At 72.9% G+C, this 57,671-nt stretch carries 22 protein-coding genes and 5 pseudogenes (1 of these 27 running past the window's edge); 14 read left to right on the top strand and 13 right to left on the bottom strand.

What is annotated here, in order from left to right; all coding sequences use genetic code 11:
- From N8I86_RS28545 to N8I86_RS28525, 5 genes are all read right to left on the bottom strand, one after another.
- On the bottom strand, nt 1-443 hold the beginning of the coding sequence (locus N8I86_RS28545) for an LLM class F420-dependent oxidoreductase (RefSeq protein WP_263279008.1). The gene continues 481 nt to the left of window position 1, outside the view; only the first 443 of its 924 coding nucleotides appear in the window; its start codon is at nt 441-443; the stop codon falls past the left edge of the window.
- Between the two features lie 196 nt (nt 444-639).
- The gene (locus N8I86_RS28540; protein ID WP_185091626.1) at nt 640-1,131 is read right to left on the bottom strand and encodes a DUF6099 family protein; all 492 of its coding nucleotides are present in this window, start codon (nt 1,129-1,131) and stop codon (nt 640-642) included.
- A 212-nt stretch (nt 1,132-1,343) separates the two neighbouring features.
- A complete protein-coding gene (locus N8I86_RS28535) occupies nt 1,344-1,730 on the bottom strand; it encodes a nucleotide pyrophosphohydrolase (RefSeq protein WP_263279007.1) in 387 nt (128 codons plus the stop codon).
- Nucleotides 1,731-1,816: 86 nt separating this feature from the next.
- Nucleotides 1,817-3,013 carry an AAA family ATPase gene (locus N8I86_RS28530; protein WP_263279006.1) on the bottom strand — a complete coding sequence of 399 codons (1,197 nt, stop codon included), beginning with the start codon at nt 3,011-3,013 and terminating at the stop codon, nt 1,817-1,819.
- 253 nt (nt 3,014-3,266) lie between these two features.
- Nucleotides 3,267-3,656: a cell division protein SepF gene (locus N8I86_RS28525; RefSeq protein ID WP_073897583.1), complete on the bottom strand. Its 390-nt coding sequence runs from the start codon at nt 3,654-3,656 to the stop codon at nt 3,267-3,269.
- A 279-nt stretch (nt 3,657-3,935) separates the two neighbouring features.
- Between N8I86_RS28525 and N8I86_RS28520 the strand changes: the two genes are divergently transcribed.
- Nucleotides 3,936-5,645, top strand: a complete 1,710-nt coding sequence (locus N8I86_RS28520) for a hypothetical protein (RefSeq protein WP_263279005.1) — start codon at nt 3,936-3,938, stop codon at nt 5,643-5,645.
- Between the two features lie 102 nt (nt 5,646-5,747).
- Here the strand turns inward: N8I86_RS28520 and N8I86_RS28515 are convergent.
- A pseudogene (locus N8I86_RS28515) lies at nt 5,748-6,020 on the bottom strand (YceI family protein); the annotation flags it as partial.
- A 3-nt stretch (nt 6,021-6,023) separates the two neighbouring features.
- On the opposite strand from N8I86_RS28515, the pseudogene N8I86_RS28510 reads away from it, so the two are divergent.
- From N8I86_RS28510 to meaB, 4 genes and pseudogenes are all read left to right on the top strand, one after another.
- Nucleotides 6,024-6,113, top strand: a pseudogene (locus N8I86_RS28510) (MarR family winged helix-turn-helix transcriptional regulator); the annotation flags it as partial.
- 148 nt (nt 6,114-6,261) lie between these two features.
- Nucleotides 6,262-8,078: pseudogene (locus tag N8I86_RS28505) on the top strand (methylmalonyl-CoA mutase family protein).
- A complete protein-coding gene (gene scpA, locus N8I86_RS28500; RefSeq protein WP_123440006.1) occupies nt 8,078-10,252 on the top strand; it encodes a methylmalonyl-CoA mutase in 2,175 nt (724 codons plus the stop codon). Before N8I86_RS28505 ends, scpA begins: the two are co-directional and overlap by 1 nt.
- A 6-nt stretch (nt 10,253-10,258) precedes the next feature.
- A complete protein-coding gene (gene meaB, locus N8I86_RS28495) occupies nt 10,259-11,263 on the top strand; it encodes a methylmalonyl Co-A mutase-associated GTPase MeaB (RefSeq protein ID WP_073897591.1) in 1,005 nt (334 codons plus the stop codon).
- Between the two features lie 71 nt (nt 11,264-11,334).
- On the opposite strand, the gene N8I86_RS28490 is transcribed toward meaB, so the two are convergent.
- From N8I86_RS28490 to N8I86_RS28475, 4 genes are all read right to left on the bottom strand, one after another.
- Nucleotides 11,335-12,048, bottom strand: coding sequence for a GAF and ANTAR domain-containing protein (locus tag N8I86_RS28490; RefSeq protein WP_263279004.1), 714 nt, complete (start codon nt 12,046-12,048; stop codon nt 11,335-11,337).
- 438 nt (nt 12,049-12,486) lie between these two features.
- The gene (locus tag N8I86_RS28485) at nt 12,487-12,915 is read right to left on the bottom strand and encodes a (2Fe-2S) ferredoxin domain-containing protein (protein ID WP_385327798.1); all 429 of its coding nucleotides are present in this window, start codon (nt 12,913-12,915) and stop codon (nt 12,487-12,489) included.
- A 136-nt stretch (nt 12,916-13,051) separates the two neighbouring features.
- Nucleotides 13,052-15,358 (bottom strand): BTAD domain-containing putative transcriptional regulator, encoded by a 2,307-nt coding sequence (locus N8I86_RS28480; RefSeq protein ID WP_263279003.1) that lies wholly within the window; start codon nt 15,356-15,358, stop codon nt 13,052-13,054.
- Between the two features lie 432 nt (nt 15,359-15,790).
- Complete coding sequence (locus N8I86_RS28475; RefSeq protein ID WP_263279002.1) at nt 15,791-17,236, bottom strand: flavin monoamine oxidase family protein; 1,446 nt, start codon at nt 17,234-17,236, stop codon at nt 15,791-15,793.
- A 303-nt stretch (nt 17,237-17,539) separates the two neighbouring features.
- Between N8I86_RS28475 and N8I86_RS28470 the strand changes: the two genes are divergently transcribed.
- Both N8I86_RS28470 and N8I86_RS28465 read left to right on the top strand, forming a co-directional pair.
- Complete coding sequence (locus N8I86_RS28470) at nt 17,540-18,781, top strand: acyl-CoA dehydrogenase family protein (protein ID WP_382983770.1); 1,242 nt, start codon at nt 17,540-17,542, stop codon at nt 18,779-18,781.
- Between the two features lie 55 nt (nt 18,782-18,836).
- Nucleotides 18,837-19,718, top strand: a complete 882-nt coding sequence (locus N8I86_RS28465; protein ID WP_073897602.1) for an NAD(P)-dependent oxidoreductase — start codon at nt 18,837-18,839, stop codon at nt 19,716-19,718.
- Nucleotides 19,719-19,943: 225 nt separating this feature from the next.
- On the opposite strand, the gene N8I86_RS28460 is transcribed toward N8I86_RS28465, so the two are convergent.
- On the bottom strand, nt 19,944-21,542 hold the full coding sequence (locus tag N8I86_RS28460; protein WP_073897604.1) for an aspartate aminotransferase family protein: 1,599 nt from the start codon (nt 21,540-21,542) through the stop codon (nt 19,944-19,946).
- Nucleotides 21,543-21,723: 181 nt separating this feature from the next.
- On the opposite strand from N8I86_RS28460, the gene N8I86_RS28455 reads away from it, so the two are divergent.
- Nucleotides 21,724-22,272 carry a flavin reductase family protein gene (locus N8I86_RS28455; protein ID WP_073897606.1) on the top strand — a complete coding sequence of 183 codons (549 nt, stop codon included), beginning with the start codon at nt 21,724-21,726 and terminating at the stop codon, nt 22,270-22,272.
- A 76-nt stretch (nt 22,273-22,348) separates the two neighbouring features.
- On the top strand, nt 22,349-22,762 hold the full coding sequence (locus N8I86_RS28450; protein ID WP_241841209.1) for a YybH family protein: 414 nt from the start codon (nt 22,349-22,351) through the stop codon (nt 22,760-22,762).
- Between the two features lie 92 nt (nt 22,763-22,854).
- Here the strand turns inward: N8I86_RS28450 and N8I86_RS28445 are convergent, their stop codons facing one another.
- Complete coding sequence (locus N8I86_RS28445) at nt 22,855-23,265, bottom strand: YybH family protein (RefSeq protein WP_073897610.1); 411 nt, start codon at nt 23,263-23,265, stop codon at nt 22,855-22,857.
- Between the two features lie 317 nt (nt 23,266-23,582).
- Between N8I86_RS28445 and N8I86_RS28440 the strand changes: the two genes are divergently transcribed.
- From N8I86_RS28440 to N8I86_RS28420, 5 genes and pseudogenes are all read left to right on the top strand, one after another.
- Complete coding sequence (locus N8I86_RS28440; RefSeq protein WP_404830882.1) at nt 23,583-30,665, top strand: type I polyketide synthase; 7,083 nt, start codon at nt 23,583-23,585, stop codon at nt 30,663-30,665.
- Nucleotides 30,662-37,192: pseudogene (locus tag N8I86_RS28435) on the top strand (type I polyketide synthase); the annotation flags it as partial. The gene N8I86_RS28440 and the pseudogene N8I86_RS28435, both read left to right, overlap by 4 nt.
- 138 nt (nt 37,193-37,330) lie before the next feature.
- Nucleotides 37,331-47,923 carry a type I polyketide synthase gene (locus N8I86_RS28430; protein ID WP_263278999.1) on the top strand — a complete coding sequence of 3,531 codons (10,593 nt, stop codon included), beginning with the start codon at nt 37,331-37,333 and terminating at the stop codon, nt 47,921-47,923.
- Between the two features lie 58 nt (nt 47,924-47,981).
- Nucleotides 47,982-54,649: pseudogene (locus N8I86_RS39445) on the top strand (thioester reductase domain-containing protein).
- Nucleotides 54,650-54,743: 94 nt separating this feature from the next.
- Nucleotides 54,744-55,490: a thioesterase II family protein gene (locus N8I86_RS28420; protein ID WP_073897612.1), complete on the top strand. Its 747-nt coding sequence runs from the start codon at nt 54,744-54,746 to the stop codon at nt 55,488-55,490.
- A 367-nt stretch (nt 55,491-55,857) separates the two neighbouring features.
- Here N8I86_RS28420 and N8I86_RS28415 read toward each other — a convergent pair whose 3' ends face one another.
- Entirely contained in the window at nt 55,858-57,543 is a 1,686-nt protein-coding gene (locus tag N8I86_RS28415; protein ID WP_263278998.1) for a ribonuclease J, read from the bottom strand.
- Nucleotides 57,544-57,671 lie beyond the last annotated feature (128 nt).

The raw sequence follows: 57,671 nt of genomic DNA, 5'->3' as shown, positions 1-57,671 counted from the left end.
TCGAAGGTCTTGCCGACTTCCGTGGCCCACAGCCCGGTGACGATCGCCAGCTGCTCCTCCAGCCGCGCGAACTTCTCCTTCGGGAAGGGGATGCCGTACGCCTTGTGCTCCTCCTCGAACCAGCCCGCGCCGAGGCCCAGCTCCACGCGGCCGCCGGACATCCGGTCGACCTGGGCGACCTGGATGGCGAGCACGCCGGGCAGACGGAAGGTGCCGGCCGTCATCAGGGTGCCGAGGCGGATCCGCTTGGTCTCGCGGGCCAGGCCGGCCAGCGTGATCCAGGCGTCCGTGGGGCCGGGCAGGCCGTCCGCGCCGCCCATGCGCAGGTAGTGGTCGGAGCGGAAGAAGGCGTCGAAACCGAGGTCCTCGGTGGCCTTGGCGACGGTGAGCAAGGTGTCGTACGTGGCCCCCTGCTGGGGCTCGGTGAAAATTCGAAGGTCCATACATCCATCCTGCACGCCGGACCCCCGTGGACCTCGCCGGCACCGTCCGGCACGGCCGTCACGGTCGGGTGAAAACCGGCCACCTCACGCGGGGGCGGCCTCGCGGGCCGGCGACCGGGGCCGAGGAGGCCGTCGCGTCGGCGTCGGCGGAGCCGTGTGCCGGGTCAGCGGATTGCCCTGCCACCATCGCCTCGTCTCACAGCGCGCCGGAAGGGCTGCTCTCGCTTCCGTTCCCCGGGAGCATCTCCTCCCGGGCCGCCAGCTTGCGCAGCATCTCCAGGACACGGTCGCGGGACTCGTCGGCCGCGTCGATGGCCTCCATGCACTGCCAGTACGTCGTCTCGTCGGCGGCCGCGCTCGCCATGCCGACCAGGGCCATGCCGACCTCGCCGAGCAGGCTGCCGAGGCAGAGAAGGGTCTCGCGGGCGTCGTCCAGTGCCGTGAGCTGGGCGGCGCGCAGATCCTTCGGGTCGAGTTCGGGCGGATCCAGGACTCCGCAGCCCCGGCCCGCCAGCTCGGTCAGCCCCAGCGCCTCGCCGCGCAGTTCGGGCGGGCCGGAGACCGCGAGGCGGCTGCCGATCGCCTGGGCCAGCGCCTGCGCCTGCCACACCTCGGCCAGCATCTCGGCCGCGTCGGCGCCGCCCAGGAGGGCACGCCTGCTCGTGAGGATGAGCCGTACCGCGTCCATCCGTTGCCCCCGTCCGTCCGCGTGCGCGCTCGCACGTATGCGTGAACTCCCTTGTTCACTACCCAGCGTGAGGGCCGCTGAGGCGAAAAGCCAGAGGAAGGCCGAAATCTGTGGACAACAATTCGGATTCGACAGGCATTTCGACTACGCAGGGTGATAACGGAGTTTCCGGGTCCGCCCGGTGGCGGAGCGGTCCCGGGGCGGGGACGCCGTCAATCGCGTTCGTCGGGCCGGGCCTCCGACCCAGGGGCGTCCTGCCCGGAGGCGTCCCGGCCCGGTACCGGGAACCGGTGTTCGTTGCGGTCGATCTTGGCGTCCAGGGCGGTCAGCGGGTCGATGCCGAGGACCTCGCAGAACTGGAGCAGGTAGGCGAGCACGTCGGCGACCTCGTCCCTGACCCGGGGGGCGCGCTCGGGGTCGTCCATCACGCGGGCGGACTCCTCGGGGGTCAGCCACTGGAAGATCTCGACCAGTTCGGAGGCCTCCACCGACAGGGCGGAGACGAGGTTCTTCGGCGTGTGGTAGCGCTGCCAGTTCCGTGCGGCGGCGAACTCGGCGAGCCGGCGCTGCAGTCGGGCGAGGTCGAGGGGTTCGGTCACGGCTCCAGGTGTACCACTGGGACACCGGCCGCCCGGACCGCCGGCCCCGGCACCCGCCGCCGGGACGAGGTGCGGTGGAAGTCCGGTCAGGGCTCCAGGTGTACGACCGTGACGCCCTCGACCCCCGCGGTCCACGAGGCGTCGCTCACCGCGGCGACGCAGCGGATGTGCCCGCGCTCCCCCATCCGGGCCGCCGTCTCGAGCAGTTGGCGGCGCTGGACGGGGTCGAGGGCGCGGTCGAATCCGTCGGCGAGAACGGTGAGGCTGCGCAGGGCGTCGGGTACCTCGCCCGGGGTGTCCACGTCGAGGACGCCGGGCCCGGTCAGCAGGACCAGGGCCAGTGCGAGGTAGCGCAGCTCGCCGTCGCCGAGCCGGGCGAGTTCGGTGCGGAAGCCGTCGCCGCGGTCGAGCAGCGCCCGTACCGTCCCGTCGCTCAGCGGCTGGGCGAGCAGGTCGGTCACCGGACCGGCGCAGCCCGCCCGCACCGCCTCGACCAGCAGACCGTGCCGGCGCGAGCACTCCGCGCGGGTGCGCCACAGGACGTCGGCAAGGTTGTCGCAGCCGGCCAGCAGCCGGCCGGAACCGGTGGGGACGGGGGTCCGCATGCAGTCCGGGCGGGGGTCGCAGGAGAAGACGGAGCGCAGGGCGACGACCATCTGCTCGGCGGCGGCGAGGACCCGGCGCTGCCCGTCGGTCTTGCCGGCCACGCGCAGCGGCAGCAGGGCGGTGCCGAGGCGGTCGTCGGGGAACGGGGCGCGGGTCACGGGGGCGGAGCCGGCCGTGTGCCAGGCTGCCTGCACGGTCCGGCGCGCCGGATCGCGCAGGGCGGTCTCCAGCAGGACGATGCCGTCCACGGTCAGCCGCTCGCCCACGACGCGCGGCTCCGGTTCGGCCTGGACGGCGAGGTCCAGCCGGACCGGTCCCTCGGCGCCGTCGGCGGTGCACCCGATGCGGAAGCCGCGCCGTCCGCCGGCGTCGGGGCGCGCCCGTTCCGGCACGCAGGCGGCCGGGTCGGGGAACGCCTCCGGGACCGGGGCGCCGCCGCCGAGCCGGGCGAGCGCCTCGAAGGCGGCGAGCGCCGTCGTCTTGCCCGCGCCGCTGGGCCCCGCGAACAGGGTCACGGCGCCCAGCGGGAACCCGGCCCGCCGGTGCCCGGCGAAGGCCGACAGCCGCAACTCGGTGATGCGGGCGCGGACGTCGGGGGGTCTGCGGGACTGCGCGGGGACGGTCGCAGCGGATTCGTCGGCCGCCGGAGGCCCGGCGTACACGGAAGGCACGGCCATGAGCGGACCGTAGGCCTCCGCCCGGACGGCGAACCGTTTGGCCCCCCGCACCTTCCTACGATCGAGGGACGACCGGGGCGCCACCGGGACACCGGTATGAAGAACACCACCCGAAGGGTGCCGACCGGCGAGAACGGTCGCGACTGCGGGCCAGACACCGGATGCGGCCGCGGCCGGAGGCCGGTCGGTGGGATCCGCCCCGGCCGGAGGCCGGTCACCGGGGGGCCGCTCCCAGGAGCGCCCCGGCCCGGGCTCAGCCCTCGGAGACGCCCGCGCCCTCCATCAGGCCGCTGACCTCCGTGCCGGGTGGGGTGAGGAGGAACACGTTGCGGTCGACGCGGTGCATCCCGCTGCCCAGGCCGAACACCACGCCCGTGCTGAAGTCGAGGACCCGCTTGGCGACGTCGCCCTCCGCGCCGGACAGGTCGAGCAGCACGGGCACCCCGGACATCAGCGTCTCGGCGACCTCCCGCGCGTCGCCGAAGACGTTGACGCGCAGCACCACGAAGCGGCGCCGCGTCTCGGTCTCGGAGTCGGGCAGCGAGCGGTGGCCGACCGCGGACGGCCAGGCGTCCCGGCCCCGCAGCGGCACGACCTGGGCGAGCCCTTCCCACTGTTCATCGGTGACGTCGTAACGGCTCACCGGCTCCCCCCGACCTGACTCGCACTCATTGACTGCACCGGTCAATTCTTACTCCAAGTCACCCGTTCGGCCCAACAACGACACGGTGCGCGACCGGCACGGAGGCACCGACGCGGGCGCGACGCGGGTCACTTGTACGCTTACGCCCGCTTCTTACCGCCCTCCTACCGGACTCTTCACGTGCCGCCACACCCCGCTCACCGGCCGCCATTAGCGTCCGGATCCGTGCACTTGGCAGAAACACAGCAGGTGACACCCGGCCGGCGGACACTGTCGGCGGTGTCCGCCGCCCCGGGGGACCTCACGGAGGACACCCGGGGCCCCGCGCAATGGCATCGCGTGCTGACGCTGCTCGCGGACGTCAGCCTGTTCATCGGCACGCGTGCGGTGTGGACCCAGGCGGCCACGAACCGGCCGGTCCTCGCGGGCGTCATCTCCGTCTGCTACGCCGTGATCCTGCTGACCGGCGTGCTCGCGCTGACGGTCCGCCGGACCCGCTCGCTCGCGCGTCTGGACCTGCTGGTGCTGGCGACGGCGGTCACCCTCGCCCTGTGCGCCTGGGCGCTGAACCACGCCGGTGGCGACGAGGCGGTCCTCACCACCCAGGCCGCGCGCGAACTCGTCGCGGGACACCCCGTGTACGGGCAGCCGTGGCCGTGGCTGTTCCACATGAAGGGCGTCGCCCTGACGGCGACCGTGGACGGCGGCTACGACTTCACCTACGGCTATCCCCCGCTCGCCCCGCTGCTCACCGCGCCGTTCCTGTGGCTGGGTCACGGCGGCGCCCCGGCGACCGCGGCCGCCACGGCCGTGCTCCTCGGGGGCACGGTCGTGCTGTGGCGGCTGCTGCCGGTGCCGTGGCGCCCGGCGGCCACGATGGTGTGCCTGGGCTTCGGATTCCTGCCGATGTACGCCCGGCAGGGGTACCCGGCGATCGTCGGCATGATGCTGCTGGCGCCGGTGGTGGTGCGCTGGCCGCGGCTCGGCGCGCGGGGCCGGCTGGGCGCCGCGGGGGTCGCGCGGGCCGCGTGCCTCGGCGCCGCGTGCGCCGCTCAGCAACTCCCCTGGTTCGTCGCGCCGTTCCTGCTGGCCGGGTGGTACGCGGTGCGCCGCGGCGAGCTGGGCGCGCGGGCGGCCGTACGCGTGGTGCTGCGGATCGCCGGGATCGCGGCCCTGACCTGGCTGCTGCTCGACACGTACTTCGTGGTGAGCGAGCCCGGCCCGTGGCTCCGGGGCATCTTCCTGCCGCTGACGCAGGGCGCGGTGCTGCACGGCCAGGGCCTGGTGGGCGTCTCGCTGTACTTCACCCACGGCAGCGACCGGCTGGACTGGTACGGCAGGGCGAGCGTGCTGCTGGTCGCGGCGTTGCTGGCGGTGTTCGTGCTGTTCGTCCGGCGGCTCGGCCCGGCCGCGACCGTGCTGCCCTGGTGCGCCTTCTACCTGGCGACCCGCTCGCAGGACGGCTACTACCTGATGATGACGCCGCTGTGGCTCGCCGCGGCGGTCACCGTGCCGCTGCCGGAGTTCTCGCGCGCGTGGCAGCCGCGGCCCCGGTGGGCGGCCGGCCCGCACCGCCGGGCCGCCCTGGCCGCGGCCGCCGCGCTGCTGGTGGCGCCCGCCCTGGTGAGCGCCGTCCTGGCGGCGTCGGGGCGGCCGCCGCTGCGGATGGACATCGCGGCGGTCCGGCGCGGCCCGGCGCAGTCGCTGTCCGCGCTGACCCTGAGGGTCACCAACACCGGTGATGTCTCGCTGACCCCGCACTACATGCTCACCACCGGCCAGGGCATGAGCCGTTACTGGCCGCTCGTGCGCGGCCCGGCGGCGATTCCCGCGCACAGCACGGCGACGGTGGAACTGTGGGCGCCCGGGGGCCGGTTCGCGGTGCCCGCCAAGCCGAGCACCCGGCTCCGGCTGCGCGCCTTCACGGGGTCCCCGCAGACGCTCTCCACGCGGGACGTGCGACGGGGCGAGCTGGGCCTCGGGGGCTGAGCGGCACCCGTGTGCGAGACCTGGCGGTCGGCCCCCGCGCGTGCGGCGGACCGAGCGGCCAGGCCCCCGCCCGCGGATGCCCGTACCGTCAGCCCCCCCCCCGCGCGTGAAGCGGAGGCTCGCCGTCACCGTCGTCAGGCCGCGCATCATGCCGAGCTGGTTCCACCCCAAGCCGGACTGCGCGCGGTGCGCATCGAAGCAGGTCTCCAGGGTGAGCGCGTCGGCGTCCGCCGGAAGCAGGCGCGGGGTGAGGGCCTGCGGCTCGGTGACGCCGCGTACGGTCAGGCTGCCGGTGACGCGGACGCCGTCCGCGTCGAGGCGGTCGGCGCCCCGCACGGCGAAGGTGATCTCCGGGTGGTTGCCGGCGTCGAAGAACCCCTCGCCTGCCTCCGGCACGCGGGCCTCGTCAGCCGCACGTCCGGGTGCGGCGACAAGCGGGGCGTGCGGGTCGCCCTCACCGAGAAGGCGGGCGGCCATGTGCGCGCTCGTACCCGACCTGGAGCAGGAGGCGGGCCGGCCCTGACGCCCCGGAGAGGCGCAGGTCACAACCGCAAGGGGAGAAAGCTCACAGCCCCCGCGCTGCACTCGGTTGAGCGACCTGCCCTAGCATCCGAGCATGACGGTCCTGCCTGACGACGGGCTCCCACTGGCCGCCGAGTTCCCTGACGCGACACACGAGCAGTGGCAACGCCTGGTCGAGGGTGTGCTGCGCAAGTCGGGCAAGGAAGCCTCGGGCACGGCAGCTGAGGACGCCCTGTCCACGACGCTGGAGGACGGGCTGCGCACCCGGCCCCTCTACACCGCGCGCGACGCCGCGCCCGACCCCGGCCTGCCGGGCTTCGCCCCCTTCGTCCGGGGCGGCCGCGCCGAGGGCGGTGTCGCGGGCGGCTGGGACGTGCGCCAGCGGCACGCCGTGCTCACCGACCGCGCGGCGAGCGCCGTGCTGGCCGATCTGGAGAACGGCGTCACCTCGCTGTGGCTGGTGCTGGGCGAGGGCGGTATCCCGGTCCCGGAGCTGGGCCGTGCGCTCGACGGTGTCTATCTCGACCTGGCGCCCGTCGCGCTGGACGCCGGCCGAGACACCGCGGCCGCCGCCGAGGCGCTGCTGCGGCTGTACGAGGCGCGGGCGTCGACCCGAAGGCCGCCCGCGGCACCCTGGGCGCCGACCCGCTCGGCCACGAGGCACGGACCGGCGAGGCCCTGGAGTTCGCGCCGTTCGCCGCCCTGGCCGCGCGCTGCGCCGAGACGTACCCGGGGCTGCGCGCGCTGACCGTGGACGCGCTGCCGTACCACGAGGCCGGCGGCTCGGCCGCGCAGGAGCTGGGCGCCTCCCTCGCCACCGGTGTCGCCTACCTGCGGGAGCTGACCGAGGCCGGACTCGGCGTCGAACAGGCCGCCGCCCAGGTGGAGTTCCGCTACGCGGCCACCGCCGACCAGTTCCTGACCATCGCCAAGCTGCGCGCGGCGCGCCGGCTGTGGGCGCGTGTCGCCGAGGTGTCCGGGGCACCGGGCGCCGGCGCGCAGGTGCAGCACGCGGTGACCTCGCCGGTGATGATGTCCCGCCGCGACCCGTGGGTGAACATGCTGCGCACGACGGTGGCGACGCTGGCCGCCGGGGTCGGCGGCGCGGACTCGGTGACCGTGCTGCCGTTCGACCACGCGCTGGGCCTGCCGGACGCCTTCGCCCGTCGCATCGCCCGCAACACCTCCACCATCCTGATCGAGGAGTCCCACCTGGCCCGGGTCGTCGACCCGGCGGGCGGCTCCTGGTACGTCGAGCGGCTGACGGACGAACTCGCGGGCGCCGCCTGGGAGTTCTTCCGGTCGATCGAGCGCGACGGCGGACAGGCCGCCGTACTGCGCTCCGGCCGGCTGCGTACGGACCTGGCGACGACGTGGGCGGAGCGGTCCAAGAAGCTCGCCAAGCGGCGCGAACCCATCACCGGTGTCTCCGAGTTCCCGTTCCTCGCCGAGAAGCCCGTCGAGCGCGCGCCCGCGCCGGAGCCGCCGTCCGGCGGTCTGCCGCGAGTCCGCCGGGACGAGGCGTACGAGGAGCTGCGCGCCCGCTCGGACGCGCACCTCGCGGCGACCGGCGCCCGCCCGCGCGTCTTCCTCGCCGCGCTGGGCCCGGCCGCCGAGTACACCGCGCGAGCGACCTTCGCGGCCAACCTCTTCCAGGCGGGCGGCATCGAGCCGGTCACGGAGGGCCGCTTCGAGGACAGCGGCGCCACCGAGGCCGTGCTGTGCTCCAGCGACGCGCTCTACGCCGAACAGGCCGAGCAGACCGCGCGGTCCCTGCGCGCGGCGGGTGCCCGGCACGTGTTCCTCGCGGGCCGCCCGGCCGAGTACACGGGCGTCGACTCGTACGTCTTCGCGGGCTGCGACGCCATCGACGTCCTGTCCGCGACCCTGGACCGCATGGGAGTGTCCTGATGGGAATCCCCGACTTCTCCGGCATCGAGCTGGGGACCCCGGTCGCCGACGGCAGTGCCGAGGAGTGGCGCGCCGCCGTGAAGCGGGCTACCGGCGGTGAGGAACCGCTGTGGGAGACCCCGGAGGGCATCGGGGTCAAGCCGCTGTACACCGGGCGCGACCTGGAGGGCCTGGACTTCCTCGACACGTACCCGGGCATGGCGCCGTACCTGCGCGGGCCGTACCCGACGATGTACGTCAACCAGCCCTGGACGATCCGCCAGTACGCGGGCTTCTCCACCGCCGAGGAGTCCAACGCCTTCTACCGGCGGAACCTGGCGGCGGGCCAGAAGGGCCTGTCGGTCGCCTTCGACCTGCCCACGCACCGGGGCTACGACAGCGACCACCCGCGCGTCACCGGCGACGTCGGCATGGCGGGCGTGGCGATCGACTCGATCTACGACATGCGGCAGCTGTTCGACGGCATCCCGTTGGACAGGATGACTGTGTCGATGACGATGAACGGCGCCGTGCTGCCGGTGCTGGCGCTGTACATCGTGGCGGCGGAGGAGCAGGGCGTACCGCCCGAGAAGCTGGCCGGAACCATTCAGAACGACATTCTGAAGGAGTTCATGGTCCGCAACACCTACATCTATCCGCCGAAGCCGTCGATGCGGATCATCTCGGACATCTTCGCGTACACCTCGCAGCGGATGCCCCGTTACAACTCCATCTCCATCTCGGGCTACCACATCCAGGAGGCCGGGGCCACGGCCGACCTGGAGCTGGCGTACACCCTCGCGGACGGTGTGGAGTACATCCGCGCCGGACGCGAGGCCGGTCTCGACGTGGACGCGTTCGCGCCCCGGCTGTCGTTCTTCTGGGCGATCGGCATGAACTTCTTCATGGAGGTCGCCAAGCTGCGCGCGGCGCGGCTGCTGTGGGCCAAGCTGGTCTCCCAGTTCGAGCCGAAGAACAGCAAGTCCCTCTCCCTGCGCACCCATTCGCAGACCTCGGGCTGGTCGCTGACCGCCCAGGACGTGTTCAACAACGTCACGCGCACCTGCGTGGAGGCGATGGCCGCGACCCAGGGCCACACCCAGTCGCTGCACACCAACGCGCTGGACGAGGCCCTGGCCCTGCCCACGGACTTCTCCGCGCGCATCGCCCGCAACACCCAGCTGCTCATCCAGCAGGAGTCGGGCACCACCCGGGTCATCGACCCCTGGGGCGGCAGCGCCTACGTGGAGCGGCTGACGTACGACCTCGCCCGCAAGGCCTGGGCGCACATCCAGGAGGTCGAGGGGGCGGGCGGCATGGCGCAGGCCATCGACGCCGGCATCCCGAAGCTGCGTGTGGAGGAGGCGGCGGCCCGCACCCAGGCCCGCATCGACTCCGGGCGCCAGCCGGTGATCGGCGTGAACAAGTACCGCGTGGACAGCGACGAGCAGATCGAGGTCCTCAAGGTCGACAACTCCTCGGTGCGCGCCCAGCAGATCGAGAAGCTGCGGCGGCTGCGAGCGGAGCGGGACGAGCAGGCCTGCCGGGACGCGCTGGACGCGCTGACCCGGGCCGCCGACGGCGAGGGCAACCTGCTGGAGCTGGCCGTGCACGCGGCCCGCGCCAAGGCGACCGTCGGCGAGATCTCCGACGCCCTGGAGAAGGTGTACGGCCGTCACCAGAGCCAGATCCGTACCATCTCCGGCGTGTACCGCAACGAGACAGGGGAGTCCCCGTCCGTGGACCGCACCCGTGCCCTGGTGGACGCCTTCGACGAGGCCGAGGGGCGCCGGCCGCGCATCCTGGTCGCCAAGATGGGCCAGGACGGCCACGACCGCGGCCAGAAGGTGATCGCCACCGGCTTCGCCGACCTCGGCTTCGACGTGGACGTCGGCCCGCTGTTCCAGACCCCGGAGGAGGTCGCCCGGCAGGCCGTCGAGGCGGACGTCCACGTGGTCGGCGTGTCCTCGCTGGCCGCCGGTCACCTCACCCTCGTCCCGGCGCTGCGCGAGGCGCTCGCCGAGGAGGGCCGGGAGGACATCATGATCGTGGTCGGTGGGGTGATCCCGCCGCAGGACGTGCCGACCCTGCTGGAGATGGGTGCCACGGCCGTGTTCCCGCCCGGGACGGTGATCCCGGACGCGGCGTACGACCTGGTGAAGCGGCTGTCGGCCGACCTCGGCCACGATCTGTAGAGCCCGATGGCAGCGATCGAACTCGACACGTACGTGAAGGGTGTGCTCGACGGGAAGCGGGCCCTGGTGGCCCGCGCCATCACCCTCGTCGAGTCCACCCGGCCCGCGCACCGGGCGCTGGCGCAGCGGCTCCTCACCGAGCTGCTGCCGCACAGCGGCCGCGCTCGGCGGATCGGCGTGAGCGGCGTCCCCGGTGTCGGCAAATCGACTTTCATCGACGCGTTCGGCACCATGCTCACCTCGCTGGGCCACCGGGTCGCGGTGCTCGCCGTGGACCCGTCGTCCACCCGCACCGGCGGCTCCATCCTGGGCGACAAGACCCGGATGGAACGGCTCGCGGTGGACCCGGACGCCTTCGTGCGGCCCTCCCCCAGCGCGGGCACGCTGGGCGGGGTCGCGAAGGCCACCCGGGAGTCGATGGTGGTCATGGAGGCCGCCGGCTACGACGTGATCCTCGTGGAGACCGTCGGTGTCGGCCAGTCCGAGACGGCGGTCGCCGACATGGTCGACTCCTTCCTGCTGCTGACGCTCGCGCGCACCGGCGACCAGCTCCAGGGCATCAAGAAGGGCGTCCTGGAACTGGCCGACGTGATCACCGTCAACAAGGCCGACGGCCCGCACGAGCGCGACGCCCGCGCGGCCGCACGGGAGCTGTCGGGCGCGCTGCGCCTGATGCACGGCAAGGACGCCTTCTGGACCCCCCCGGTGCTGCACTGCAGCGCGCGGGAGTCGGCCGGCCTCGACACCGTCTGGGAGCGCCTCGAACAGCACCGCACCCTGCTGGACTCCACCGGGCGGCTCGCCGCCAAGCGGCGGGAGCAGCAGGTCGGCTGGACCTGGTCGATGGTCCGCGACGAAGTGCTCGGCCGGCTGCACGCCGACCCGGCGGTGCGCGAGGCGGCCCCGGAGCTGGAACAGCAGGTCAGGGAGGGCCGGTTGACCGCCACCCTGGCGGCGGAACGCATTCTTGAGGCGTTCGAGGGGCGTACGGCTCCGTCGGCGGACGCCTGATCCCGGGGGCGCCCGGTGCGAGGGGGCCGGTCGGGGCCTGACGTGAAGGGCCCGGTCCGAGGTGGGGGCGCTCAGCCCGGGGCGCCGTGCTCGCAGACCCGGCGGGCCACCTCCCGGAGCTTGATGTTGTTCTCCTGGGAGTAGCGGCGCAGCACGTCGAAGGCCTGGTCCTCGGTGAGGTCGTGGGAGCCCATGAGGATGCCCATGGCCTCGCCGATGAGGTGCCGGGTCTCGACGGCCTGCTCCAGCTGGGCGTGCGTGCGGGCGCTGGAGAAGGCCACGGCGGCGTGCGAGGCGAGCAGCCAGCCGGCCGTCTCGCCCGCCTCGTCGAACGCCCCCGGGCTGCGGGAGTAGAGGTTCAGCGCGCCCAGGTCCTCGTCCTCGGTGAAGAGCAGGAAGCCCATCATGCTGCGCACGCCGAGTTCGCGGGCCTGGGAGACGTAGGAGGGCCAGCGGGGGTGGTCCTCGCGGAAGTCCTCGATGCGGAAGACCCGCTCCGCGTTCTCCCGGCTCGCCACGTCGTAGCAGGGGCCTTCCCGCAGGTCCGTCTGGATCCGGTCGCTGTCGACGACGAGCTGCTCCGTCGGGGCGAGGGTCTTGGTGCCCTTGCTGTGCAGGATGAGGATGCCGGACGCGTCGCAGCCGGGGACGAGTTCGACGGCGGAAGCGGTGATCCGGTCCAGGGTCTGGGTCACCGACTCCTGCGCCAGCAGGTCGCGCGCCATGGTCGCCATCTGCTCGGCGAACCGGCGCCAGTCGACCTGGTCCGTTCCGTCGTTCCGCATGAGGTACCTCTCCCTCGCGTTCGTCACCCGTCGGACCGCCTGCCCACTTCCCACGATCGCATCCCGCAGGGGCATCGAGGGGCGTCCGCGCCGGTGACGGCCGGAGGCCCTGTTCCGTCCGGCCGGCGGTGGGCCCGCTCGGAGCGTCCCGCGCCGGTGCGCCTGGGGCGGGTGCGGGCGCCTCGTCGGCGGACGAGGCGGTCCACGGACCGAGCCTTCGGGGCCGCTCGACAGCCGTGGCCACGGTCGGCGACACCACGACACCCACGGCCACGGGGGCCGCAGGGGGCCGCGGGGGGCCGCAGGGGGCTGCGGGGGGCCGCAGGGGTCCAAAGGGCCTCCGCAACGGGTGCCCCACGAGGAACGTGCGCAACCTTCGGGCCGTCGGGCATGGGGGCCACCGGCCCGGCCACCCGTGCCGCACGGCCCCGCGCGACCTCAGCTACCGACGCGGCGAGCGTCCCGGGATGCCGTGCCGCCGAGGCGGGGCGGGGTGAAGGTGTACAGGTCGAGGATGTCCGGCAGGGGGGCGGCACCCGGGCCGCCCGCGTGAACCCAGCCGATGACGTCCTCGATCGCGTCGGGATCGTTGACGAGCCCCAGCCACACCGGCCGCGCACCGGCGGCCCGGCCCGCGGCGGAGGGCTGTACGACGACCACGTTGGCCTGTTCGCAGACGTCCAGGCAGGCGGAGACGCGCACGGGCACCTCCGCCTCCAGACGCGCGGTCTGCGCCGCGTGATCGACGCCGGTCACCTTGGCGGTGCCGCAGCAGCAGTCCCGGCACACGACGACACGGCAGGGCGCCGGTCCCGCGCCCCGCACCGCCACGCCGCCGGGTACCTCTTCGGCCGGACTCTCGGGCAACGCTCCCCCACCCCTTCCACCGCCTTCTCCCCCGGAACGCGGTCGCTTCCCCTTGATCATATGGCGCGCCGAGAAGCGGCCGCCGCCGGACGCGCGTGGGTCCGGCGGCGGCCGACGACGTTGTCGGCGGGGATCCTCACGGAACCGGCAGACAGGCGTCTTCCGCGCAGGTGAGCTCTTCGTCGGCCGGCTGGTCGAGCAGTACCGTCGTGGCGAGACCCCTGTCGGAGGTCCAGTCCGCGTGGCGCAGGAGCTCCGGGTCGGCGCCCGCGACGACGGTGAGTGGGATACGGCCGGGGAGGCGGGCGATGAGGCCGACGAGCTCCCTGGTCGCCGCGTCCTCGAGGTGCAGGTTGTCGATGATCAGGACGATCGGGCCGTCATGGGCTACGGCTTCCACGAAGTACCGCCAGACGTCCCGCCACTCGTCGGCGTCGAACCGCTCGGGCGAGCGGTTGGACGTCTCCAGAACCGAGGTGCAGCGGGCGACCAGCCAGTTGATGCAGCTCTTTCCGGCGTCCAGGCGCTGGACGGCGGCGCTGACCTTCCTCCGGACCGCCCAGGGGGGGTCGGACTTCGACAGCCCCGCGAACCGGGAGATGATCCTCCGGTGCAGGCCGAACGGGCCCGACTCGGCGGCGTCCCGGCTGTCCCAGGTCAGCACCTGGGCCCCGTCGAGCGCGGAGGTGGCGAAGTTCTCCAGCCTGCAGAGCATCCGGCGGCGGGGGGCGTCCTCGGTGCTGAGCACGGTGATCAGGTGCGGCTGCGACCAGCGGCTGCTGTGGGTCATCACCCCCTGGAGCAGGTCGAGTTCGCGGAGGTGGGCGTCGTCCTCGGCATCGGGGTCGGGGCCGATGTCCCCCAGCAGCTTCCAGCGGACGGGGGTGCCGGGGATCTCCTCGTACGCGAAGTACTCCTTGGTCTCCTCGCGTGTGCGGTCGCAGACATGGGTGCCGTCCGAGGTCGCCAGGGCCAGCAGCGCCTCGCACTCCTTGACCGTGGCGCCGTAGACCCTGGGCGGCCGGCTGCCCCCGAGCGACTGGCTCACCAGTACGGCGCCCGTCGCGACGGCCGTACGCAGTTCCATGCGGGCGGACACGGGGGCGGCCGCGGCCGGTGAGGTGGACGCGGTCAGGGCCGTGCGCAGCGCGGTGGCGGCGCGGGCCGCGCGCAGCGGGTACCCGGCGTCGTCCGGGTCGGCCGGGAACAGGGCGAGGGTGAGCGCGTGGAGCGAGAAGACGACCGTACCGCCGCAGCGCTCGATCTCCTGGTGGACCAGGGTGGCCACCCCGTCCATCACGGCGTCGAGTTCACCGGCGTCGGTCGAGGCCGGGTCGGGTTCGGCGCGCACCAGCAGGAGGCTGGCCTCGCGGCGTACCGCGGACGCGGCGGCGGGTGTGCCGGTGCCCGGCGCCGGCGGAGCCGGGTCGGATGCGTGGGCCGTCGGCGCGTCGTTCCGCGGCGCCGCGCCGTCGGCGGGGAACGGCGCTCTGGGAGCCGGCCTCGGGACGGGAGTGGGGAGGACGGCCCGCAGGGCCGGGCGCTGCGGCCCGGGACCTGAGCCCTGGACGGGCGGCCGGGTCGGGGCCGGAGGCTCACCGTCGGGTTCGGGGGTCGCGTCGTCCGGCTGGAGTGGGGCCTTGGCGAGGGCGAGGGCCGGTACCGGAGCGGGCCCGGCGTGGTGCGGACGGGGGGCCGGGTTCTGGATGGAGGGCTGGGACGGGGCGGGGGCCGGGCTGTCGGGGACGGCCCGCGGGCCGAGCGGCCGGGGCGCCGTGGCCGTCTCCGCGCCGAGCAGGAGGGCCGACGAGCCCTGCACGGAGTACGGCGCGCCGGGAGCCGGCGCGAGCTGGAGAGCGGGGTCGTGGGTGAGGATCGCCTGCTGGAGCAGCTGGAGTTCCCGGCTGGGTTCGAGACCGAGTTCCTCGACCAGCCGGGCCCGCAGCCGGCTGAACACGCCGAGCGCGTCCGACTGCCGCCCGCAGCGGTACAGGGCGCGCATCAGCTGGCCGCAGGCGCGCTCGCGCAGCGGCTCGTTCTCCACCAGGGACTCCAGCTCACCGAGCACCGCGTAGTGGCGCCCGCAGGCGAGCTGGGCCTCGAAGAGATCCTCCAGGACGTCCAGCCGCATGCTCTGGAGGGTGGTCAACTCGGGCCACAGCAGGCCCGCTTCGGTCAGGTCGGCGAGAGCCGGACCGCGCCACAGCTCCAGGGCCTCACCGAGCAGCGTCGCCGCCGCGTCGGCTTCCCCCGCCTCCAGCCGGGAACGCCCTTCGCGCACCCACTGGTGGAACAGGTGCAGATCCACGCGGTCGAGGGGGACGTCCAGGGAGTAGCCGGGAGGCTGGGTGCGCAGCGCCACGGGCACCTCGGCGGCCGTGTCGTTGACCAGTTTGCGGCGCAGGCTCCAGATCGAGTTCTGCAGGATCTTGCGCGCGGTCATCGGAGCTTCTTCGACGCTCCACAGTGCCTTCAGCAGTCCGCTGATGGGGACCGTCTGGTTGGGATGGAGGAGGAGGTATCCGAGCGTCGCCCTCTGTTTACTGCCCCCCAGAGAGATGGGCTGCCCACCGGATATGACTTCTAACGGGCCTAACATCCTGAACCACATAGTCCCTCAGCACGGTTGGCGGGCGGCGCAGGGCTCACCCTAATACGCCGGGAACACAACCAAGGGTACTAAAAATACGGGCCAATACCACAACAATCCGTGACCGACACCCGTCGTGTCGTAGGTTCTTGTGGTGATCCGGGGGTTAATCCATGTACTTCGGCCACATGTTGGTCACCGGTCCGCCGAACTCCCGGTGAACCGACCGGTCGCCCGTCGCCGCCCCCGTCCCGTGGGGCGGCGACGGGCCGGCCCCGCCGGGGATCAGCTCCTCGCGGAGGCCCCGGCGGTGGTCAGGCCGGCCGCGAGGCCGGCGGCCCGGATGCCCGTCTCGATGGCTCCGTCCACGTAGCCGCCCCAGCCGGTCGCGATGTCACTGCCCGCGAAGACCAGACGGCCGTGCGGCTGCCGGACGGCGCGCAGCGAGCCGAGCAGCTGACCGGGACGCCGGAAGGTCCAACCACCCTTGGCGTACCCGTCCTTGCCCCAGTCGTGGCCCTTGACGGACAGCACCTTGGTGCCCGGGAGCACCTCGCTGATGGCGCTCTGCACCTGCGCGACGCTGGTGACGTCCAGTTTCGGGTTGACGCTGAAGCCGATGAGCACCGTGCCCTGGGCCGACTTGTCGGCGTGCGCGAGGACCAGGTCGAGCAGCGCGCCGCTCTTGCCGTTCACGAGCGGACGGCCGATGTCGCCCTGGACCTGGATGAAGACCTTCTTGGCGGTCGGCACGCCGACGGTCTGGGTGCTGAGCCGCGAGAACTCGGCCGGCAGACCGGAGGCGAAGTTGATGGAGTTCCAGGTGTTCACCGGTACGGCCACCACCACGGCCGCGGCGTCGTACACCTGGCCGCCCGCCGTCACCTGGACCCGGGAGCCGTTGTCGGTGACCTTGGTGACGGGCGCGTTGTAGACGACGGTGGCGCCGGACTCGGCGAGCATCCGGGAGATGACGGTGCCCATCCCGCCCACGGGCCGGGTGACGTTGATGCCGTGGAACGTCTCCGTGTTGTACCCGCACAGTGCCCACCAGTGGGCGAGCTGGGTGAGCGAGCCGCGCTCGAAGCCGCCGCCGTAGGCGCCGGTGGTGGCGCTCACCCAGTTCGTCTCCAGTGTCGACAGGCGCAGTTGGCGTGCCCGGTCGCCGAGGGTCAGCTTGTCGAGGTCGACCAGCAGGTCCTCGCGGTAGAAGGGGTCGTAGGCGCGCGGCAGATACGTCTCGGCGCCCTCGACGAACCTGCGCAGCAGGTCGTCCTGCCGGTCGAGGAAGGTCAGCTCCTGCTTGGCGTACCCGCCGGTCTCCGTGGCGAAGACCGCGAAGTCGGGGTTCGGGTCGTCCACCCTGGAGATGCCCAGGCGCTGGACCTCGTTCCAGATCAGGGTCTGGCTGGGGTGGATCCACGTCGCGCCGAACTCGATGGGCAGTCCCGAGAACGTGCTCGACCAGGCACGGCCGCCGACGCGGTCGCGGGCTTCGAGGATCAGCGTGCGCTTGCCCTTGGCCTTGAGCTCGCGCGCGGCCGACACGCCCGCGAAGCCGCCGCCGATGACGATCGCGTCGTAGGTGCGGCCGGCCTCGGCGGTCCCGGCGAAGGCGGGGTGGGAGGCGGCGACACCGGCGGCGCCGAGCGCGCCCGCGGCGCCGGCCTTGAGTATCGCGCGGCGCGAGGTGCGCACACCCCCGAAGAATGTCCTTTTCTCGAACTTCATTCCAGCCCCCTCGGTACACGACGTGGTCGGTTGTCCAGGAATCGAACGACGCTGTGGACACCTGAACGATCGACCACCTTAGTTGCGATTGACCGAAACCGATCCAGCAATTCCCATTGGCCGATAATCGCCCGTCTCCGCGGGTTTAAAAATCGCCGCAGATCAGCGAGTTACCGACCGATGGGCGTTCGGTGGCCGTGCCCGGACAGCCCTCTGGTTAGCTTGGCGAGGACGGGGCGGTTACTCACCGGTGGCCGGGGGATGGTCCGGTCTCGCTTAATTTGTTCGGACCCCGAATTGGCGATGGCGCCGGCCGACCTGCGCCCATGCCTTTCAACCCCCCGCCGAACCCACCAAGGAGCCGGGATGGCCGTCAGGTCCAATGAAGCGGAAAACATTCTCAAAGCGGTCCGGGAAATCGTGCCGACGCTGCGTGCGAACGGTGTGGCGTCCGAGGACCAGCGCTGGATAGTCCAGGAGAACATCGACCTCCTGGAGAAGGCCGGCGTCTTCCGCATCGCCGTGCCGAAGCGCTTCGGCGGCCTGGACCTCTCGCTGAAGGAACAGGTCGAGATCATCACCGAGATCTCCCGCGGCTGCGGTTCCACCGGCTGGGTGGCCGTCGCCTGGATCTCCAGTGCCTGGATGGCCACGCTGTACCCGCTTCAGGCCCAGGAGGAGATCTTCCGGGGCGGCTCGGTGCGCATCTCCGGCGGCTTCACCCCGACCGCGAAGATGGTCCCCACCGAGGGCGGCTATCTCCTCACCGGGGCCTGGCGCTTCAACTCCGGTGTCCGCGGCGCCCACTGGGACCTGCTCGCGGCCGAGCTGGAGCACGCCGACGGCAGCGTCGAAGAGGTCTACGCCATGGTCCCCGTGGACCAGCTGCAGATCGCCGACGACTGGCACGTCTCGGCCGCCATCGCCACCGGCAGCTCGACGTCCAGCGCCACGGACCTCTTCGTCCCCGGCCACCGCGTCGTCACCCTGGAGAACGCCGTCCTCGGCACCAGTGGCGGCGGTGCCGTCACCGGCTCGCAGGGACGCGACTACAGCCTGATCAGCTTCGTCGTCGCCGAGTCCGTCGCCGTCTACATCGGCATGGCACGCGCCGCGCACGAGGAACTCGTCGCCACGGTCAAGGGCAAGCCGCTCGCGTACAGCAATGTCACCGACCAGGCGCAGCACCCGCTGACCCAGATCCAGGTCGCGCTGGCCCACAGCAAGATCGAGGCCGCCGAGGCGCTCGCCGAGACCTACCTCGGCTTCCTCCAGGAGCGCGCCGACGCCGGCGAGCAGCCGACCTGGGAGGAGAAGGCGGAGGTGCGCGGCAAGGCCGGGGCCGCGATCCTGCTCACCCAGGAGGCCCTTGAGGCGCTCCACTCCGTCAGCGGCGCCGGCTCGCTCTCCCGGAAGGCGCCCTTCCAGCGCTTCTACCGGGACCTGCAGGGCCTGGCCCGGCACGGCCTGATGGCTCCCAACATGGGGCTGGAGGTCTACGGCCGCACGTTGCTCGGCCTCGACCCCGACAGCCTCTTCCTTTAAGCACGCCGTCCCCCGCGGCGTAGTGATTCCGAGTAGACAATTGAGGAGCAAGTTCATGTCGAACACGAACCAGGGCCCGGTGACCGTCCTCGGTCTGGGCATGATGGGCGCCGCCCTGGCCAACGCCTTTGTGCAGAACGGCAATCCGACCACCGTGTGGAACCGTTCCGCCGGCAAGGCGGACGCGCTCGTCGCGCAGGGCGCGGTCCTCGCCGCCGACGTCCGGCAGGCGATCGAGGCCAGCCCGGTGGTCGTGGCGTGCGTCTCCACGTACGAGGTGCTGAACGACCTGCTGGCCGGTGCCGCCACCGAACTCAAGGGCAAGGTGGTCGTCAACCTCACCTCGGGTACCCCCGAGGACGCCCGCGCGCTCGCCGTCTGGGCCGAGCAGAACGGGGTGCGCTACCTCGACGGTGCCATCATGGCCGTACCGCAGATGATCGGCCTGCCCCAGGCGCTGATCTTCTACGCCGGTGCGCAGGAGCTGTTCGCCGAGCACGAGGACCTGCTGAAGCCGCTCGCCGGCACCAACGTGTACCTGGGCACGGACACCGGTGTGCCGATGATCTACGACCTCGGTCTGCTGTCGCTGCTGTGGTCGAGCCTCGCCGGTTACTTCCACGCCGTCTCCCTCGTCAACTCGGCCGGTGTCTCGGCGGAGGCCTTCACGCCGTTCGCGCTGACCTGGATCGAGCACGTCATCACCCCGGCGATTCCGCAGAGCGCCCAGGAGATCGACTCGGCGAACTTCGAGACCGAGGTCTCCAGCCTCGGGGTCAACAAGGCCGCGATCGAGCACCTGGTCGCCACGAGCAGGCAGCTGGGCATCAACAGCGACTTCTCGGCCGCCATCCAGGCGCTGATCGAGCGTCGCGTCGCGCAGGGCCACGCCGGCCACAGCCTGGCCAGCCTGGTCGAGGCGTTCAAGCAGGGCTGACCCCCGCTCCTCCGCCTCCCGGGCCGCGAAGGCCACGTGGCCGGGGAGGCGGGAACCCGCTGGGCGGGACACGGCTACGTGCCGGGTCCCGCCCAGCGGTGTGCCGTGCGCCGGCGGTCCCAGCGGCAGTCCCGGCGCCGGCGGCAGGCCCCGGAACGGGCGGGGGCCGGTGGCCGGGACACAGGCTGTGTCCCGGCCACCGGCCCCCGGCGGTCATCCCGTCCGTCACCCGGCGGGCAGCGCCAGCGGGCGCCGATAGCCGCCTCGGACGATGTCGCAGGTGTCGCGCAGCGCCGTCTCCAGCCAGGCGATGTCGTCGTCCGACAGGAGGATCGACGGCTCGAAACGGAGGGTCTCGGGGGCACTCGCGGTCGGGAACGTCCGGACGCGGTGGCCGCGCAGCAGGTGGCCCGCGACCAGGTAGCCGAACAGGCCGGCCCGGGCCGCCTCCGCGATCGCCGGGACCGGCGCCCCGGACTGGTCGTGGAACTCCAGACCGAGGATCAGGCCACGGCCGCGGACGTCCTTGACGACCTCGGGGAAGTCCTCCCGAACGGCACCGAGCATGGCCAGCAGCCGGTCGCCCAGCTCGGCGGCCTTGCGGTAGGCGGCACCGCCGTCGGCCTCCAGGAGCTCCAGGACCTTCAGGGCGACGCGGTTGGAGAAACCGTCCTTGGCGAAGGTCGAGCTGTGGACCAGCTCGAACTCGCCGCGGTAGCGCGAGGCACGCACCAGCAGCACCGAGATCTTGGCGAGGCCGCCGCCGAGGCTCTTGGCGAGGGTGTAGTAGTCGCCGCGCAGCCCCAGGCGCGTACTGGCCAGGAAGTCGCCCGTGCGGCCCATGCCGCTCTGGATCTCGTCCACGACGACCGGCGCCCCGATCTCCGCGCAGACGTCCTGGATCTCCTGGACGAACTCCGCCGACAGCTCGCGGATGCCGCCCTCGCCCTGGATCGGCTCCAGGACGAACGCGCACACGACGGGCGCCTCGTGCTCCGACAGCCGGACCCGGCCGTCCTCCAGGACCAGGCCGAACAGGGTGGCGCGCTCCTCGTCGACGATCTTGCGCAGGGTGCCCGGCCGGTCGAGCGGGACGAACCGCGCCTGGGCGGCCAGCGCCCTGAACGGGGCGCGGTAGCCCTCGTTGTGCGTGAGCTGGACCGTGCCGGCCAGCTTTCCGTGGAAGGAGCCCTCCGGGGTGAGGAAGACCGGGGGCCGCCCGGCCTGCTCCTCGTTGTGGGCGGCGAGGCGGCCGATCAGCATGTCCAGCGCGGCGGGCCCCGGGGCGTCCACGCCGAAGCGCGCGAAGACCTCGGCGGGCACGGTCGCGGAACCGTCCCGTACGGCGTCGCGCACCGCGTCGAAGCCGCTGCGGACGGAGTCGAGCAGCGCACCGAGGCGCATGCCCCGGTCCATCTCGGCGTGCTTGAGCGCGGCCTCGTTGGCCTCGGCGCCGGTGTTCGCGAAGACGGCGAAGAACGGCTCGGTGTCGCCGGTCTCACGGCGGACGATCCCGTCCAGGGCGAGCGCCAGTTCGGCGGCCTCGGGGTGCAGGGAGAACTGCGCGTGCACCGGGACGCCGCTCTGCAGCAGCTCCTGCGCGTACGCGGTGATCGCGGGATGGTTGTGGCCCAGCAGGAGCGAGCCGTATCCGCCGGCGTAGTCCACGACGGCGACCTCGCGGCCGTCCTCGCCCCGCTGATAGAGGTGGTTCCCCTCGGCCCGGACGTATTCGGCGTCCAGTCCGGCGGAGGCCAGCACGGCCCCCAGGTGGGGTTCGGCCAGCTGCGGTCGTCCGGCAGAGGCATTCGAAGCATCGGTCATGGGGCCAACATTCCGAATGCGCGCCAGTGTGCGGTAACGGCTCGGTCATCGCCGGCCGAAGCCATCGCCGAATACCGGCGATTACCTGGCGATTGAGCGCGGGAAAGTCCCGTACGGATACGTTTTCCCCCCGCCCCTTAGTTTGCCCAGGGGACCCTCAACCCGAATCCGAAGAGGGGAAATGACTCCTGCATCCGCAGAGCTCGAACCCGCAGCCTCGCGGACGGGGCTGCGCACGTCCGTCGGGGCCGCCTCGCTGCGGGATGTGATGTCCCAGTTCGCCACCGGCGTCACCGTGCTGTCGGTGGGCGGCGACCACATCCACGCCATGACGGCCAACGCCTTCAGCTCGGTGTCGCTCTCCCCGCCGACGGTACTGGTCTCCATCGATCACAGCGCCGTCATGTTCGACGAGCTGACCGCGGCCGGGCGCTTCGGCGTGAACATCCTGGCAGCCGGACAGCAGTCGCTCGCCCGGCACTTCGCGGACAAGAAGCGCACCCTCGGGCTCGCGCAGTTCGACGGCGTCGAATGGGCGCCGGGCGAGCACACGGGCGCTCCGCTGCTGGCCGGCGCACTGGCCTGGCTGGAGTGCGACGTGATCGACGCGCACGCCTCGGGCGACCACACGATCTTCGTCGGCAGGGTGCTGGAGTGCCGACGGGGCTGCGACGACGGCGCGTTGACGTTCTTCGACGGAAAGTTCGGCCACGCGCCGCGGGCCGCCTGACGACTCCGTGCGCCATGACGGCGCGCGGCCGCCCACATCAGCCGGACACGGCGAACCACACGAGAAGGAGATGCCCATGACCGCCTCGACCTCCGACGTCGACCTGTACAGCCTCGAACTCACCGATGACCCCGAGGTCCAGAACGACGTCTTCCTGAAGATCTTCAACTCCGGGGACGGCGCAGCTTTCGACAACCTCTACCGCGACGACGCCATCTCCAACCTGACGGGCAGCCCGCTGAGCGGAGAGGCCCGCACCAAGGGCATCATCGAACTGCTGGCCAAGGGCCCGACGCTGAACTCCGTCGTCAAGCACTCCTACACCGCGGACGACGTCACGCTCATCGTCGTCGACTTCGAGCTGGGGCTGCCCGGCGAGGACGGTGAACTGGTCCAGATCAAGGGCAGCTGCACCGATGTCATCCGCCGTGTCGAGAACGGCAAGTGGCTGATGGCCGTGGACCGTCCGGTCGCCGACATCACCGTCTGACCAACGGCGCGTCCGTCACGACGGAAGAGGCCGGGCTCCCCCAGGAGCCCGGCCTCTTCGCGATGTGCCCGTACGCCTCCCGGCGCGCCCGGTCAGTCGCGCGGTTCCTCACCGAACGGGTCGTCGACGGCGTACAGCCACGAGCCGTCCGCCTGCTTGCGCAGGACGTCGAGGCCGACACCGCGCAGGTGCTCGCGGCCCTCGCCGCTCGCCGTGTTGATCTCCATGGTCCAGTCCACGACCAGCAGGGCCGTGTCGCCGGTGACGTACGCCTCCCGCACCTCGGTCTCGATGTGCGGCCGCATGGTGGCGAGGAATTCCGTGACGGCGGCCCGGCGGTCCGCGCCGCTCACCGGATTGCCCTTCTCCCACACGATGATGCCGGCTTCGGTGTAGTGGGCATTGACGCCTTCGGCGTCGCCCGAGTTGAAGGCGGCGACATAGCTCTCCAGGTGCTTTTCGAGCTCCTTGGGGAGCTCGACGGCCGTGGCGCTGTTCGACATTCCTCTGTCCTCCGGAAAGTGAGGGTGGAAAGGGCGATGAGGGTGACAACTACGCCGAAAAGCTATCGGCAGGCCGGAAACCCGGGACTCATCGAGGGGTAACGCGGCCGGCCGCGACGCGGTGAGCGGGCGCCGATTACCGGCCCGTGATCGCACGTTGGATCTTCGGAAGACGTCAGTACATACCGTCGATGGCAGGCCGCGCCGAGCCGTCCGGGCTCCGATGCGCAGGCGGACGTCTTGGACCGTTGCAGTACGCAGTACGGAAAGGGCACCCGACAGTGACGACCAGCGAGCACGACACCCACGCAGAACCCATGGAGGGCAGCGCGTCCGGGGTCCGGGCGGAGCCCATTGCTGTCATCGGCATGTCCTGCCGGCTCCCGGGAGCCGGCACCCCCGCCGCGTTCTGGGACCTGCTCACCGGCGGCACCGACGCCATCACCGCCGTACCGGAGGGGCGTTGGGGCTCCGAGGGGCGCTCCCTCGGCGCCGGACGCGGCGGCTTCCTCGACGCCGTCGACGCGTTCGACGCGCCGTTCTTCGGCATCTCCCCGCGCGAGGCGGCGGCCATGGACCCGCAGCAGCGGCTGGTGCTGGAGCTCGCCTGGGAGGCCCTGGAGGACGCCGGAGTCGTCCCCGCGACCCTGCGCGGCAGCAGGACGGCCGTGTTCGTCGGCACCCTGCGCGACGACTGGACCAGCCTGCTGTACCTGCACGGTGCCGACGCCGTCACGCAGCACACCATGACCGGTGTGAACCGCGGTGTCATCGCCAACCGCGTCTCGTACCACCTGGGCCTGCACGGTCCGAGCATGACCGTGGACTCCGCCCAGTCGTCCTCCCTGGTGGCCGTCCACCTGGCCTGTGAGAGCCTGCGCTCGGGTGAGGCCGACAGCGCGCTCGCGGCCGGTGTGAACCTCAACCTGCTGGCGGAGAACGTTGTCACCGAGTCCCGCTTCGGAGCACTGTCGCCCGACGGGACCACCTACACCTTCGACGCCCGCGCCAACGGCTTCGTGCCCGGCGAGGGCGGCGGCGTCGTCCTCCTCAAGCCGCTGAGCCGGGCCTTGGCCGACCGGGACCGGATCTACGGCGTCATCCGTTCCAGCGCCGTCAACAACGACGGTTCCACCGACGGTCTCACCGTGCCCAGCCCGGCCGCCCAGGAGGCGGTGCTGCGCGAGGCGTACGGGCGTGCCGGGATCGTCCCGGCCGAGGTGCAGTACGTCGAACTGCACGGCACCGGCACTCCCGTAGGCGACCCGCTGGAGGCCGCCGCGCTCGGGGCGGCGCTCGGACGCGGCCGCACCGGGCGCACCGCGCTGCGCGTCGGCTCCGTGAAGACGAACATCGGGCATCTCGAAGGCGCCGCGGGCATCGCCGGTCTGATCAAGACCCTGCTGAGCCTCCACCACCGGCGGCTGCCGGCCAGCCTGAACTACGAGACGCCCCACCCGCGGATCGCTCCTGACGCACTCGGGATCGCCGTACAGCGCGAGCTCACGGCCTGGCCGGACGAGGACCGGGCGCTGATCGCCGGCGTCAGCTCCTTCGGCATGGGCGGCACCAACGCCCATGTCGTCGTCGAGGAGGCGCCGCCCGCCGCCGACGTCACCGAGCCCGGCACCCCGGCGGCGACCGGCCCGCTGCCCTGGATCGTCACCGGCCACGACGAGGACGCGCTGCGCGCCCAGGCGGAAAGGCTGCGCGCCTTCGCCGCCGCGCACCCCGCGCTGCCCGCCGAGGACATCGGCCGTGCGCTGGCCACCACCCGCACCTTCCTGGACCATCGCGCCGTCGTCGTCGCCGACGGCCGCGACGCGCTGCTCACCGGTCTGGAGGCGCTCGCCGCCGCCGCCCCCGCCGCCCAGGTCGTCTCCGGAGCGGTACAAGGCGGCCGGACGGCCTTCCTCTTCACCGGCCAGGGCGCCCAGCGCGCCGGCATGGGCCAGGAACTGCACACGGCGTTCCCGGCGTACGCCACCGCCTTCGACGAGGTCGCCGCACACCTCGACCCTCTCCTGCCACGCCCGCTCGCCGACCTCGTCGCCGACGACACGGCGCTGCACGAGACCGGCGCCACCCAGCCCGCGCTGTTCGCCGTCGAGGTCGCCCTCTTCCGCCTCCTGGAGAGCTGGGGGCTGCGCCCCGACGGGCTGGCCGGACACTCCATCGGCGAGCTGGCCGCCGCGCATGTCGCGGGCGTGCTCTCCCTCGCCGACGCGGCACGCCTGGTCGCCGCCCGCGCCCGGCTGATGCAGGCGCTGCCCACGGGCGGCGCGATGATCGCCGTGGAGGCCACCGAGGCGGAGGTGCTGCCGCTCCTGGCGGACCGTGGGACCACGCTCGCCGTCGCCGCCGTCAACGGCCCCCGCTCGCTCGTGCTGTCGGGTGACGCCGACGCGGCCGCGGAGGTCGCTGCCGCGCTGCGCGAACGGGGCCGCCGCACGAAGCGCCTGACCGTCTCGCACGCCTTCCACTCCCCCCACATGGACCCGATGCTCGCGGAGTTCCGCGAGGTCGCGGCCTCGCTCGCCTACTCGGAGCCGGTCATTCCGATCGTCTCCACGGTCACCGGGGAGCCGGTGACCGCCGGGCAGTTCACCTCGCCCGACTACTGGGTCGAGCAGGTCCGCCGTCCGGTGCGCTTCCTCGACGCCGTGCGCGCCCTGGAGAGCGCCGGCGTACGCACCTTCCTGGAGCTCGGGCCGGACGGTGTCCTGTCGGCCCTCGCCGAGGACTGCGCCGTCGACGCCGACGCCATCACGGCCGTACCCCTGCTGCGCGCCGGCCGTTCCGAGCCGCTGACCGCGCGGACCGCGCTGGCCACCGCGTTCACCCGGGGCGCCGCGGCGGACTGGACCGCCGTGTACGGCGACCGGTCCGGGCGTCACGTCGCGCTTCCGACGTACGCGTTCCAGCGCCGCTCCCACTGGTTCGACGGTGTCCGCAGAGCCGCCGAACCGCTGAAGCCGGCCCTCGAGGCCGAACCCGCCACCCCCCGCGGTGAGCTGGGCCGCCGACTCGCCCCGCTCGGCGAGGCGGAGCGCAGGCGTGCCGTCGAGGATCTGCTGCACACCCACATCGCCGCGGTGCTGGAGTACGCGCCGGGCCACCGCGTGCCCGCGCACACACCCTTCCGGGACCTCGGCTTCAGCTCCCTGATGGCCACCGAGCTGCGCGGCACGCTGGCCCGGGCGACCGGCCTGAGGCTGCCCGGCGGTCTGCTCTTCGACCACCCGACGCCGGGGGCTCTCGCCGGGTTCCTCGCGGCCGAACTCGCCGGGGAGGCCGCCGCCCCGGACGAGACGGCGGCGGGTGGTGGTGACGGCGAGGCCGTCGCCGTCGTCGCCATGGCCTGCCGCTACCCGGGCGGCGTGGCCTCGCCCGAGGACCTGTGGCGCCTCGTCGCCGAGGGCGGCGACGCCATCACCGGGTTCCCGGCCGACCGCGGCTGGCCCGAGGACCTGTACGACCCCGACCCCGACCGGCCCGGCCACAGCTCCGTGCGCCACGGCGGATTCCTGCACGACGCGGGCGACTTCGACGCCGCCTTCTTCGGGATCTCCCCGCGCGAGGCCCTGGCGATGGACCCGCAGCAGCGCCTCCTGCTGGAGACGGCCTGGGAGAGCGTCGAGCGCGCCGGGATCGACCCCGCGCGACTGCGCGGCACCCGCACCGGGGTGTTCGTCGGCGCCACCGGCCTGGAGTACGGACCGCGCATGGACGACGCCCCCGAGTCCGTCCAGGGCGGCGTGCTGACCGGCACCACCGCCAGTGTGATGTCCGGCCGCATCGCCTACCAGCTCGGCCTGGTCGGCCCGGCGCTCACGGTCGACACGGCCTGCTCCTCCTCCCTGGTCGCCCTGCACCTGGCGATCCGCTCCCTGCGCTCCGGCGAGACCAACCTGGCCCTGGCGGGCGGCGCCACCGTCATGTCCTCGCCGGGCATGTTCGTGGAGTTCTCCCGTCAGCGCGGACTGGCCCCCGACGGCCGCTGCAAGCCCTTCGCCGACGGCGCCGACGGCACCGGCTGGTCCGAGGGCGTCGGCCTGCTCCTGCTGGAACGGCTGTCCGACGCGCGGCGCAACGGCCACCCCGTGCTCGCCGTGCTCCGGGGCTCCGCCGTCAACCAGGACGGCGCCAGCAACGGTCTCACGGCCCCCAACGGCCCCTCCCAGCAGCGCGTCATCCAGCAGGCGCTGGCCGACGCCGGCCTGACCGCCGCGGACGTGGACGCCGTCGAGGCGCACGGCACCGGGACCCGTCTCGGCGACCCCATCGAGGCCGAGGCCCTCCAGGCCGTCTACGGCCCCGGGCACGACGGCGACCGTCCGCTGCACCTCGGCTCGCTGAAGTCCAACATCGGCCACACCCAGGCCGCCGCGGGCGTCGGCGGCGTCATCAAGATCATCCAGGCGATCCGGCACGGCGTGCTGCCCAGGACGCTGCACGTGGACCGGCCGAGCAGCCATGTGGACTGGTCCGACGGCACCGTCTCGCTGCTCACCGAGGAACGCCCCTGGCCCGAGGCCGGCCGTCCCCGGCGCGCCGCGGTCTCCTCGTTCGGCATCAGCGGCACCAACGCCCACCTCGTCGTCGAGGAGGCACCGCGGGCCGTGGTCCCGGCCGGGACCGGGACCGCCACCCTCGCCGCGGTGCCCGCGCCGTTCGTCCTGACCGCCCGCGACCCGGACGCGCTGCGCGAGCGGGCCGCCCGACTGGCCGCGCACGTCACCGCATCCGGTGCCGGCCTGGCCGACCTCGGCCTCTCCCTGGGCACGACCCGCACCGCCTTCGAGCACCGCGCCGTCGTCCTCGCCTCCGGCACCGAGGACCTGCTCGCCGGACTGACCGGCCTCGCCGCGGGCGGCGAGGCCCCGAACACCGTCACCGGCACCGCGGACACCCCGGGCCGCACCGCGTTCCTGTTCACCGGCCAGGGCGCGCAGCGCGCCGGAGCGGGCCGCGAACTGTACGCCGCCCACCCGGTGTTCGCCGCCGCCCTCGACGAGGTGTGCGCCGCCTTCGACGGCCTTCTGGACGTGTCCCTGCGTGACGTGCTGTTCGGCGAGGGCGTGGGCGACGGACTGATCGACCTCACCGCGTACACGCAGCCGTCGCTGTTCGCCGTCGAGGTGGCCCTCTTCCGGCTGCTGACCCACCACGGGCTGGCCCCGGACCTGCTCGCCGGGCACTCGATCGGCGAACTCGCCGCCGCACACGCCGCCGGGGTCCTCTCCCTGGAGGACGCCGCGGTCCTGGTCGCCGCGCGCGGACGGCTCATGCAGTCGGCACCGGCCGGCGGCGCGATGGTCGCCGTCGAGGGCACCGAGGAGGAGATCGCCGCAGGGCTGGCCGGACGGGAGTCCGCCGCGTCCGTCGCCGCCGTCAACTCCCCCTCCTCCGTGGTGGTCTCCGGTGACGCGGAGGTCGTGGCGGAGATCGCCCGCGACTGGCGGGCGGCCGGCCGCCGCACCCACCGGCTGACCGTCTCGCACGCCTTCCACTCCCCGCACATGGACGGCGTCCTGGAGGAGTTCCGCGCCGTCGCGGCCGGGCTCACCTTCCACCGTCCGCGCATCCCGGTCGTCTCGACGGTGACCGGTGAGATCGCCACCGCCGAGCAGCTCGCCTCGCCCGACTACTGGGCGCGGCAGATCCGCGAGACCGTGCGCTTCGCCCCCGCCGTGCAGCGTCTCGCGGCCGAGGGCGCCACCGTCCTCGTCGAGGTCGGCCCGGACGCCGTGCTGACGGCACTGGCCCGCCGCACCCTGGAGGGCACCCCGGCCGCCGGCGTCACCGTTGTCCCCGTGCTGCGCGCCGGCCGCCCCGAGACGGAGGCCCTCGCCGGCGCGACGGCCGCCGCGTACGCCCAGGGCGCCCCGCTCGACGTCGCCTCATTCTTCCCCGGCGCGACCCGGACCGACCTGCCGGTCTACCCCTTCCGGCGCACCCGTTTCTGGCTGAACGCCACCCCGCGCACCGACGCCCGCAGCCTCGGCCTCGACCCGGCCGGGCACCCGCTGCTGACCACGGCCGTGGAGTTCGCCGAGCGGGAGGACGCGCTGTTCACCAGCCGTCTCTCACGCGCCGCCCAGCCCTGGCTCGCCGACCACGCGATCGCCGGCACCGTCATCGCGCCCGGCACCGCCTTCGTCGAACTCGCCGTCGCCGCGGGCGGACACGTCGGCACCCCGTACCTGGCGGAGCTGACGCTGGAGGCGCCGTTGCCGCTGCCCGAGCGCGGAGCCGTCCGCGTCCAGGTGGCGGTCGCCGCCCCGGACCGGGACGGGCAGCGCGCGTTCACCGTCCACGCGCGCCCGGACACCGCGGACCGCGCCCTGCCGTGGACCCGGCACGCCACCGGCCTGCTCGCCGGGGCCGCCGCCGCGCCCGCCGCCGAGGCGGACCTCACCGCCTGGCCCCCGGCCGGCGCCGAAGCCGAGAGCCTCGACGACGTCTACGACCGGCTGGCCGCACTCGGCTACGCCTACGGCCCGGCCTTCCGGGCGTTGCGTGCCGTCTGGCGGCGCGGCACCGACGTCTTCGCCGAGGTGCGCCTGCCCGAGGCGCAGGCCGACAGCGCCGGCGCGTACGGGCTGCACCCGGCGCTGCTCGACGCCGTACTGCATCCGCTGGTGCTCGACGCGGGCGCCGGTACGGATCCGTCGCACATCCAGCTCCCGTTCGCCTGGAACGACGTCGCCCTGCACGCGACGGGCGCCGGCGAACTGCGGGCGCGGATCTCGACCGCGACTCCCGGGCGGGCCACTCTCACCGTCGGCGACGCGACCGGCGCCCCTGTCGCCGACCTGGGTCTCGCCCTGCGTGCCGTCCCGAAGGACCGTCTCACGGCGGCGTCGGACACCGCCGCCGCCTCCCTGTTCACCGTGGAGTGGAGCGAACTGCCCTCGCCCGCCCCGGACACCTCCCTGACCTGGTCCGAGGCCGGTGCCTCCGGCGAACCGGCCGACGTCGTCGTCCTCCGGGTGGCCGCCGTCGGCTCGACGGACCCGGGTGACCCGCGGCCCGAGACCCTTCGGGTGCTGCGCCAGGTCCAGGAGTGGCTGGCCGACGAGCGGTTCGCCGGCTCCCGGCTCGCGCTGGTGACCCGGCGTGCCGTCGCCGCACGCCCCACCGACGACGTGGCCCTCGCGACCGCGTCCGTCTGGGGCCTGATCCGCTCGGCGCAGTCCGAGCATCCCGACCGAATCGTGCTGATCGACCTCGACGACGACCCGGCGGCGGACTCCCTGCTGCCTGCCGCGCTCGCCGCCGAGGAGCCGCAGCTGGCCGTACGCGCCGGCCGGCTGCACGCGCCCCGGCTCGCCCGCACCCTCCGGGCGGCCGGGGCGCCCACCCCCGCTTCGACCCGGACGGCACGGTCCTCGTGACCGGCGGAACCGGCGGACTTGGCGCGCTGTTCGCCCGGCACCTGGTGACCGGGCACGGTGTACGGCACCTGCTGCTGAGCAGCCGCCGGGGCCCCGCCGCGCCCGGCGCCGCCGAGCTGGCCGAGGAGCTGACCGCGCTCGGCGCCGAGGTGACCGTGACCGCCGCCGACGTCGGTGACCGCGACGCCGTCGCGGCGCTCGTGGCCTCGGTCCCGGCGGCGCACCCGCTGACCGCCGTCGTGCACACGGCCGGTGTCCTGGCGGACGCGACCCTTCAGTCGCTGACCGAGGCGCAGCTGGACGCCGTCATGCGGCCGAAGGCGGACGGCGCCCGCCACCTCCACGAGCTGACCCGGGACCTGGACCTGACGGCCTTCGTGCTGTTCTCGTCGGTGTCCGGCCTCACCGGCACCGCGGGCCAGGCCAACTACGCGGCGGCGAACACCTATGTGGACGCCCTCGCCCAGCACCGCGCCGCGCACGGTCTGCCCGCCACCTCGCTGGCCTGGGGGCTCTGGGACGCCACGCACGGCATGGGAGCGTCCCTCACCGACGCCGACCTCGCCCGCTGGGCGCGCGCCGGCATGACCCCGCTCACCCCGCGGCAGGGCCGCGCGCTCTTCGACCTGGCGCTGGCCGGCGGCGAGCCGCTGCTGGCACCGGTGGCCCTGGACCCGAGCGGTCTGACGCGCGATGAGTCGGCAACGGTCCCGGCGCTGTACCGCGGCCTGGTCCGGCCGCGTCCCCGCCGTGCCGCGCGCGCCGGCACGCCCGACGGCGCCGCCTCGGGTTCGGGGTGGGCGGGGCAGATCGCCGACCTGCCTGAGGCCAAGCGGGCCGACACCGTGCTGACCCTGGTGCGGACCGTCGTGGCCTCGGTACTCGGCCACCCGAACGCCACGGCCGTGGATCCGGCCCGTGCGTTCAACGACCTCGGTTTCGACTCGATGGCCGGTGTCGACCTGCGCAACCGCCTCGCCACCGCGACCGGCCTGCGGCTGCCCACCACGGCCGTGTTCGACCATCCGACACCGAACGCGCTGGCCGCGTACCTGCTGTCCGAGGCGGTGTCCGCCCAGTCCCCGCGGGACAAGCACGGGGACCGGCGCGATCGTGCCGGGGCCCGCGCCGACGAGCCGATCGCGATCGTGGGGATGGCGTGCCGCTACCCGGGCGGGGTGTCCTCCCCCGAGGACCTGTGGAACCTGGTCGCCGACGGCGTCGACGCCATCACCGAGTTCCCCTCCAACCGAGGCTGGGACATCGACAAGCTGTACGACCCGGACCCCGACCAGGTCGGCACGTCGTACGTCCGAGAAGGCGGCTTCCTCCACGACGCCGACCTCTTCGACCGCGAGTTCTTCGGCATGTCACCCCGCGAGGCGACCGCGACCGACCCGCAGCAGCGCCTGCTGCTGGAAACCGCCTGGGAGACGTTCGAGAGCGCGGGCATCGACCCGGCCGCACTGCGCGGCAGCGAGACCGGCGTGTTCACCGGCGCCATGTACGACGACTACGCCTCCCGGCTGGACGCCACGCCGGAGGAGTTCGAGGGCTTCCTGCTCGCGGGCAACCTCTCCAGCGTCCTGTCCGGCCGCCTGTCGTACACGTACGGTCTGGAAGGCCCGGCCGTCACGGTCGACACGGCCTGCTCCTCCTCGCTGGTGGCCCTGCACATGGCCGCGGGCGCGCTGCGCAACGGCGAGTGCGATCTGGCCCTCGCCGGCGGCGTCACCGTCATGAACAGCCCCACCACGTTCGTGGAGTTCTCCCGGCAGCGCGGTCTGTCCACCGACGGCCGCTGCAAGTCCTTCTCCGACGACGCCGACGGCACCGGCTGGTCCGAAGGCGTCGGGCTCCTCCTCGTCGAGCGGCTCTCCGACGCCCGCAAGAACGGCCACCGGGTCCTCGCGGTGGTCCGCGGCACGGCGGTCAACCAGGACGGCGCCAGCAACGGCCTGACCGCACCCAACGGCCCCTCCCAGGAACGCGTCATCCGCCAGGCCCTGGCCAACGCCGGCCTGGACACCACCGAAGTGGACGCCGTCGAAGCCCACGGCACCGGCACCCGCCTCGGCGACCCCATCGAGGCACAGGCCCTGCTCGCCACCTACGGACGCGACCGCACCTCGGACAGGCCGCTGTACCTCGGATCCCTGAAGTCCAACATCGGCCACTCGCAGGCGGCCGCCGGTGTCGGCGGAGTCATCAAGATGATCGAGGCGATGCGGCACGGGGTGCTGCCGAGGACCCTGCACGCGGAGAAGCCCTCGGGCCATGTCGACTGGGACGCCGGCACGGTCGAGCTGCTGACCGAGGCACGGGACTGGCCGGACACCGACGGCCGGCCGCGCCGTGCCGGCATCTCCTCCTTCGGGATCAGCGGCACCAACGCCCACGTCGTCATCGAGGAACCCCCGGCCGCGACGGAGGACCAGGAAACGGCTCGGCGGCAGCCGACGACCGACGCTCCCTTGTCCGTCCTGCCGTGGATCCTCACCGGCAGGACCGAGAAGTCGCTGCGCGACCAGGCGGAGCGCCTGCGCCGGTTCGTCGAGGCGAGGCCCGGTCTCGACGCGGCCGACGTCGCCTACTCGCTGGCCACCGGGCGGGCTCTGCTCGACCGGGGTGTCGCCGTCCTCGGCGGCAGCCGCGAGACACTGCTCGACGGCCTCGCCGCGCTGGCCGGTTCGGCCGACGGACAGCAGGTCCCCGGCGTGGTGGGAACCCGTACCACCCGCCCCGGCAGGACCGCGTTCCTGTTCACCGGGCAGGGTGCCCAGCGGCTCGGCATGGGCCGCGAACTGTACGAGACCGACCCGGTGTTCGCCGAGGCGCTGGACCGGGTGTGCGCCCATCTGGATCCGGAGCTCGTCCGCCCCGTGAAGGGAGTGCTCTTCGCCCCGGAGACGTCGGCCGACGCCGCGCTGATCGACCAGACGGCCTTCACCCAGGCCGCGCTGTTCGCGGTCGAGGTCGCGCTGTACCGCCTCTTCGAGCACTACGGCGTACGGCCGGACTATCTGCTCGGCCACTCGCTGGGTGAGGTCACGGCGGCCCATCTGGCCGGGGTCCTGGACCTGGCCGACGCCTGTGTCCTGGTCGCCGAGCGCGGCCGTCTGATGCAGGCCGCCCGTGAGGGCGGGGCGATGGCCTCGATCCAGGCGAGCGAGGACGAGGTCCGTGCCTCCCTGCTCCCCTACGGCGAGGAGCGCGTCTCCGTCGCCGCGGTCAACGGCCCGCGCGCCACGGTGATCTCCGGCGACCAGGACGCCGTCGCCGCCCTCACGGAGGGCTGGCGGGCCAGGGGCGCCAGGGTCCGGCTCCTGACCGTCTCCCACGCCTTCCACTCCCCGCACATGGAGGAGGTCCTCCACGAGTTCCGCGAGGTCATCTCGGGCCTGACCTTCCATGCCCCGCGGATCCCCGTCGTCTCCAACGTGACCGGTGTCCTCGCCACCGACGAGGAACTGACGTCACCCGACTACTGGGTCCGCCACATCCGAGGCACCGTCCGCTTCCACGACGGTGTGCGCTTCCTGCAGTCCGAGGGCGTCACCGAGTACCTGGAGCTGGGCCCCGACGGTGTCCTGACCGCGCTCGCCGAGGCATGCCTGACCGAGGAGGCCGGAGTGCTCACCCCGGCGCTGCGCCGCGGGCGTTCCGAGGCGGAGTCCGTGGCGACGGCACTGGCCCTGCTGCGGCTGCGCGACGCCGGCCCCGACTGGACGAAGGTCCTCCCCGGTGCCCGGCGGGTCGACCTGCCCACGTACGCCTTCCAGCACGCGCGGTACTGGCTGGACGGCGCGGGCGCTCCGCTGGACGCCGCCGGCCTGGGCCTGACCCCCGCCCAGCACCCGCTGCTCGGCGCGGCCGTGAACCTGGCCGACCGGGACAGCCATGTCTTCACGGGACGGGTGTCGGCGCACACCCACGGCCGGCTGACCGAGCACGCCGTCGGCGGCACCGTCCTGCTGCCGGGCACGGCCCTGGTGGAACTGGCGCTGCGCGCGGGCGAGCAGACCGGCACCGAGACCCTCGACGAACTGCTGCTGTCGGTGCCGTTGGTGCTGCCGGAGCGGGGTGGTGTGCAGGTGCAGGTCGTCGTCGGCGAGGCCGACGACACCGGGCGTCGCGGAGTGGAGGTGTACGCACGGCCCGAACAGGACGGATTTGACGGGCCGGACGGGCCGGACGGCACTGCCGGTGACGGGGTGTGGACGCTGCACGCCCGTGGACGCCTGGCCCCCGCCGACACGTCCACCGGCGAGACCCTGACGGTGTGGCCCCCGGCGAACGCCCAGGAGGTGTCACTGGACGGCGCCTACGACCGCCTGACCGACCTCGGCTACACCTACGGCCCGGCGTTCCAAGGCTTGAAGCGAGCCTGGCGCGGCGACCGCGAGATCTTCGCCGAGGTGTCCCTGCCGGACGACCTGAAGACCGAGGCCGGACGGTACCTGCTGCACCCGGCCCTCCTCGACGCCGCCCTGCACACCCTCCTCCCCGGCGTCGTCGACGAGGCGGGCCGGGCCCGGCTCCCGTTCGCCTGGTCGGGTGTCACCCTGCACGCCGTGGGCGCCACCGCACTGCGCGTCCGTCTGACCGTCTCCGACCAGGAGTCCGAGACGCTGGAGGCGTCGCTGACCGTGGCGGACGGTACGGGTGCCGCGGTGGCGTCCGTCGACGGACTGACGTTGCGTCCGCTGTCGCCGGAGGCGCTGCGTGAGGCGGCGGCACCGGGTGGCCTGGACGGGTTGTTCGGGGTGCGCTGGAAGCCGGCCCCGCGCAACGGTACGGCGCCGGAGCCGGAGCGGACCGAGGTGTGGGAAGCGGTGTCGGACGGCCGGCCCGCGCCGGAAGTACTGCACGAGACCCTGCGCGAGGTCCAGCGGTTCCTGACCGACGACGCCAGGGCCGACCGCACCCTCGTGGTCGTCACCCGAGGTGCCCTCTCCGTGAACGGCGAAGAGGTCCGCGACCTTGCCGCGTCGGGAGTGACGGGCCTCGTGCGGGTGGCCCAGACGGAGCATCCGGGCCGGATCGTGCTGGCCGACCTGGAACCGGGCACCGACATCGACACCGGGCTGATCCTCGCGACCGGAGAACCGCAGCTGGCCGTACGCGACACCGTGGCATACGTCCCCCGCCTCAGCCGCGCCTCCCACCACCCCGGTGCGCGGAAGGTGCGTTGGGACGAGGGAACCGTCCTGATCACCGGCGCCACCGGCACCCTGGGCACGGTGCTCGCCCGCCACCTGGTGACCGTGCACGGAGCACGGGACCTGCTGCTGGTGTCCCGGCGCGGAGCGGACGCCCCCGGAGCCGGGGACCTGAAGGACGAACTGTCCACGCTGGGAGCCCGGATCACGCTCGCCGCGTGCGACGTCTCCGACAGGGCCGCCGTCGCCGGCCTCCTGGCGTCGATCCCGGCCGACCGGCCGCTGAAGGCCGTGGTCCACACCGCCGGTGTCCTCGACGACACGGTGCTCACCGACCTGACGCCCGAACGCCTGGACACGGTCCTCAGGCCGAAGACCGATGCGGCGTGGCACCTGCACGAAGCCACCCTCGGCCACGAACTCGACGCGTTCGTCGTGTACTCCTCGATCGCGGGGCTGATCGGCAACGCCGGCCAGGCCAACTACGCCGCTGCCAACACCTACTTGGACGCGCTCGCCCAGCACCGCAGCGCCCTCGGACTGCCCGGGGTGTCACTCGCCTGGGGCCTGTGGAACCAGACCAGCACCATCAGCGGCGAACTGAACGAGACGGACCTGCGCCGCCTGGCCCGTATCGGCCTGAAGCCACTGGCCACGGACGAGGCGATGGCGTTGTTCGACTCCGCCCTGGCGGGAACCGAACCCGTCCTCGCCGTCAGCGGGCTCGATACGGCCGCCCTGCGCAGGTCGGGTGACGCCCTGCCTCCGCTGCTGCGCGACCTGGTCCCGGCCGGCCGCCGCCGCACAGCCGCCTCGGCCGGTGGGTCCGGTGGCCAGGACGCGGGCCCGTCGCTGGCTCAGCGCCTGGGTGCCCTGCCGCAGGAGGAGCGCGAACAGGCGCTGACCGACCTCGTGCGCGCCCAGGTGGCCGCGGTCCTCGGACACACCGACACCGACGCGGTCGACGCCGAACGGGCCTTCCAGGAACTGGGCTTCGACTCGCTGACCGCCGTCGAACTGCGCAACCAGCTCAACAACGCGACCGGCCTGCGACTCCCGAGCACCCTGGTCTTCGACCACCCCAGCCCCGCCGCCCTCGCCGCCCACCTGCACCGGCAGATCAAGGTGGAGACGGCGTCACCCGCCGACTCGGTGGTGGGGGAACTCGGCCGGCTCAGGGCCGCCGTCCAGTCGGCGGCCGCCGATCCCTCGGCCTACGAGAGCGTCGCCGGGCAGCTGCGCGAGCTGCTGGACGTCGCCGAGCGGGCGAGCGGGCGCACGCCCGCCGACGAGCTGCTGGCGGCCGGCGACCTGGACGACGCGAGTGACGAGGAACTGTTCGCGCTCCTCGACGACCTGAACTGACCGGGCGACCGCTCCCGGAGCCGACGAGGGGGTCGGCTCCGGGGCGGTCCGCACGCCCGCCGTGTCGCCGCTCCGGCGCACGACCGCACGAACCGACCGACCAAGTACGAGCCACATGACGACGGGGAGCTGAGATCAGTGGCGAACGAGCAGGAACTCCGCGAATACCTCAAGAAGGCCATCGCCGACGCGCGCGACGCACGCAGGCAACTGCGCGAGTTCGAGGACAAGGCGCAGGAGCCGATCGCGATCGTGGGTATGGCGTGCCGCTACCCGGGCGGGGTGTCCTCCCCCGAGGATCTGTGGAACCTGGTCGCCGACGGCGTCGACGCCGTAGGTGAATTCCCGTCCAACCGAGGCTGGGACATCGAGAAGCTGTACGACCCGGACCCCGACCAGGTCGGCACGTCGTACGTCCGAGAAGGCGGCTTCCTCCACGACGCGGACCTCTTCGACCGCGAGTTCTTCGGCATGTCACCCCGCGAGGCGACCGCCATCGACCCGCAGCAGCGCCTGCTGCTGGAGACGGCCTGGGAGACGCTGGAGAACGCGGGAATCCTGCCCGCCGCACTGCGCGGCAGCCGCACCGGTGTCTTCACCGGAGCGATGTACAACGACTACGGCTCCCGTCCCGACCTGCCCGCCGAGGGCAACGAGGGCTATCTCTTCAGCGGCAGCGCGGGCTCCATCGCCTCGGGCCGGATGGCGTACACCTTCGGTCTGGAAGGCCCGGCCGTCACGGTCGACACGGCCTGCTCCTCCTCGCTCGTAGCCATGCACATGGCCGTGAACGCGCTGCGCAACGGCGAGTGCGACCTCGCGCTCGCGGGCGGCGTGGCCGTCATGTCGACGCCGACGGCCTTCGTGGAGTTCTCCCGGTTGCGGGGTCTGTCCACCGACGGCCGCTGCAGGTCCTTCTCCGAGGACGCCGACGGCACCGGCTGGTCGGAGGGTGTCGGTCTGCTGCTGGTCGAGCGGCTTTCCGACGCCCGGAAGAACGGCCACCGGGTCCTCGCGGTGATCCGTGGCACGGCGGTCAACCAGGACGGTGCCAGCAACGGGCTGACCGCGCCCAACGGCCCCTCGCAGGAGCGCGTGATCCTCGCCGCGCTGGCGAATGCCGGTCTGACCACGAACGACGTGGACGCCGTCGAGGCGCACGGCACGGGCACGCGTCTGGGCGACCCGATCGAGGCACAGGCCCTGCTCGCCACCTACGGCCAGGGCCGGCCGGCCGAGCGTCCGCTCTACCTGGGCTCGCTCAAGTCGAACATCGGTCACTCGCAGGCGGCCGCCGGTGTCGGCGGTGTGATCAAGATGATCGAGGCGATGCGGCACCGGGTGCTGCCGCGCACCCTGCACGTGGGAGAACCCTCCAGCCATGTGGACTGGGAGGCCGGCGCGGTGGAGCTGTTGACCGAGGCACGCGACTGGCCCGACACCGACGGCCGCCCGCGTCGCGCTGGCGTCTCGTCCTTCGGCTTCGGCGGGACGAACGCCCATGTCGTCATCGAGGAGCCCCCGGCCGCCTCCGACGATCAGGAGGGGGCGGGGTTCCGTGAACTCCCGCTGATTCCCTGGGTGTTGTCGGGCAGGAGTGTGCAGGCGCTGCGTGACCAGGCAGCACGACTGGCCTCGCACCTGGAGACCCGTCTCGGACTCTCCGCGCACGACGTCGCCCTCTCCCTGGCCACGGAACGAGCCACCTTCGACCACCGCGCGGTCGTCACCGGCACCACCCGCGACGAACTCCTCACCAACCTGCACGCCCTGGCACAGGGCGACAGCCCCCAGCAGATCCAGGCCGCCCGCCCCGGCAAGACCGCCTTCCTGTTCACCGGCCAAGGCGCCCAACGCCTCGGCATGGGCCAAGACCTCTACGAAAACTTCCCCGTGTTCGCGGCCGCCTTCGACGAGATCACCACCGCCCTCGACGCACACCTGCCACGCCCCCTACGCGACGTCATCACCAGCGGAGAAGGCCTGGACAACACCGAATACACCCAACCCGCCCTCTTCGCCGTCGAAGTCGCCCTCTACCGCCTCCTGCACTCCTGGGGCATCACCCCCGACTACCTCGCCGGGCACTCCATCGGCGAACTCGCCGCCGCCCACACCGCAGGCGTCTTCACCCTCCACGACGCAGCACGCCTCGTCACCACACGCGGACGACTCATGCAAGCCGCCCGCCACGACGGCGCCATGGCCGCCATCCAGGCAAGCGAGGAAGAGGTCACCGCCGCCCTCCTCCCCCACGGCCAGGAACGCGTCGCCATCGCCGCGCTCAACAGCCCCCACAACACCGTGATCTCCGGCGACCAGGACACCGTCACCGCCCTCACCGAAGCCTGGCAGGCCAAGGGCACCAAGGTCAGACACCTGACCGTCTCCCACGCCTTCCACTCCCCCCACATGGACAGCATCCTCGACGAATTCCACCAAACCGCCGCCACCATCACCTACCACCAACCCCACACCCCCCTCGTCTCCACCCTCACCGGACGCCTCGCCACCACCGAAGAACTCACCAACCCCCACTACTGGACCAACCAGATCCGCCACACCGTCAGATTCACCGACGCCCTCACCACCCTCCACCAAGCCGGAACCCACACCTACCTCGAAATCGGCCCCGACGCCGTCCTCACCACCCTCACCCACGACACCCTCCACACCCACGACCACACCACCGCACTCCCCCTCCTCCGCCGCAACCACGACGAAACCCACACCCTCATCACCGGCATCACCCAGGCCTACACCGCAGGCCTGCCCGTCGACTGGCCGGCCTACCTCGGCAACCCCACCACCACCCCCACCCCCCTGCCCACCTACGCCTTCCAACGCGAGCGCTACTGGCTGGACCCCGTCGAGGCTCCTGCCGACGCCGAAGGGCTGGGTCTGAAGGCGGTCGGACACCCCATCCTGGGTGCCGCGCTGGGGTTGGCCGCCCGAGACGAGTACGTGCTGACCAGCCGCGTCTCGCTGCGCACCCATCCCTGGCTGGCCGATCACGTCATCCTCGGCACCACCTTGCTGCCCGGCACCGCGTTCATCGAGCTCTGTGCTCGCGCGGGTGACCAGGTCGGCACCCCGGGTGTGGAGGACCTGACCCTGTCGGTGCCGTTGGTGCTGCCGGAGCGGGGTGGTGTGCAGGTGCAGGTCGTCGTCGGCGAGGCCGACGACACCGGGCGTCGCGGAGTGGAGGTGTACGCCCGACCCGAACAGGACGGACCCGACGGGCCGGACGGCACTGCCGGTGACGGAGCGTGGACGCTGCACGCCCGTGGACGCCTGGCCCCCGCCGACACGTCCACCGGCGAGACCCTGACGGCATGGCCCCCGGCGAACGCCCAGGAGGTGTCACTGGACGGCGCCTACGACCGCCTGACCGACCTCGGCTACACCTACGGCCCGGCGTTCCAAGGCTTGAAGCGAGCCTGGCGCGGCGACCGCGAGATCTTCGCCGAGGTGTCCCTGCCGGACGACCTGAAGACCGAGGCCGGACGGTACCTGCTGCACCCGGCCCTCCTCGACGCCGCCTTGCACACCCTCCTCCCCGGCGTCGTCGACGAGGACCGGCCGGCCCTCGTGCCCTTCGGATGGGAGGGCGTCTCGATCCACGCGGTCGGCGCCGGTACGGTCCGGGTGCGTCTCTCCCTGGACGGCGACTCCGTCTCCCTGACGGTGGCGGACAGTACCGGTGTTCCAGTGGCGTCCGTCGCTTCGCTGATGCTGCGTCCGTTGTCGGCGGAGGCGATGCGTGAGGCGGCGGCCTCCAGGGGCCCGGACGGCTTGTTCGCAGTCCGGTGGAAGGCCCTGCCGCACGGGGGCACGGCCCCGGCCGCCTCGGACGACGTCGAGGTGTGGGAAGTCGTCCCGGGCGGCAGGACCGCGTCGGAGGTGCTGCACGAGACTCTGCGTGAGGTGCAGCGCTTCCTCTCCGGCGACGACACCGCGGACCGCACACTCGTGGTGGTGACCCGCGGCGCCGTCGCCGTGGACGGCGAGGACGTCGACGACCTCGCCGCGTCCGGCGTGACCGGGCTGATACGGGTGGCCCAGACCGAGCACCCGGACCGGATCGTCCTGGCGGACCTCGAACCGGGAGCCGACGTCGATCCCGGGCTGATCCTGGCGACCGGCGAACCGCAACTGGCGATACGCGGCACGGCGGTGCACGTGCCCCGCCTGGCCCGCGCCTCCGGCGCCCCCGAGGCGGGGCACACGCGTTGGGACGAGGGAACCGTCCTGATCACCGGCGCCACCGGGACCCTGGGCACGGTGCTCGCCCGCCACCTGGTGACCGTGCACGGCGCGCGCGATCTGCTGCTGGTGTCCCGGCGCGGAGCGGACGCCCCCGGAGCCGGGGACCTGAAGGACGAACTGTCCGCGCTGGGAGCCCGGATCACGCTCGCCGCGTGCGACGTCGCCGACAGGGATTCCCTGGCCCGGGTCCTGGCGGGGATCCCGGCCGACCGGCCCCTGAAGGCCGTGATCCACACCGCCGGTGTCCTCGACGACACGGTGCTCACCGACCTGACGCCCGAACGTCTGGACACCGTACTGGCGGCGAAGGCGGACGCGGCCTGGCATCTGCACGAACTCACGCGGGACCGGGACCTGTCCGCCTTTGTCCTCTACTCCTCGATCGCGGGCCTGATCGGCAACGCCGGCCAGGCCAACTACGCGGCCGCCAACACCTACTTGGACGCGCTCGCCCAGCACCGCAGCGCCCTCGGGCTGCCCGGGGTGTCACTCGCCTGGGGCCTGTGGAACCAGACCAGCACCATCAGCGGCGAACTCAACGCGACGGACGTGCGGCGCATCAAGCGGCTGGGGCTGCTGCCGCTGGCCACGGACGAGGCGATGGCCCTGTTCGACTCCGCCCTGGCGGGAACCGAACCCGTCCTCGCCGTCAGCCGCCTCGACACCGCCGCCCTGCGCACACCGCACCAGGCGCCTCCCCTCTTCCGGGCTCTGGTCCCGGCAGGTCCGCGGCGCGCGAACGACGGACGGGGCGTCACCGCTTCCTCGCCGGTCCAGCACCTGGATGCCCTGCCCCGGGAGGAGCGCGAACAGGCGCTGACCGACCTCGTGCGCGCCCAGGTGGCCGCGGTCCTCGGACACACCGACGTCAACGCCGTCGACGCCGAACGCGCTTTCCAGGAGCTGGGCTTCGACTCGCTGACCGCCGTCGAACTGCGCAACCAGCTCAACAACGCGACCGGCCTACGACTCCCCAGCACTCTCATCTTCGACCACCCCAGCCCCGCCGCCCTCGCCGCCCACCTGTCCTCCGAGCTGTTCGGCACGGGTGAGGCCGGGGCGGCCGCCGTCGCAGCGGACTCCGCCTCCATGGAGCCGATCGCGATCGTGGGGATGGCCTGCCGCTACCCGGGCGGGGTGTCCTCCCCCGAGGACCTGTGGAACCTGGTCGCCGACGGCGTCGACGCCATCACCGAGTTCCCCTCCAACCGAGGCTGGGACATCGACAAGCTGTACGACCCGGACCCCGACCAGGTCGGCACGTCGTACGTCCGAGAAGGCGGCTTCCTCCACGACGCCGACCTCTTCGACCGCGAGTTCTTCGGCATGTCACCCCGCGAGGCGACCGCGACCGACCCGCAGCAGCGCCTGCTGCTGGAGACCGCCTGGGAGACGCTGGAGAACGCGGGAATCCTGCCCGCCGCACTGCGCGGCAGCCGCACCGGTGTCTTCACCGGTGTGATGTACCACGACTACGCCACGGCGACGGGGTCCGTCCCGGAGGAGGTGGAGGGCTATCTCGCCGCGGGGAGCGCGGGCAGTGTCGCCTCGGGCCGTCTGTCGTACACCTTCGGCTTCGAGGGTCCGGCGATCACGGTCGACACGGCCTGCTCCTCCTCGCTGGTGGCCCTGCACATGGCCGCGGGCGCGCTGCGCAACGGCGAGTGCGATCTGGCCCTCGCCGGCGGCGTCACGGTCATGGCCACTCCCACCACGTTCGTGGAGTTCTCCCGGCAGCGCGGTCTGTCCACCGACGGCCGCTGCAAGTCCTTCGCCGACGACGCCGACGGCACCGGCTGGTCCGAAGGCGTCGGTCTGCTGCTGGTCGAGCGGCTCTCCGACGCCCGGAAGAACGGCCACCGGGTCCTCGCGGTGGTCCGCGGCACGGCGGTCAACCAGGACGGCGCCAGCAACGGCCTGACCGCACCCAACGGCCCCTCCCAGGAACGCGTCATCCGCCAGGCCCTGGCCAACGCCGGCCTCAGCACGGACGACGTCGACGCCGTCGAAGCCCATGGCACCGGCACCCGCCTCGGCGACCCCATCGAGGCACAGGCCCTGCTCGCCACCTACGGACGCGACCGCACCACAAGCAAGCCCCTGTTCCTCGGATCCCTGAAGTCCAACATCGGTCACTCGCAGGCGGCCGCCGGTGTCGGCGGAGTCATCAAGATGATCGAGGCGATGCGGCACGGAACGCTCCCCCGCACGCTGCACGTGAGCGAACCCTCCAGCCACGTCGACTGGGGCACGGGCACGGTCCAGTTGCTGACCGAGACGCAGGACTGGCCCGCCACCGAAGGGCGGCCGCGCCGTGCCGGCATCTCCTCCTTCGGGATCAGCGGCACCAACGCCCACGTCGTCATCGAGGAACCCCCGGCCGCACCTCAGGGCCGGCCCCCTGCCCCGTACGCCGAAGTTCCCCTGCTGCCCTGGGTGTTGTCGGGTAGGAGTGTGCAGGCGCTGCGTGACCAGGCAGCACGACTGGCCTCGCACCTGGAGACCCGCCTGGGACTCTCCGCGCACGACGTCGCCCTCTCCCTGGCCACGGAACGAGCCACCTTCGACCACCGCGCGGTCGTCACCGGCACCACCCGCGACGAACTCCTCACCAACCTACGCGCCCTGGCACAAGGCGACGGCCCCCAACAGATCCAGGCCGCCCGCCCCGGCAAGACCGCCTTCCTGTTCACCGGCCAAGGCGCCCAACGCCTCGGCATGGGCCAGCAACTCTACGAAAACTTCCCCGTGTTCGCGGCCGCCTTCGACGAGATCACCACCGCCCTCGACGCACACCTGCCACGCCCCCTACGCGACGTCATCACCAGCGGAGAAGGCCTGGACAACACCGAATACACCCAACCCGCCCTCTTCGCCGTCGAAGTCGCCCTCTACCGCCTCCTGCACTCCTGGGGCATCACCCCCGACTACCTCGCCGGCCACTCCATCGGCGAACTCGCCGCCGCCCACACCGCAGGCGTCTTCACCCTCCACGACGCAGCACGCCTCGTCACCACACGCGGACGACTCATGCAAGCCGCCCGCCACGACGGCGCCATGGCCGCCATCCAAGCCGCCCAGCACGACGTCGAAGCAGCACTCGCACACGAAACCGGAGACATAGCCGTCGCAGCGGTCAACTCACCCCAATCGACGGTGATCTCCGGCGACACGGACGCAGTGGAACGACAGGTGACCCGGTGGCGCGAACACGGCCACAAAGCCGTACGACTGACCGTCTCCCACGCCTTCCACTCCCCCCACATGGACAGCATCCTCGACGAATTCCACCAAACCGCCGCCACCATCACCTACCACAAACCCCACACCCCCCTCGTCTCCACCCTCACCGGACGCCTCGCCACCACCGAAGAACTCACCAACCCCCACTACTGGACCGACCAGATCCGCCACACCGTCAGATTCACCGACGCCCTCACCACCCTCCACCAAGCCGGAACCCACACCTACCTCGAAATCGGCCCCGACGCCGTCCTCACCACCCTCACCCACGACACCCTCCACACCCACGACCACACCACCGCACTCCCCCTCCTCCGCCGCAACCACGACGAAACCCACACCCTCATCACCGGCATCACCCAGGCCTACACCGCAGGCCTGCCCGTCGACTGGCCGGCCTACCTCGGCAACCCCACCACCACCCCCACCCCCCTGCCCACCTACGCCTTCCAACGCGAGCGCTACTGGCTGGAGGGCACGAACAACGGCCCCGGCGACGCGGCGCTCGCGGCGAGTGTGTTCGGGCACCCGCTGCTGGCCTCGGTAGTGGAACAGGCCGGCGGCGGAGGCGTGTTGTTCAGCGGCCGGGTCTCGGTCGAGACGCATCCGTGGCTGGAGTCGTACGCCGTCCTGGACACCCCCGTTCTGCCCGCCGCCGCCCTCGTGGACCTCGTCGTGCGCGCCGGTGACGAGTGGGGGCTCGGCACGCTCGACACCCTCACCGTGCACACTCCGCTCGCGCTCTCCGCGCAGGCCCCGACGGAGATCCAGCTCGTCGTCGCCGACGGCGACGACTCGGGCCCGCGAGCCTTCACCCTGTACGGCAGGCCCGCCGACGAGGGCGCTCGCTGGACCACCTACGCGGACGGCGCCCTGTCCGCGGCCCCGGCCCAGCCGGTGCGTCCCGTCGGCGACGGCAGCGGTACGGAGGTGACGCTCGCCGACGAGCTGCTGCCGGACGCGGCCCGCTACGGACTGCACCCCGCGCTGCTGGAGGAGACCCTGCGTGCGGTGGAGGAGGCCGACGCGCTCGCCCCGGCCCGGCCGGGCGCCGTTCTCGTCCCGGCCGAATGGCGGGACGTGCGGCTGCACGCGAGCGGTGCCACGGTCGTACGCGTCCGCTGGGAGGCCGTCGACGAACGCACCGTGACCGTCCGGCTGACCGACGCCGCCGGCGAGCCGGTCCTCACGGTCGGCCGACTGGCCTTCGGGGAGGTGCCGTACGACCGGTTCACCGCCGCGGGCAGGGCGGCCCTGCCGCTGTACCGCACGAAGTGGCGCGCCGCCGAGCTGCCGGCGGCCGGGGCCCCACTGCGCTGGGCCGACTTGGGCCCGGGCGGCGGTGAGGACCACGGCGACGGCATCGTCTACGCGACCCTCTCCGAAGCGGCGGAGGCCATGGCGGCGGGTGCTCCCGTCGACGCCCTGCGCGTGTGGGCCCACGACGAGTCCGCCGCCGACGTCGTCGACGCCCTCCACCTGCGTACCCGTGACGCCCTCGACCTGGTCCGGCGGTATCTGGCCGACGAGCGTCTCGGAGACGTCCCGCTGGCCGTGGTCACCCGTGGCGCCGCGGCCGTCGGCGACAAGGAGGTCGCCGACCTCCCCGGTGCCGGAGTCCGGGGCCTCGTGCGTTCCGCGCAGGCCGAGGCACCGGGGCGGATCTTCCTTGTCGACGTCGAAAAGCGGCCGGCGGGCGAGGGAGAGCAGCGGCAGCTCGACGCGCTGCTCTCGGCGATCGTCGCCGCCGACGAGCCGGAGGCCGCCGTGCGCGGCGCCGAGATCCGGGTGCCGCGCCTGCACCGTGCCGACGCCCCCGCCGCCGACGCGTCCCGTCCGGGCTTCACCCGGTCCGCCGAGGCCGGGGGGACCGTTCTGATCACCGGAGGCACCGGAGCGATCGGCTCTCTGGTGGCCCGCCGCCTGGTGGCCGAGCACGGTGTACGGCACCTGCTGCTGCTCGGCCGGCAGGGCACCGCCGCCCCGGGCGCCGAGGCCCTTGTCGCGGAACTCACCGCGGCGGGTGCCACGGTCACCGTCACGGCCTGCGACGCCGGGGACCGTGCCGCGCTCGCGACCGTCCTGGACGGCATCCCCGCCGAGCACCCCCTGACCTCCGTCGTGCACGCCGCCGGCATCCTCGACAACGCGCTGGTCACCGAGCTGTCCGAAGCGAGCCTGACCGGGGTCCTCGCGGCCAAGGCCGACGCGGCCTGGCATCTGCACGAACTCACGCGGGACCGGGACCTGTCCGCCTTCGTCCTGTTCTCGTCGAGCGTGGGCGTCCTCGGCGGTCCGGGCCAGGCCAACTACGCAGCCGCCAACGCGTTCGTCGACGCGCTCGCCGGACTGCGCGCCGCACAGGGGATGCCGGCCACCGCGATCGGCTGGGGCCTGTGGGACCCCGCCGAGGTCGGCGGCGGCCTCAACTCCGGTCTCGGCGCGTCGGGCCACCGGCGCTACACCAAGGAGGGCTTCCGGCTCATCCCCGCACAGGAAGGGCTCGGTCTGCTCGACGCGGTCCTCGCGGGGAGCGCGGCCCACTCGGTGGCCCTGCCGCTGGACCTCGCGGCCCTGCGCACGCACGGCCGGGTACCGGCCGCGCTGCGCGACCTGGTCCCCCTGCCGGGCCGCAGGGGCGCCGCGCACGGCGCGGACGCCACGGGCGGTGCCACCGGCCGGGCCTCGCTGGAGACACGGCTGGCCGCCCTGCCCGACGAGGAGCGCGGGCAGGTCGTACTCGACCTGGTGCGCGGTGAGATCGCGGCGGCTCTGGGCCACGCCGGAGCCGATCAGGTCGCGGCCGACCGAGCCTTCCGGGACCTCGGCTTCGACTCGCTGACCGCCGTGGACCTGCGCAACCGGTTGACGGCCGCCACCGGGCTGCGGCTGCCCTCCACGCTGGTCTTCGACCACCCGAACCCCGAGGAGCTCGCCGGCCACCTGCTGGGCCGGCTGGACCTGGGTGACGCGCCCGGCGGGACCGGCGCGCTGGCGGAGCTCGACCGCCTGGAGGCGACGCTGCTCGGCGCGGACGCCCCCGCCGACGCGGAGACCCGCTCCGCGGTCACCGCCCGGCTGACGGCTCTGCTGACGCGGATCGCGTCGACGGACACGGCCGAGGCCGACGCGGTGGACGTCGCCGAGTCCATCGAGGCCGCCACGACGGACGACCTCCTGGCCTTCATCGACACGCAGCTCGGCCGTTCTGCCAGCTGAACCTCGGCGGGGGCGTCCCAGTGGCGCCCCCGCCCGGACTGAGGAGAAACGAACCAGCATGGCTACCGAGTCCAACGACCGGGCCCGTCAGACACCCGCCGCCAAGGGACAGACCGCCGCCAAGGGACAGACCAACGAGGAGAAGCTGGTCGAGTACCTGAAGTGGGTGACCGCCGACCTGCACAAGGCCAAGCAGCGGATCACCGAGCTGGAGAGCGGTCGGACCGAGCCCGTCGCCGTCATCGGCATGGCGTGCCGCTACCCGGGCGGGGTGACCTCGCCCGACGAACTGTGGAGACTCGTCGCCGACGGGGTGGACGGCATCACCCCCTGGCCCACCGACCGGGGCTGGGACACCGAGGGCCTGTACCACCCGGAGCCCGGCCGGCCGGGCAAGTCCTACACCCGCGAGGGCGGATTCCTGGACGGGGCCGCCGATTTCGACGCGTCCTTCTTCGGCATCTCGCCGCGCGAGGCCCTGGGCATGGACCCGCAGCAGCGCGTCCTGCTGGAGACCGCCTGGGAGGCGCTGGAGAGCGCCGGACTCGACCCGGCCGCCCTCAGGGGCAGCCGGACCGGTGTGTACGCCGGTCTCGTCGAGCAGAGCTACCTCGACCGCGAGGGCCCCGAGGAGCTCGAGGGCTATCTCATGACGAGCAAGCTCTCCAGCGTGGCCTCCGGACGGATCGCCTACACCTTCGGCCTGGAGGGCCCGGCCGTCTCCGTGGACACGGCGTGCTCCTCCTCCCTCGTGGCCCTGCACATGGCCGTGCAGTCGCTGCGCTCGGGCGAGTCCACGCTCGCCCTCGCGGGAGGTGTCACCGTCTCCGGCTCCCCGAGCGGCTTCGTGGACTTCTCCCGGCAGCGCGGTCTGTCCGCCGACGGCCGCTGCAAGTCCTTCTCCGACGACGCCGACGGCACCGGCTGGTCCGAGGGCGTCGGGATGCTCGTGGTCGAAAAGCTCTCCGACGCCCGGAAGAACGGCCACCGGGTGCTGGCCGTGATCCGTGGCACGGCGGTCAACCAGGACGGCGCCAGCAACGGGCTGACCGCACCCAACGGCCCCTCCCAGGAACGCGTCATCCGCCAGGCCCTGGCCAACGCCGGCTTGACCACGAACGACGTCGACGCGGTGGAGGCGCACGGCACCGGCACCCGCCTCGGCGACCCCATCGAGGCCCACGCGCTGCTCGCCACCTACGGTCAGGGGCGGCCCGCCGGACGCCCCCTGTACCTGGGCTCGCTCAAGTCGAACATCGGTCACTCGGTCGCCGCGGCCGGCGTCGGCGGTGTGATCAAGATGATCGAGGCGATGCGGCACGGGGTGCTGCCGCGCACCCTGCACGTGCGGAAGCCGTCCAGCCATGTGGACTGGGAGGCCGGCGCGGTGGAGCTGCTGACCGAGGCGCGCGACTGGCCCGACACCGACGGCCGCCCGCGTCGCGCGGGCGTCTCCGCCTTCGGCGTGAGCGGCACCAACGCCCATGTCATCGTCGAGCAGGCACCCGTCGAGGACGTCCCGGAAGCCGACCGGGCCGAGGCGGCCGCCCTGCCGGTCGTCCCCTGGGTGTTGTCGGGTAGGAGTGTGCAGGCGCTGCGTGACCAGGCAGCACGACTGGCCTCGCACCTGGAGACCCGTCTCGGACTCTCCGCGCACGACGTCGCCCTCTCCCTGGCCACGGAACGAGCCACCTTCGACCACCGCGCGGTCGTCACCGGCACCACCCGCGACGAACTCCTCACCAACCTGCACGCCCTGGCACAGGGCGACAGCCCCCAGCAGATCCAGGCCGCCCGCCCCGGCAAGACCGCCTTCCTGTTCACCGGCCAAGGCGCCCAACGCCTCGGCATGGGCCAAGACCTCTACAACACGTTCCCCGTGTTCGCGGCCGCCTTCGACGAGATCACCACCGCCCTCGACGCACACCTGCCACGCCCCCTACGCGACGTCATCACCAGCGGAGAAGGCCTGGACAACACCGAATACACCCAACCCGCCCTCTTCGCCGTCGAAGTCGCCCTCTACCGCCTCCTGCACTCCTGGGGCATCACCCCCGACTACCTCGCCGGGCACTCCATCGGCGAACTCGCCGCCGCCCACACCGCAGGCGTCTTCACCCTCCACGACGCAGCACGCCTCGTCACCACACGCGGACGACTCATGCAAGCCGCCCGCCACGACGGCGCCATGGCCGCCATCCAGGCAAGCGAGGAAGAGGTCACCGCCGCCCTCCTCCCCCACGGCCAGGAACGCGTCGCCATCGCCGCGCTCAACAGCCCCCACAACACCGTGATCTCCGGCGACCAGGACACCGTCACCGCCCTCACCGAAGCCTGGCAGGCCAAGGGCACCAAGGTCAGACACCTGACCGTCTCCCACGCCTTCCACTCCCCCACATGGACAGCATCCTCGACGAATTCCACCAAACCGCCGCCACCATCACCTACCACCAACCCCACACCCCCCTCGTCTCCACCCTCACCGGACGCCTCGCCACCACCGAAGAACTCACCAACCCCCACTACTGGACCAACCAGATCCGCCACACCGTCAGATTCACCGACGCCCTCACCACCCTCCACCAAGCCGGAACCCACACCTACCTCGAAATCGGCCCCGACGCCGTCCTCACCACCCTCACCCACGACACCCTCCACACCCACGACCACACCACCGCACTCCCCCTCCTCCGCCGCAACCACGACGAGACACGGACCACCGTCCAGGCCGTCGGTGCCCTGCACACGCGCGGTGTCCGGGTGGACTGGCCGGCCTTCTTCGCGGGCACCGGCGCCCGGCGCGTCGCATCGCCCCTGCCCACCTACGCCTTCCAGCACGAGCGCTACTGGATCAAACCCGTCGCCGGTGTCTCGGATGCCGCCGGACTCGGTCTCGGCCCGGGCGGGCACCCGGTCTTCGGTGCCCGGGTGGAGCACGCGGACGGCCGGGGTGCGCTGTTCACCGGCCGCCTCTCGGCGCGCAGCCACCCGTGGCTGACCCGGTTCCCGTCGGTCGGAGCGGCCTGCCTGCCACCTGAGGCGCTGGTGGACGCCCTCGTGCGCGCCGGTGACGAACTGGGCACGGGCGCCGTGGAGTCACTGGTACTGGACATGCCGCCGGCGCTGCCCGAGGACGGCCGGCTCCAGCTCCAACTGTCCGTAGGGGAACCGGACACGGACCTGACACGGGCCTTCACCCTGCACGCGCGGCCGGACGGTGGCGACCTGCCGTGGTCGGTGGTCGGACGGGGACGGCTGGGTCACGGCGTCTCCGGAGCGCCGTCCGGCCCGGCCGCGTGGCCGCCGCCCGAGGCCGCCGCGCTCGCCCTGACGGACACGGACACCGCGCGGGGCATCACCGCCGCCTGGCGGCTCGGCGACGAGGTGTGCGCCGACGTCGTCCTCGACGAGGCGCTGCACGGCGAGGTCGCCGACTTCGGTCTCCACCCGGCCCTGCTGCGCTCGGCCCTGTCCGCCGCCGCGCTGACCGGCCTCCGCCCGGAAGGGAACGACGCGACGCTCGCCGTCGAGTGGAGCGGCTTCCATCTGTACGCGACCGGCGCCACCGCCCTGCGCGTGCATCTCGTCCCGACGGGCGAGCACACGGTCGCCCTGCGCCTCGCCGACCTCTCCGGCCGGCCCGTGGCCTTCGCCCGGTCCGTCACCAGCCGTGCCGTGGACGCCGGCCGGGTACGCGACGTCCTGGCCCGGGACGCCGACGCCGTCTTCCACGTGGCCTGGCGGGCCACCCCGCTGCCCACGCCCGCGGCCACCCCGGCCCTCACCCTGGTCACCGAGGAGTTCGACGGTCTTTCGGCCGCCCCCGTCGGTGCGGGAGCCGACCGCCTCACCCTGGCCGAGGCCGCAGGGCGGGCCGCACGCGGCGACGCCGACGCGGTGGTGGTGCTCAGGCCGGCCGTGGACCCCGGCGGCGCGGACGTCGTGGCCGCCGTTCACAGCCGTACCCGTGTCGCACTCGACCTGGTCCAGCGGTGGCTGGCCGACGAGCGGCCCGGCGCCGTACCGCTGGTCGTGGTGACCCGGGGCGGGGTGGCTACCGGGGAGGAGACCTTCCTCGACCCGGCCGGGTCGGCCTGCTGGGGTCTGCTGCGCTCGGCGCAGTCGGAGTCCCCGAACCGGATCGTCCTCGTGGACGTCGACACCGACGACTTGGACGCCCTCGCGGGCCCCCTGTCCGCGGTCGTCGCCTCGGGTGCCGCCCAGGCGGCGATCCGCGACGGCCGCGTCCTGCTGCCGAGCGTGCTCCGCGCCCCCCGTCCCGAGAACGACGCGAACGCTCGCCGTCCCGAGAACGACGGCGACGCTCACCGCTCCGGGAACGGCGACAGGGCCCCTCGTCCTGAGGGCGGCGTCGCCCCCGGTGCCGACGTCGAGGGCACCAGCCCCTGGAACCCCGAGGGCACGGTCCTGATCACCGGTGGCACCGGCAGCCTCGGCGCCCTGTTCGCCCGCCATCTGGCGCGCGAGCACGGAGTGCGGCATCTGCTCCTGGTCAGCCGCCGTGGTCCCGCCGCGCCGGGCGTCGAGGAGCTACGGGCGGAACTGGCCGCGCTGGGCGCCACGACGACCGTCGTCGCCGCCGACATCGCCGACCGCGCCGCCCTGGCCGCCGTTCTCGACGTGGTGCCCGCCGAGCACCCGCTGACGGGTGTCCTGCATCTGGCCGGTGTCATCGACGACGGCCTGGTCACCGACCTCACCCCGGAGCGGCTCGACGCCGTGCTCGCGCCCAAGGCCGACGCCGCCTGGCACCTGCACGAACTGACCGAGCGGCTGGACCTGTCCGCGTTCGTCATGTTCTCCTCCCTCGCGGGAGTCATCGGCGGCGCCGGCCAGGGCAACTACGCGGCGGCCAACGCGTTCCTGGACGGACTCGCCGCGCTGCGCGCCGGCCGGGGCCTGCCCGCCACCTCGGTGGCCTGGGGGCTGTGGGCCCAGGACTCCGGCATCACCGGCGACCTCGACGAGACCGACATCGCCCGTATCACCCGCGCCGGCTTCGGGATCATCTCCCCGGACCAGGGTCCGCGGCTGCTGGATCTGGCCATGGCTCAGCCCCGCGCCGCCACGGTCGTCACCCCGCTGGATCTCGCCGCGATGCGGGAGCGCCCCGCGCAGGTGCCGCCGCTGCTCGCCGCCCTCGCGCGCAGGCCGGTGCGGCCCGTCGCCCACAACTCCGAGCGTGCGGCGGGGGATCTGGCGCGGCGTCTGGCCGGGGTCGGCGAACGCGAGCAGCTCGCCCTCGTGCTGGACGTGGTGCTCGCCGCCGCTGCGGCGGTCCTCGGCCACGGTGACACGTCGTCCCTCGCCGTCGAACAGGCCTTCACCGGGCTCGGATTCGACTCGCTCACCGCGGTGGAACTGCGGAACCGGCTCGCCGCGGAGCTGGACCTGCGGCTGCCCGGCACACTGGTCTTCGACCACCCCACCCCAAAGGCCCTGGCGGAGTTCCTGCGGTCCGCCCTGGTGGACACCGCGGACGGCGACCCGGGCACGGCCGTACACCCGGTGGAGGACTACGCCGCGGAAATCCGCCTGGACGAGGCGATCCGGCCCGCGGCGGAGGTCGTGCACCAGGTCGACGATCCGGCGGACATCTTCCTGACCGGCGCCACCGGCTTCCTCGGCGCGTTCCTGCTGCGCGACCTGTCGCGCGCCACCCGGGGCACCCTGCACTGCCTGGTCCGCGCGGCCGACGCGGCCGACGGCCTGCGGCGGCTGCGCGAGAACCTGCGGTACTACCGCGTCTGGGACGAGGTGGACCCCGCGAGGATCAAGGTGGTCGTCGGGGACCTCGCCGAGCCCCGGTTCGGCCTGAGCGAGGAGGAGTTCGACGAACTCGCGCGCACGGTCGACGTCGTCTACCACGGCGGCGCCCAGGTGCACTGGCTGCACCCGTTCACCACGCTGAAGGCGGCCAATGTGCGGGGCACACAGGAGGTCCTGCGGCTCGCGGCACGGCACCGCACCGTTCCCGTCCACCACGTGTCCACCATCGGGGTCTTCGCGGGCGAGCGCGCGGAGGGCGGTCCGCTGCGGGTGGACGACCCCACCGGGCCCGCCGAGGCACTGCCCAGCGGCTACCTGCGCAGCAAGTGGGTGGCCGAGCAGGTCATCGAGATCGCCCGCGACCGGGGGCTGCCGGTCTCCGTCTACCGTGTGGACGTCGTGTCGGGCGACCAGGTCAACGGCGCCTGCCAGACACGCGACTTCGTCTGGCTGAGCCTGCGGGGGCTGGTCCAGGCGGGCGCCGTCCCGACGGGCCTGGACGCCGAAGTGCCGCTCACGCCGGTGGACTACGTCAGCTCGTCGGTGGTCGCCCTGTCGCTGTCGGACCGGGCCCGGCCGGGCACCTTCCACCTCTACAACCAGAGCCACATGACGTTCGCCGAGTTCGTCGGCGAACTGCGGGCCGCGGGCCACTCCCTGCGGGAGCTGGACTGGGACTCCTGGAGCGCCCTGGTGAGGTCGGACCCCGACAACGTGATGCTTCCGCTGCTGGAGGCGTTCGAGATGCTGGCGAAGGGCGACGGAACCTTCTACCCGCCGGTCGACACGAGCGTGGCCGAACAGGCCCTGCGGGAGACCGGGGTCGAGTGCCCGAAGATGACGGTCGACCTGTTCCGGCGGTACGTCGCCTTCTTCACGGAGGCCGGATTCTTCCCGCGGGTGGACGCGGGCGCGCACCCCGCCACCCGACCCTGATCCACCTCTCTCAGTCATTCGCGACGACAAGCGGCCGCCGCGCCCCGGCTCACACAGCGGGCCGGGGCGCGGCGGCCGCTGGATGGGAACCGACATGTCCGTACTTCAGAGCCGCTGGCTGCGGCGTTTCGGGAGCGCCGAGGGCGGCGAGCTCCAGCTCGTCTGCTTCCCGCACGCGGGCGGCGCGGCCAGCGCCTACGTGGGCCTGAGCCGGGCCCTCGCACCCGACATCGACGTGGTGTCCGTCCAGTACCCGGGGCGTCAGGACCGTCGCTTGGAGCCGGCGCTGACCTCCCTGCCCCACCTGGCGCGTGCCGTCGCCGAGGAACTGGCCCGCGCGCCACGACGCCCGTACGCGTTCTTCGGCCACAGCATGGGCGCGGTCGTGGCCTACGAAACGGCCCGGGTCCTGGCCGAGTTCGACCTGGCCGCCCCGCGGCATCTGATCCTGTCCGGGCGCGGCGCCCCGAGCCCGGAGCCACGCGCCGGCGACCGCCTGGCCGGCGACGCGGCCCTGATCAGCGAGATCCGCCGCCTGGGCGGGACGGGCAGCCGGGTCCTGGACGACCCGGAGCTGATGGAGATGGTGCTGCCCACCCTCCGCGCCGACTACGGGGCCCTCGGGCTCTACCGCTGGGAGCCGGGGCCGCCCCTCGACATACCGCTGACGGCGATGGTCGGTACCGCCGACCCGATCGTCACGGTCGACGACGTCCACGGCTGGCTGGCCCACTCCACCCGCCCGGGAGAGCTCCTCACCTTCCCGGGCGGCCACTTCTACCTCGACACCCAGCTCCCGACGGTGGCGGCGGCGCTGCGCACCCTCCTCACCCCGGCGTGAGTCGTCGGGCGCCCGGCCGTACTCCTCAGGCGCCCTTGCCCACCGGCTCCAGGATCGCCACGCACTCCACGTGGTGCGTCACCGGAAACACGTCACCAGGGGTGTGGACGGGAGAATCTGCAGGTCACACGGTCAAATGAGCGTCATGACTGACGGACTTTCTCTCTTCCTCCTGCCGGTACACCGGGCTGTCGTTTCTGATCCCCGTGGCCGTCATGTTGCTGCTTGGGCGGCAGGTCAGCTGCGGGATACGCGGCGCAGCGCTCCCGCCACCGGGCCGGTGATGAGGTCGGACATCGGAAAACGACTCCCGGGTTTCACCTCGTGCACATCGGCGTCCGACCCCGGACGCCCTCCGGTGTGTGGCTCAGGCGTCGATGATGACGGGGATGATGAGGGGCTTGCGGCGGTAGGTGCGGAACGCCCAGTTCGCCACGGCGCGGGCGAGGAGCTGTTCGAGTTGGCGCGCGTCCCCGACGCCTTCCTCGGCCGCGGTGGCCAGGGTCTTCTCGATGACGGGGACGACCGGCTCGAACGTGGCGTCGTCGTGGACGAAGCCCCGGGCCAGGAAGTCGGGGGCCTCGGCGAGGGCGCCGGTGTCCGCGTCGACGATCGCCACCACCGTGACCACGCCTTCGGCGGCGAGGGTGAGGCGGTCCTTGAGGGACGCTTCGGTGGCGCCGCCGACTTCCATGCCGTCCACGTAGACGTTGCCGGCGGGGACCTTGCCGGTGATGGACGCGCGCCCGTTCACCAGGTCGACGACGACGCCGTCCTCGGCCATGACGACCCGGTCGGGGTCGACACCGGTACGGATGGCGAGGTCGGCGTTGGCCCGCAGGTGGCGCCATTCGCCGTGCACGGGCATGACGTTGCGGGGCTTGACGATGTTGTAGCAGTAGACGAGTTCGCCGGCGCTGGCGTGCCCGGAGACGTGCACCTTGGCGTTGCCCTTGTGGACCACATGGGCGCCCCACCGGGTGAGTCCGTTGATCACCCGGTAGATGGCGTTCTCGTTACCGGGGATGAGCGAGCTGGCGAGCAGGACGGTGTCGCCCTTGCCGATGCGGATCAGGTGGTCGCGGGTGGCCATCCGGGACAGCGCGGCCATCGGTTCGCCCTGGGAGCCGGTGCACACCAGCGTGATCTTGTGGTCCGGGAGCTTCTCCAGCTCCTTCGTGCTCACGACCAGACCGGAGGGGACCTTCAGATAGCCCAGGTCACGTGCGATGCCCATGTTGCGGACCATCGACCGGCCGACGAAGGCGACCTTGCGGCCGTGCTGGTGGGCGGCGTCCAGGACCTGCTGGATGCGGTGCACGTGGCTGGCGAAGCTGGAGACGATGACCCGGCGCGGCGCGGTGCGCATCACCTGCTCGATCGCCGGGTTCAGCTCACGCTCGGACGTGGTGAAGCCGGGCACCTCGGCGTTGGTGGAATCGGTGAGGAACAGGTCCACGCCCTCCTCGCCGAGGCGGGCGAAGGCGCGCAGATCGGTGATGCGGTCGTCCAGAGGGAACTGGTCCATCTTGAAGTCGCCGGTGTGCAGCACCATCCCGGCCCGGGTGCGGATCGCGACCGCGAGGCTGTCGGGGATGGAGTGGTTGACCGCCACGAATTCGCAGTCGAAGGGCCCGAAGCCACGCCGGTCGCCCTCCCGCACGCGCACCGTGCGCGGCCGGATGCCGTGTTCCTTGAGCTTGGCCTCCAGGAACGCCAGGGTCAGCTTGGAGCCGACGACGGGAATGTCGGACCGCTCGCGCAGCAGGTACGGCACGCCGCCGATGTGGTCCTCGTGACCGTGGGTGAGGACGACGGCCACGATGTCGTCGAGCCGGTCCCGGATCGAGGTGAAGTCCGGCAGGATCACGTCCACGCCGGGCTGGGTCTCCTCGGGGAACAGTACGCCGCAGTCGACGATGAGCAGCTTGCCCGCGTGCTCGAAGACGGTCATGTTGCGGCCGATCTCGCCGAGGCCCCCCAGGGCGATGACCCGCAGCCCTCCTTCGGGAAGGGGCGGGGCGGCTTTCAGCTCGGGGTGCGGATGACTCATACCCTGACGGTACCCGGAGAACGAGACAGGTTGATCCATTACCTGTGCGATCTCTTCCTTCCGACAGGGTCGGGGCACCACAACGGGTATCCGGGGACGCTCCGATGACGCCGACGGCCGGACAGGGA

It is taken from the genome of Streptomyces albidicamelliae (assembly GCF_025642175.1).
Classification (GTDB): Bacteria; Actinomycetota; Actinomycetes; order Streptomycetales; family Streptomycetaceae; genus Streptomyces; species Streptomyces albidocamelliae.
The sequence above is the reverse complement of the archived record's forward strand: the minus strand, read 5'-3'. Positions and strand labels throughout refer to the sequence as shown.

Coding starts and splice junctions, on each gene's coding strand:
- N8I86_RS28540 (WP_185091626.1), bottom strand. CDS start 1,131: ATGGACGCGGTACGGCTCATCCTCACGAGCAGGCGTGCCCTCCTGGGC.
- N8I86_RS28530 (WP_263279006.1), bottom strand. CDS start 3,013: ATGGCCGTGCCTTCCGTGTACGCCGGGCCTCCGGCGGCCGACGAATCC.
- scpA (WP_123440006.1), top strand. CDS start 8,078: ATGGGAATCCCCGACTTCTCCGGCATCGAGCTGGGGACCCCGGTCGCC.
- meaB (WP_073897591.1), top strand. CDS start 10,259: ATGGCAGCGATCGAACTCGACACGTACGTGAAGGGTGTGCTCGACGGG.
- N8I86_RS28490 (WP_263279004.1), bottom strand. CDS start 12,048: ATGCGGAACGACGGAACGGACCAGGTCGACTGGCGCCGGTTCGCCGAG.
- N8I86_RS28480 (WP_263279003.1), bottom strand. CDS start 15,358: ATGACCGCGCGCAAGATCCTGCAGAACTCGATCTGGAGCCTGCGCCGC.
- N8I86_RS28475 (WP_263279002.1), bottom strand. CDS start 17,236: ATGAAGTTCGAGAAAAGGACATTCTTCGGGGGTGTGCGCACCTCGCGC.
- N8I86_RS28470 (WP_382983770.1), top strand. CDS start 17,540: ATGGCGCCGGCCGACCTGCGCCCATGCCTTTCAACCCCCCGCCGAACC.
- N8I86_RS28465 (WP_073897602.1), top strand. CDS start 18,837: ATGTCGAACACGAACCAGGGCCCGGTGACCGTCCTCGGTCTGGGCATG.
- N8I86_RS28460 (WP_073897604.1), bottom strand. CDS start 21,542: ATGACCGATGCTTCGAATGCCTCTGCCGGACGACCGCAGCTGGCCGAA.
- N8I86_RS28455 (WP_073897606.1), top strand. CDS start 21,724: ATGACTCCTGCATCCGCAGAGCTCGAACCCGCAGCCTCGCGGACGGGG.
- N8I86_RS28450 (WP_241841209.1), top strand. CDS start 22,349: ATGACCGCCTCGACCTCCGACGTCGACCTGTACAGCCTCGAACTCACC.
- N8I86_RS28445 (WP_073897610.1), bottom strand. CDS start 23,265: ATGTCGAACAGCGCCACGGCCGTCGAGCTCCCCAAGGAGCTCGAAAAG.
- N8I86_RS28440 (WP_404830882.1), top strand. CDS start 23,583: ATGGAGGGCAGCGCGTCCGGGGTCCGGGCGGAGCCCATTGCTGTCATC.
- N8I86_RS28420 (WP_073897612.1), top strand. CDS start 54,744: ATGTCCGTACTTCAGAGCCGCTGGCTGCGGCGTTTCGGGAGCGCCGAG.
- N8I86_RS28415 (WP_263278998.1), bottom strand. CDS start 57,543: ATGAGTCATCCGCACCCCGAGCTGAAAGCCGCCCCGCCCCTTCCCGAA.